Below are 57,671 nucleotides of genomic sequence, written 5' to 3' on the forward strand. Positions count from 1 at the left end.
GCAAGCCGGGGCTGGCGCTGACCTTCACGCTGTACGATCCCCAGGGGACGCGCATCACGTCGTTCGACACGCGGGTGGCCTCACCGGAGGACATCCACACCAACGGGGCCGGCGGCCCCATCCGCTGCGAGCTGGACGAGCTGCCGCTCGTGCAGGGACGGTACCGCGTGAACGTGGCGCTGAGCGTCGGCGACGAGGTGCACGACCACGTGGAAGCGGCGCTCGTCTTCGACGTCGCGGCCGGCGTGCTGCGTGGGCGACCCATCACGCGAACGGGGAAGTACGGCGCCGTGGCCGTCCCCCATCGCTGGCACCTGCCGGGGGGTCCATGCTGAAGCCGGCGCGCGCGTGGTGGCGGGCGCGGCGGCGGGCGCGCCGGCGCGCGGCCATCGAGGCCGAGGTGCGTCGTCAGGGGTCGCGCCCGAGCGCCGAGGGCGTGCTGGTGCTGGCGCCCGGTCCGGTAGGAAGCCTCGGCGACGAGGCGATGCTGCGCACGGTCCGCCGGGTCCTGCGGGAAGGGGGGGAGTCGCGCATCGGCCTGGCGAGCTTCACGACCGACGAGGACTGGGAACGCGCCGGACCCTGGACCGCCCGGGTGGCGGTCGGCGACTGGCTGAGCCGCGGCGACCTGTCGCAGTACGCAACGTTCGCCCGCGCCGTGGTGCAGTACCGCGGGTTCCTGGTCCTGGGCGCGGACGTGCTGGACGGTGCCTACAGCGAGATCCGCAGCGAGGGCCGCCTCGCTCTCGCGAGCCTGGCCGCCGCCGCGGGCGTCCACACCGAGATCGTGGGCTTCAGCTACCGGGACCAGCCTGGCCCGCGCGCGCTGCGGGCGCTGCGGGATCTGCATCCGGACGTGGTGCTGCGCGCGCGGGAGGCCACGTCGGCGGCGCGGGTGCGCGCCCACACCGGGCGGACCGTGCACGAGAGCGCGGACCTGGCCTTCCTGCTGGAGCCCGAGCTCGCCTCGGACGAGGGCCGTGCGCTCGCGGAGTGGATGGAGGCGGCCCGGGGCCGGGGCGACACCGTGCTCGGCTTCAACCTGAACCCCTCGCCCGTGCGGGGGGAGGCGGAGGGCCCGACCCGCCTGGTGGACGCCTACGGCCGCGCGCTCGGCGCGCTGCTGGAGCGGGATCCCGGGCTGGTGGTGGTGGGCTTCATCCACGATGTCCGCAGCGAGCACGGCGAACTGGCCGCGCTCGCCGAGGTGGTGCGCCGTCTGGACCCTTGGCGGGACCGGGTGCGAACCGCGCCCCCGGCCGCGTCGGCGGCCGAGATCAAGGCGCTCGCCGGGCGCACGGATGCGGTGCTGAGCGGGCGGATGCATCTGGCCATCGCCGCCCTGGGTTCGGGCGTCCCCGTGGCCGCCCTGCAGTACCAGGGCAAGTTCGAGGGCCTGTTCGGGGCGTTCGGGCTCGATGGCCTCATGCTGGAGCCCGTTGCGGCCCTGGAGCCCGGGCGGCTCGAGGCGTTGCTGCGCTCCCTGCTGGAGCGCCGGGACGACGCCACGACGGCCGTGGCCGCCGCGCTCCCCGAGGCCCGCCGCCGCGCACGCACCAACCTGGGCGCCTTCCTGCCGACGGCGACGCCCTCGTGAGCCACGCGCCCGGCTCGGTGGTCATGGTCGATCCCCACCTCGAGGGGGGCGTGGCGCATTACACCTGGGCGCTCTGCGACGCCCTCGCGCGCCGGGGCACCGACGTGACCCTGCTCACGCGCCGCGGCGCAGCCTACGAGCTGGACGCGCTTCCGCGCCGCTTCCGTCTCCGTCGCGACCTCCCCGGCGTCATCTCGCGACCGCCGCCCGGCGTGGGGCAGCGCCTGCGCAGCCTGGTCGACCCGACGCACTGGGACCGTCACCTGGCGGAGATCCTCACCGACGTGGCCCGCGAGCACGACAGCCGTCTCCTGCACCAGCAGTGGCAGCTGCGCCCTCCGCGCGACCCGCACATCTGGGACGCCGCCCGCCAGCGTCGCCCGGGCGTGCGCGTGATCTACACCGCGCACAACGTCTTCCCGCACGACGGCTCGTCGGACGCGCGCGCGTCCTGGAGCGTGGCCCACGCCCATCCCGACCGCATCGTCGTGCACGGGGAGCGACTGCGGGCCACCGGGGTGCGCGACGCCGGGATGCCCTCCACCCGCGTGGACGTCGTCCCGCTCGGGAACTACCACTTCCTGGCCGACGCCTTCGCGGTCCCGGATCGCGGCGAGGCCCGCACGCGCCTGGGCCTCGACGCCGATCGGGCCGTCGTCCTGTTCTTCGGGCATGTCCGCCCCTACAAGGGTCTCGATGTCCTGCTGTCCGCCCTCGCGGAGCTCGTCCGTCGCGGCCGGGACGTCACCTTGCTGGTGGCGGGGCGCGTCGAGGGGGGCTGGAGCGGCTCCGACCTGGAGCGGCAGGCCCGGTCGCTGGGCCTCGGTGACGCCCATCTCCGCGTGGAGGACCGCTTCCTCCCGCTCGAGGAGATCGCGCCCTGGTTCGCCGCGTCCGACCTGCTGTGCGCGCCGTATCATCGGGGCTCGCAGAGCGGCGTCCTGCAGCTCGCCTATGCGTACCGCCGCCCCGTCCTGGCCACGCGCGTGGGCAGTCTCGCCGAGGTGGTGCTCGACGGGGAGACCGGCTGCACGGTGGAGCCCGGAGCGCCCGAGGCGCTGGCGGACGGGCTGGATGCGCTGCTCGACGACCGGGCGGCGCTCGCGCGCATGGGTGCCCGCGCCCGCGAGTGGAGCGCGGACGTCTTCGGGTGGGACCGGATCGCGGACCTGACGCGCGCCGTGTACGAGCGCGCACTGGCCGACGGCCACGGGGCGGGCGAGGCCGCATGAGCGCGCAGCGCCCCGCGGTGAGCGTCGTGATCCCGACCCACAACCGGGCGGATCTGTTGCAGGCCTCCCTGGACAGCGTCTGCGCGCAGACCTTCTCGGACTGGGAATGCGTGGTCGTCGACGACGGCTCGACCGACGACACCCCGGCGCTGCTGGCCGAGCGCGCGGCCGCCGATCCCCGCATCCGCTGGATCCGCCAGGACAACTCGACGGCATCGCGCGCGCGCAATCGCGGCGTCGCCGAGTCGCGCGCGCCGTTGATCGCATTCCTGGACTCCGACGACCTCTACGTGCCGGACCGGTTGCAGTGGATGGTGGAGGAGCTGCACGCACGGCCCGACGTGGTGTTGGTCTACGGGGACACGCTCCAGTTCCGGGACGGACATCCGGAGGAGCGGTTCCCCTACCTGGGCCGCGTGGAGACGAAGCCGGACGGCCAGGCGTTCGAGGCGCTGCTCTCGTGTCCCGCGATCTACGCGCCGGTCCTGCGCCGGGAGATCTTCGAGCGCATCGGGGGCTTCGATGAGAGCCTGGAGTCCGCCGAGGACTGGGATGCCTGGCTCAAGGTGGCCCGTGAAGGTCCGATCGCCCACCGCGCGCGGCCGGCGCTGCTGTACCGGTTGCACGGCGGCGCCAAGTCGAAACGCACCATCGCCAACTACCGCTGCGCCCAGCGCGTCCTGGAGCGCCATCTGCAACACGTCCCCGCCGGTCGGCGACGGCTCGTGCGGCGGCGCGCCTACGCCTTCTTCCGCCACGGCTACCCGCCGCAGTTGCTCACGCTGGTGGGGCGCCTGCACGAGCGGAGGGACTGGAGCGCCGCGCGCGAGGTGTGGCGTGCGCTCGTGGGCCTGCGTCCGGCGTGGTTGGTGCGGCCGCGCGTACTGGCCAACACGCTCTGGGCGCATCTGCCCACCCGGCGGCCTCCCCCGTGGTGGTCGCGCCGGGCGGGTGCCGTGAACGGAAGCAGGGCGTGAGCGCGGCCCCTTCCCGACGGGTGCGGTTCGCCCACCGTCTGAGCGCACGCCTGGCCGCGCTGCGCACGGCGCGCCGCTGGCGCGCGCAGCGCCGCAACCTCGACCGACCCACGGTGGCCGTGGCACTGGTCGAGCACATGGGCGACATCGTCGCCGCCGAGCCCGTCGCGCGACGGGTGCGTGCGCTCTATCCGCAGGCCCACATCGTCTGGGTGGTCCGGCCTGCCTACGCGCAGCTTCCTCGGGCGTTCGCGGCCGTGGACGAGGTGCTGCTCGTCCGTTGCCTCACCGAGTGGATCCACCTGAGCCGCGCGGATCTGTTCGATGCCGTCTTCGACCTGCACCTCGACGGTCGCGACTGTGCGCGCTGCAAGGTGCCGATCCGGCGGGACGTCTCGGGACACGGCGTGACGCTGCACAACTACTACGCCGACGGTCCGTTGCTGAGCGCGTTCTGCCGTTCGGCGGGGCTGGCGGTGCTGGACGATGGACCCGTCCTCGACATCCCCGCCGACGTGCAGGCGCGGATCGCCGGACGGGTGCCGGAGGAGCCGTATGTGGTCGTGCACGCGCGGGCGAACCAGACGGGTCGGGAGTGGAACGATGCCGCTTGGGACGAGCTGACCACCGGTCTGCACGCGCGCACGGGCATGCCGATCGTCGAGGTGGGCCTGGACCCGGTGCTGGCCGCCGGTGGCGTCGATCGTAGTCGCTTGTGCGGCAGCCTGTCCCTCCTGGAGACGGCCGAGGTGATCCGGCGCGCCACGCTGTTCGTCGGGATCGATTCGGGTCCCGCCCACCTGGCCAACGCCGTGGGGACGCCCGGCGTGGTGCTGCTGGGCCACTACAGTCGCTACGAGCGCTACGTGCCGTACACCGGGCCGTACGCCACGGGCGAGGGGGCGACGCTCGTGCACTGGCCGGGACCGGTGCGCGAGCTACCGGTCAGGGAGGCGGCCGAGGCCGTGCTGGAGCGGCTGGAGCGGGTCGCCGCGGGGAGGACGGGGTGAGCGGCCCGGTGGATCCGACCGTCACGGTCGTCATTCCCACCTACGGGCATGCCCATACGGTGGAGGAGACGCTCGAGTCCGTCTTCCGGCAGCGCTTCCGCGACTACGAGATCGTGGTCGTGGACGACGGCTCGCCGGACGACACGGCCGCCGTCCTCGCCCCGTTCGTCCGGTCGGGACGCATCCGCTACCTGCACCAGTCGAACCAGGGACAGGGTGCCGCGCGCAATCGCGGTCTGGCCGAGGCGCGGGGCCGCTACGTGGCGTTCCTGGACGACGACGACCTGTGGCAGGACGATTCGCTCGCCTGGCAGGTGGAGGCGCTCGACGCCCACGACGAGGCGGTGCTCGCCTACGGCGACCATCGCACGTTGCGTCCGGACGGCGAGCTGCAGACGGCGGATCGGATCGTGCGGCCGTCCGGTCGCGTCTACGAGGCCTTCCGGCGCCGCAACTGGATGGTCTCGCCCGGTCAGGCCCTGATGCGCCGGAGCGCGCTCGGGCAGGTGGGCGGCTTCGACCCGACGGTCTGGGGATCCGACGACTGGGACCTCTACATCCGGCTGGCCCGGGTGGGCGAGTTCATCTACCGCAAGCGACCGGTCCTGGTCTATCGCGACCACCCCGCCGCCGCCTCGCGTCGTGCGCTGCTCCACGTCCGCAACCACCTGGAGGTGGTCCGCCGCCACATCGGCTGGAACCTGCCTCTGCTGGTGCGGCACCAGTGGGCGGCCGGCGGCTACTTCGTGCCCCGGCTCCTGCGCTACGCGCGGGAGCAACGCGCGGCGGGGGCGCTGGAGGAGGCGCGTACGGCGGCCCTCTACGCGCTCGCGTTCCGTCCCACGCTGGTCTTCCGCCCCTCGTTCCTCGCGGAGCTGGCCGGCGCCGAGCGGGAGGCCGCATGACGCGGGTCGGGGGTGTCCACGGGGACCGCGAATCCGGCCCGGGCCAGCGCGTCCCAGTCGCGGTCCAGGAAGCGGCGGTGCACACCGTAGAGAACGGGAAGGGTGCCGGGTGTGACGCCTTCGTCGCCGGGCAGCCACACCGGATGCGCCCGATCGAGCAGGTCGAGCACGGCCTGGACCACCGAATATGCGGATACGCTGCGCAGGCAGTAGAGCGGATCACACGACCAGAGCTTGCAGGGGGCGCAGGGCACCTCCGCGCGCAGGGCCACCGCAGGTGCCAGGCCCCCCGGGTGCGGACCCCACAGGTCGGCGTTCTCGGGGCCGAGGACGGCGACGAGGGGCGCACCCACGGCGCGCGCCAGGTGCAACACGCCGGTGTCGTTGCTGACGACGGCGCCGGCGCTCGCCAGCACGTGCGTCAGCCCGTCCAGGTCGGTCGCACCCGCCCGGTTGTCGGCACGCGCGCGCAGGTCGACGGTCAGCGCCTCCAGGACGCGCTCGACCAGCGGCGCCTCGTCCGGCGCGCCGGTGAAGACGAACCGCAGCTCCGGGCAGGTGTGGCCCAGGGCTTCGACCAGCTCCACGAACCGCTCGGCGGGCCAGCGGCGCGATGGCTTCTGCGCCCCGACGTGCAGGACGAGGAACCGTCGGTCGTCCATACCGACGGGCACCGGAAGCGTGGGGATGCGCGCGCTGCCGACCGCCTCCTCCCCCTCTCCCAACAGCAGGAGTTGGTTCTCCGCCTGGTGGCGGCCGGGGTCCACGGGAACGCGCCGCGTGAGGTGTCGGTGCTGGGGCGTCCCGTCGTCGAGGCCCCAGCGCTGCACGGCCCCGACCCAGAGCGCCTCCCGCACGAAGCCGGTGCCGTAGCCCGTGAGGGAGAGGTCCCACCCGCGCCGCCACAGACCGAGCAGATGGCGGGCCCGGCCTCCGCTGCCCGCGCCCAGCGCGACGACCTCGTCGACCAGACCGAGATCACGCAGCACGTCGGCGAGCGCGACGGAGCCGCTCGGCGTGCCCAGGTCCACCCGCGCAGCCGGATAGCGTCGCCGGAGCGCGGCCAGCAGCGGCAGCATCGCCAGCACGTCACCCAGGCGGGCGTGCTGCGCCACCAGGATGGCGCCCACGTCGGGGTGGGGATGCCCGCGCAGCGTGCGCGCCACCCGGCGGCCCAGGTGCAGCAGCGCTCCGGCGGCCCGGGCCACGTGGAAGATCGCGTCACCACGCGCTCCCCAGCGGGCCTGGGGCTCGCCCGGCAGCGCCGCGGGAGTGCGGGACGCGACCGGTGCTCCGCGGTGCGGGGAGAGGCGCGCCGGTGGACGGCGGCTCGCGAGCGCCCGCAGGTGGTCCTCGAGGGCGTCGACGCGGTCGTCCCAGCCGTTGGCGCGCGCCAACGCGATGCGCTCCCGCCGGTCCTGCTCGGAAGAGGCGAGCGCACGGTCCACGGCGGCGACGAAGGCGTCGGTCCCGTCCGTAGCGATCTCGATCGCGTGTCGACACCACTGCAGCCCGTCCAGATCCGTGGCCACCACGGGTCGGCCCGTGGCGAGGTACTCGAAGACCTTGAGCGGATTGCACGAACGGGTCAGCTCGGTGCGCCGGTACGGAACCAGGCAGACGTCGAAGCGCTGCAGCACGGACGGCAGGTCGGCGTAGTCGCGGTAGCCGAGCAGGTGCACGTTGGGCAGTCCGCCGAGCGTGGCGACGTCGACGCCGGGCTTCACGCGGCCGGCCAGGAGGACAGTCCAGTCCGGTCGCGCCCGCGCCACCGCAGCGACCAGCTCCTGGTCCAGTCGCTCGTCCACCTGGCCCACGAAGCCCAGCACCGGGCCCTGCGTCGGCGGCAGGTCCGCCAGCGGAGGCGCGGCGGCGAGCGCGTCGGGCGCGAAGTGCTCCACGTCCGCCCCGTTGGGCAGGTAGTAGGCGCGCGGCTGGACGGTGAGGAAGCGACGGTGCAGACGCTCGGAGACCGCCAGCGCCACGTCCGCGGCGCGCAGCATCCGGTCCTCGGCGGCGCGCACCGCCCGCCGCTCGTCCGCGCTGCGCTCCCCGAAAGCGGTCATCTCGTCCACGGCGTAGTACAGCAGCCCGCGGGGACGCACCGCCGGCACCAGGTCGAGCGCGGGGGGGCGCAGCGCGAGCGCGACGCCTCCCGTGAAGCCCAGCGCGCTCGCGACCCGCGCCAGGGCCCGCGGCCGATGACGCTGGTTCAAGCGCCATCCGAGGCCGCGGACGGGCGCATAGCGGTAGACGAGGAGCTCGCCGGGGCCCTCCCGGGTCAGCCCGGCGTGGCTGCGCTCCGGTCGGAGGGCCGCCCAGGCGGAGGTGGACGCACCCGCTGCGCCTGCCCATTCGGGATCGACGTAGAGCACGCGATGTCCACGCGCCGCGAGCCGCGAGAGCAACTGCTGCTTTCCTGTCCAGCAGTAGTCCCAGTTCTGCTGGCCGAAGCACACGACGGAGAGGCGCGTGGTGTCCACCCGGCAAACTAACGGCGCTCCCGCGGCGTCCGGAATGGGCCCGCCGCGCCTCGTGATGGCGGCCTTCGTGCTCGATGTCGCGTTGGCGCTGCTCTACCTGGGCTTGGCGTTGGGCGCCCTGGACGGACCCGTCGAGGCCCGCGTGCTCCTCGACATGGACGCGGAGGCGAACATCCCGGCGTGGTGGGCCGCATCCCAGCTCCTGCTCGCCGCGGTCACGCTGCTTCTCGCGGGCTCACTGCACCCACGGGGGGCGCGCTGGGTGGCCGTGCTGCTCGCGCTCGCGCTGGGCTTCCTGTCCCTGGACGAGGCCGCGCAGATCCACGAAGGCCTGGAACGATCCGTCGCCGCTGCCGGCTTCGTGGCGGCCGATCTGGGACTGACCCGCACGGCCCTGTGGGTGGCCGCGGCTGCGTTGGGGGTCGGCGTCCTGCTGTTCCACATCGTCCGCTCCGGCGTGCTGCGGGGGCGGTCCGCGGTCCTCTACGTGCTGGGCTTCGGCGTGCTGTTCGGCGCGGCGGGCGGGGTGGAGTGGTTGGGCGTGCGTGTCCACGGCAGCGCTCTCGGAGGATCCCCGCGCTGGATCGCGGCAGAGGAGGGTGGAGAGCTCGTCGGCGGGACGCTGCTGTGGTGGGCGGGGCTCGAGGATCTCAGGGCGCGCCTGCGAGCGCGCGGCATGGAGGTGGCATGGCTGGCGTGATCGCGGAGCAGGAGGCTCGAACCCTGCGCGAGGAGCTACGCAGGCGCGGCGAGCGGCTCGTGTTCACCAACGGATGCTTCGACTTGCTGCACGCGGGTCATGTGGACACGCTGGCACGCGCGCGTGCCCTGGGAGATCGTCTTCTCGTGGCGGTGAACTCGGACGCATCGGTGCGTCGCCTCAAGGGTCCGACGCGCCCGCTGGTGCCCGCGCGGGAGCGCGCCGAGGTGCTGGCCGCGCTCGAATCCGTCGACTGGACCCTGGTGTTCGACGAGGATACGCCGCTGCGTCTGATCGAGACCCTGGAGCCCGACGTGCTGGTGAAAGGCGGAGACTGGCCGGTCGAGCGCATCGTGGGTCGGGACGCGGTCGAGCGCGCCGGTGGCTCCGTGGTCTCCCTGCCCGGCGCGCGCCCCGACCTGTCCACGTCCGACCTGGTGGAGCGCATCCGCAACGGGACGCCCGCCGCGCAGGAAGGCTCCGCGGAACGGTCGGGCAGGAACGCCTTCCACGCCACCGTGGACGAGAGCCTGGCCACGTTGGCGCGGACCCGGACGGAGCTGCAGGAAGCGGTGGCGCGCGCCGCCGAGCTGTGGATCCGCACGTTGCGCGCAGGCGGGCGCATCCTCTTCTGCGGGAACGGGGGGAGCGCCGCCGACGCGCAGCACCTCGCCGCCGAGCTGACGGGTCGCTTCGAGCGCGAGCGGGCACCGCTGCCCGGGCTGGCGCTCACCACGGACACGTCCGCGCTCACCGCCGTCGGGAACGACTACGGATTCGCGGACGTGTTCGCCCGCCAGGTGCGGGCGCTCGGGCGGCCGGGCGATACGCTGGTGGCCCTCAGCACCAGCGGCCGCTCCGACAACGTCGTGCGGGCCGTGGAGGAGGCGCGCCGCCGCGGCGTGCGCACGGTGGGCCTGCTGGGGCGCGACGGAGGGGTGCTCGCGGAACGGGTGGATGTCGCGCTGGTGGTACCGTCCGACCGCACCGCGCGCATCCAGGAGGTGCACATCCTGATCGGCCACCACCTGTGCGGGCAGGTGGATGAAGCCTGGGAGGCGACGTGGTGAGCGACATCGTGGACCGGTTGGCCTCGTCGTCGGTGGTCGTGGTGGGTGACGTCATGTGGGACGAACAGATCTGGGGGCACGCCAGCCGGATCTCGCCGGAGGCGCCCGTGCCGGTCGTGGAGGTCGAACGCGTGAGCGGCACGCCGGGTGGGGCCGCCAACGTGGCCGTCAACGCGCGCGCGCTGGGCGCGCGGGTCGCGGTGGTGGGGTTGGTGGGCGAGGACGGGGCGGGGGAGGCGCTGCGCGCGGGCCTGCAAGCCAGCGGTCTGGACACCGGGGGGCTCCTGGTGGACGGCGGGCGCCCCACGACGCGCAAGTCGCGTGTGCTGGCCCGCGGCCAGCAGGTGGTGCGCATCGACCGGGAGATGCGGGCGCCCATCTCCGACGCCCAGGGCTGTGCGCTGCTGGAGGCCCTCGACGAGCCGCTCCGGCACGCGGGGGTGGTGGTGGTCTCCGACTACGCGAAAGGAGTGGTGCAGGGGCGGTTGGTGCGCGGCATCGTGGAACGCGCCCGGGCCCGAGGCATCCCGGTGCTCGTCGACCCCAAGGGGCTGGACTTCGCGAAGTACGAGGGTGTGGACCTGATCACGCCCAACCAGCAGGAGGCCTCCGGTGCGGCCGCCATCGAGATCACCGACCGGGCGTCGCTCGAACGGGCGGCGCTGCGCCTGCGTGAGCTCACGCAGGCGCGTGCGCTCCTGATCACGCGCGGCGGGGAGGGCATGGCGCTGTTCGAGGACGGGCCGCCCACCTACCTCCCGGCCGCGACCCGGCAGGTGTACGACGTCACCGGCGCGGGGGATACCGCCGTGGCCACGCTGGCGCTGGCGCTGGCGGCGGGCGTGGCGCTGGCGGACGCGGCGCGGCTCGCCAACCGGGCGGCCGGCATCGTGGTGGAGAAGGTGGGGACGGCCAGCGTATCCGCTGCCGAGCTCCGCGACGTGCTGGCGCGCGCATGAGCGGTCCCGACGGGGCCTGGGGCGTCTTCCTGGACCGGGACGGCACGCTCATCGAGGACACCGGCTATCCGCGCCGGCCGCAGGACGTGCGCCTGCTGCCCGGCGCCGTGGACGCCTTGCGGGCGTTCCGGGCCCTCGGCGCGCGCCTCGTCGTGGTCTCCAACCAGTCGGGCGTGGGGCGGGGTTGGATCACCCCGCAGGAGATGGAGGCCGTCGACGACCGCTTCCGGGCCCTGCTGGCGGACGAGGGCATCACGCTCGACGCGGTCCACTATTGCACGGACGCGCCGGACCGGGCCACCGGCCGCCGCAAGCCCGGCCCCGGCATGCTCCTGGAAGCCCTGGCGGCGCTCGTGCTGGAGCCCGGCCGTTCGGTCATGATCGGCGACAAGGAAACGGATGTGCAGGCCGGGCGGGCCGCCGGCCTGGCCACCGTGCTCCTGGCTCCGTCCGGCCCCGCGCCGGGGGCCACCGAGGCCGACCAGGTGGCGACGTCCTGGCCCGCGGCGGTCGCCTGGGTGCGTCGGCGCACCGGGCACCCGGGAACCGGGTCCGGGTAGTACGCAGCGCCCCGGATCGAGCCGGGGGGCTTCGCGACTCGAGGGACCCACGATGCAGAGAACCAAGGTCTTCGGCCTGATGGCGGTCATGACGGCGATGTTCGTCGTCGTCGGGGGCGTGTTCGGCGGTCGGGGTGGGGCGCTGACGTTCTTCCTCTTCGCCGCGGTCATGAACTTCGGCATGTACTGGTTCAGCGACCGCATGGTGCTCCGGATGTACCGGGCCCGTACGGTGGGCCCCGAGGACGCACCCGAGCTGTACGCGATGGTGGACCGTCTGCGGCAGCGCGCCAGCCTGCCCATGCCGACGCTGGCCATCGCGCCGCAACAGCAGCCCAATGCGTTCGCCACCGGCCGCAATCCGGAGCACGCCGTGGTCTGCTGCACCACCGGCCTGCTGGAGCTGATGAGCGAGCCCGAGATCGAGGGGGTGCTGGCGCACGAGCTGGCGCACATCAAGCACCGGCACATGCTGACCGGGACGGTGGCGGCCACGATGTCCGGGGCCATCGCGTCCCTGGCGCGCTGGGGCTTCCTCCTGTCGCGCGGGGACGACCGCAACCCCGTCGTGGGCATCGCCATGATGATCATCGCGCCCATCGCGGCGTTCATCATCCAGATGGCCATCAGCCGCCAGAACGAATTCCAGGCCGACCGTACGGCGGCCGAGATCGTCGGGCGCCCGGACGGCCTCATGCAGGCCCTGGAGCGGCTCGACATGGCGTCCCGGCGCATCCCCATGGACGTCAACCCCGCGGCGGCGCAGCTCGCCATCGTGAACCCTCTCGCGGGCGTGCGCGGAGGCGGCTTCATGAAGCTGTTCAGCACGCACCCGCCCACCGCCGAGCGCATCGCCGCGCTGCGGGCGCTGCGGTAGGAGGGCCCGACGCTGCCGGTTTCGATCGATCCTCGCGAGCACCTCGTGGTCCGGGGTGCTCGCGAGCACAACCTCCAGGACATCGACGTCTGCCTTCCCCGGAACCGACTGGTCGTCATCACCGGCCTGTCGGGCTCGGGGAAGTCGTCGTTGGCCTTCGACACCATCTACGCCGAAGGCCAGCGGCGGTACGTCGAGTCCCTCTCCGCCTACGCCCGTCAGTTCCTCGGGCTCATGGAGAAGCCCGACGTCGACACGATCGAAGGGCTGTCGCCGGCCATCTCCATCGAGCAGAAGACGGTCAGCCGCAACCCGCGCTCGACGGTCGGGACCGTCACGGAGATCTACGACTACCTGCGCCTGCTCTTCGCCCGGGTGGGCACGCCGCACTGTCCGACGTGTGGCGCGCCGGTGGAGCGTCAGTCCGCGACGCAGATCGTCGGGCGCCTGCTGGAGCTGGGCGACGGCACCAAGATCGAGATCCTCGCTCCGCTGGTGCGCGGTCGGAAGGGCGCGTTCCGCGATCTCTTCGAGAAGGCGCGCAAGGAGGGGTTCGTGCGGGCGCGGGTGGACGGGACCGTCCATGATCTGACGGATCCACCCACGCTCAACCGCTACGAGAACCACGAGATCGCCATCGTCGTGGATCGGCTGGTCCTGAAGCAGGAGGAGCGGGACCGCCTCGCCGATTCCGTCGAAACGGCGCTCAAGGCCGCCGAGGGCGTCGTGGAGGTGACGGAGCACAAGGGCAAGACCCCGGTGCGCCACCTGTTCTCCGAGCACTATGCCTGTGTGGAATGCGGGACGGACCTGCCCGAGCTGGAGCCCCGCCAGTTCTCCTTCAACTCGCCGTTCGGCGCCTGTCCCGACTGCGGCGGATTGGGCACACGCAAGGAGGTCAACCCCGAGCTGCTGCTCGCGGACCCCTCCGTGTCCCTGCTGGAAGGCGTCGTCCTGCCCTGGGGAGAGCCCACCGGCAACCTGCGCCATTCGCTGATCCCCGGGCTCGCCGCGGCCTACGAGTTCGACGCCAACGATCCCTGGTCCAGCCTCTCGCGCGAAGCGCAGAAGGCGATCCTGCAGGGTTCGGGCAAGATGAAGATCCGCTTCCCCTACCGTGCGGGCAGCAACAAGGGGCACTACGAGGATCGCTGGGAGGGCGTCGTCGCCAGCGTCGAGCGTCGGTACGCCGAGACCAAGTCGGATCAGGTCCGGGCGCAGCTCGAGGAGTACATGTCCACCCTGCCGTGCACGGCGTGCGGCGGCAGCCGGCTGCGGCCCGAGTCGCTCGCCGTGCGCATCGGCGGTCGCTCCATCTGGGACGTGGTGGACGCCCCCATCGACGAGGTGCTCGACTTCGCCACGCGCTTGCGTGTCCAGGGCGAGCGGGCCTCACGCAAGGCCGTGGACATGCGTCCGCTGCCGCAGGAGATCGCGGGCCCCATCCTCAAGGAGGTACGCGAGCGCCTGGGCTTCCTCACCGACGTGGGGCTGGGCTACCTGACGCTCTCGCGCTCGGCGGAGTCGCTGTCCGGCGGGGAAGGGCAGCGCATCCGCCTCGCCACCCAGATCGGGAGCCGCCTTGTCGGCGTGCTGTACATCCTGGACGAGCCGTCCATCGGTCTGCACCAGCGCGACAACGCGCGCCTGCTCGGCACGCTGGAGCGCCTGCGCGAGCTCGGCAACACCGTGATCGTGGTCGAGCACGACGAGGATACCATCCGGGCCGCCGACCACATCGTGGACCTGGGACCGGGAGCGGGCCGGGCCGGCGGGCGCGTGGTGGTGGAGGGGACCCTGCAGGACGTGATGGCGAGCGACGCTTCGCTGACCGGCGCCTACCTCTCCGGCCGGCGCGCCATCCCGGTGCCGGAGCAGCGGCGCGACGCCGGCGAGCAGGGGTGGCTCGTCGTGCGCAACGCCCGCGAGCACAACCTGAAGGACCTCGACGTCCGCATCCCGCTGGGGTGCTTCGTGGCGGTGACCGGGGTCAGCGGCTCGGGGAAGTCCACGCTGGTCAACGAGACCCTGTATCGGGCCCTGGCCCGGCGACTCTACCGCTCCAAGGCCCTGCCCGGCGCGCACGACGGCATCGAAGGGCTCGAGCGCGTGGACAAGGTCATCGAGGTGGACCAGTCCCCGATCGGACGTACGCCGCGCTCCAACCCGGCCACGTACACGGGGCTGTTCACGCCCATCCGGGATCTGTTCGCCAGCCTGCCCGAATCCCAGATGCGCGGCTATTCCGCCGGCCGCTTCTCCTTCAACGTGAAGGGGGGGCGCTGCGAGGCCTGCGCCGGCGACGGCCTGGTCAAGATCGAGATGCACTTCCTGCCCGACGTGTACGTCCCGTGCGACGTGTGCCGCGGGCGGCGCTACAACCGCGAGACGCTGGACGTCTTCTACAAGGGCAAGAACATCGCCGACGTCCTCGACATGACCGTCGAAGAGGCAGTGGAGTTCTTCGATGCGGTGCCGCGGATCCGCGAGAAGCTCTCCACGCTCGCCGACGTGGGATTGGGCTACGTCCACCTGGGTCAATCGGCCACGACGCTGTCGGGCGGGGAGGCCCAGCGGGTCAAGCTGGCGACCGAGCTGAGCAAGCGCGCCACCGGGAGCACCGTCTACATCCTGGACGAGCCCACGACCGGCTTGCACTTCGAGGACGTGCGCGTCCTGCTGGAGGTCCTGCATCGCCTGGTGGACCTCGGCAACACGGTCGTGGTCATCGAGCACAACCTGGACGTCATCAAGACGGCCGACTGGATCCTGGACCTGGGTCCGGAGGGCGGTGCCGGAGGGGGCCGTCTCGTGGCCGAGGGCACGCCCGAGACGGTGGCCGGCCGCTCCCGCTCCCACACCGGGCAGTTCCTGGTTCCGCTGCTGGAGGGGGCCGGCGCGGTCTGAGGGCCCCGCGGCCGGGCGCGTCGCCGACCGCCCCGCCGCCGCCTCGCGTGGCACGACGGGCGGAATTACCTTCCGGAGCCAAACCCGTGCGAAACCGACGCTTCCGGCCTTCCGTACGGAGGTGCGCGGTGCGGTCGGCCCCCGGGGCGGTCGCGCCCCGGTGAACAGGACGGCCCCCGGGGCCGTAGCAACGAAACCCAGTGCTCGGCGGCGCGGCCCCGCCGCGACCGGTGGCCGCGCGCCGCCGGAGCCCGAGCCTTGCCCGAGACGGAACCATGGTGAGCCGAGACGATCTCGAGAGCTTCCTGATCCGCATGGACGTGGATTACACGGAAGTCGCCGAGGGCATGTTCGTGGTACGGAGCCGCGAAGGTGGCCCCACGGTGGTCCTCCACCACTCCCCCCCGCTCCTGGTGGCGCGCCTCAAGGTCATGACGCTGCCGGAGAAGAACGGCCTGTCGGACCTGTATCGCATGCTGCTGGAGCTGAACGCCACCGACATCGTGCACGGGGCCTACGGGATCGAGGAGAACGAACTCATCCTGTCGCACACGCTGGAGCTCGAGACGCTCGACTACCACGAGCTCCAGGCTTCGCTGGAGAGCCTGCAGCTGGCCGCCTCCGGACATCTGGACCGCATTCGTTCCTTCGCGTCCGCGGGCGTGGAAGGCTGAGGATCTATGGGAATCCTGCAGAAGATCTCGACCGTCTTCAAATCGAACATCAACGACCTCATCGCCCGGGCCGAAAACCCGGAGAAGATGCTGAACCAGATCATCCTCGACATGAGGGATCAGCTGGCGAAAGCAAAGCGTGAGGTCGCGGCCGCCATCGCCGACGAGCGCAAGCTGCGCCAGCAGCTCGACGACGAGGTGAAGCAGGCGCGCGAGTGGGAGCACCGCGCCATGCTCGCGGTCAAGGAGAACCGGGACGACCTGGCCAAGCAGGCCCTGATGCGGCAGCAGGAGCATGCGGGCCGCGCCGCCACGCTGGAGCAGACCTGGGCCGCCCAGTCCGCCGAGACCGAGAAGCTCAAGAACTCGTTGCGGCAGCTCAACGACAAGATCGAAGAGGCCAAGCGCAAGCGGAACCTCCTCATCGCCAAGCAGAAGCGCGCCCAGGCCCAGAAGCGCATCCACGAGACCATGGCGGGCCTGTCGGACACCTCCGCCTTCGAGGCCTTCAATCGCATGGCCGAGAAGATCGAGGAGCAGGAGCGTCAGAGCCTGGCCTCGGCCGAGGTGACCGAAGCCCTCCAGGGCGACACGCTCGAGGACGAGTTCGTGCGCCTGGAGGCGGGCAGCGGCGGTGCGGACGTGGAAGGCCGCCTGTTGGCGCTCAAGCAGCAGATGGGCCTGCTCGGCAGCGGCTCGGGCGAGCCGCCCCGGCAGCTCTCCGCGGGCGAGGGTGACGCGGACGAAGCCGCCGCCTCCGACGAGGAGGACGACGAGAACGCGCCGGTGTCCGCGGACGCGAATCATGTGGTCCGCGACGCCGAGCTGCTGGAGGAGTTCGAGCGGCTGGAGCGCAAGGGCCTCAACTGATCCGGTACGCCCGCCAGGGCGGCCCGGGCGTGCCACGGCCCCGATCCGAACGGGGGTGGCGGCGCGTGCGTGAATCGACGAGCGTGGAGTGGGTGGGGCCGTCCGGCTCCACCCGCTTTCCGTTCCTGCGGGGGGAGGGAGTCGCGTGAGCGTGGTCTATCTGAATGGGGAGTACGTGCCCGCGTCCGAGGCGACCATCCCGGTCGGCGACCGCGGGTTCCTGTTCGCGGACGGCATCTATGAGGTCGCGGCCGCCTACGAGGGGCGCTGGCTCCGCCTGGACGCGCACGTGGCCCGCATGCGCGCCGGCCTGCAGGCCTTGTCCATCGACTTCGACCCGGACGCGCTCGTCCCGGTGCACGACGAGCTGCTCGAGCGCAACGGCCTCTCCACGGCACCCGCTGCGATCGTCTACGTGCAGGTCACGCGCGGCGTGGCGCCCCGCAGCCACGCGTTTCCCGACCCCGCGGTGCCCCCGACCGTCTACGCCTTCGCCAAGGAGTACCGCCGCCCCGAAGCCACGCGCTGGGCGCGGGGCTTCCGCGCCATCACGGTGCCGGACCCACGCTGGGCCCGCTGCGACATCAAGTCGATCGCGCTGCTCCCCAACGTGCTTGCGCAGCAGGCCGCCGTCGAAGCCGGCGTCGAGGACGCGATCTTCGTCAAGGACGGCGTGGCCATCGAAGGCGCGCACAACAACCTCTTCGCCGTGGTGGACGGGACGGTCGTGACCTACCCGAAGTCCAACTACATCCTGCCCGGGATCACGCGCGACCTGGTGATCGAGCTCGCCCACGAGGTGGGGATCCCGCTGCAGGAGCGGCCGCTCCGCCTGGAGGAGCTCTTCCGCGCGGACGAGGTGTTCACCACCGGCACCACCACCGAGGTGAGGCCGCTGGTGGAGGTGGATGGACGGCCGGTGGGGACCGGCGCGGTGGGGCCGGTGGCGCGTCGGCTGCACGAGGCCTTCTGCGCGGCAGTGGGGGCCCTGACACCGAGCGCGACCGGCGCCCGATGAAGCGCCGCCGCGGAGCCGGAGTCGCGCGTTCCAGCGCGACCCTGCTCCTCGGGACCACGCTCCTGGCGGCCGGGTGTGCCGTGCTCGGCGATCCGGACCCGCCGCGCGGGGTCGTGCCCTGTTGTGCGGGGGGGAGCGGCGAGCTGTCGCTCACCTATCTGGGGGTGGGCGGCTGGCTCATCGAGTGGCGGGGCAGCCGCATCCTGACCGCTCCGTTCTACACGAATCCGTCCTCCACACGCGTGGCCTTCGGGCAGATCACCTCCGACACGGCCCTGGTCGAGCGCCTTCTGCCGCCCGTGGAGGACGTCGAGGCCATCCTGGTGGGACACGCCCACTACGACCACCTGATGGACGTCCCGTACATCGCGCGGCAGCGCGCCCCCAGGGCCACGGTGTACGGGAGCGCCACCACACGGAACCTCCTGGCGGCCGTGCTGGACACGGCCCGCGTGAGCGCGCTGAACCCCGTGGCGGGCACGCCCGAGCGTCCCGGCCGGTGGATCCCCCTCGCGAACGGCCGGATGCGCATGATGGCCATCGAGACGCGTCACGCTCCACACTTCCCCATGGTGGAGCTCTTCGAGGGCACCGTCGATACGGCCCTGACGACGTTGCCCCCCCGGGCCGACGGGTGGAAGGGGGGTGTGGCCTATGCGTTCCTCCTCGACTTCCTGGACGCAGAGGGCCGCGTGGCGCACCGCATCCACTACCAGGATCTGGCCAGCACCGAGCCGTGGGGGCTGGTGCCGCCCCTCCCTCCGGAGGATCGGGCTCCGGTGGACGCGATCATCGTGTGCCCTCCCAGCTTCGACCACGTGGAGCGCTATCCGGAGGCGATCGTCGAGAACACGCGCCCCGAGCACGTCTTCCTGGGGCACTGGGAGGATTTCTTCGATCCTCCGACCCCGGAACCGCGCTCCGTGCCCCTCACCGACCTCGGCGCGTTCATCCGACGTCTGGAGGCGGTGTTGCCGCCCGGGTCCACCTGGACCCGGCCGCTGCCCGGGGAGCGGTTCGACCTGGGGGGATGAGGGACCGAGCGGTCACGCGCGTCGTGTGGGCGCGGAACGCGCTCGGTGCGCACGTTCCGCGGCGACCCGCTAGCATACGGGATGGAACCCCACGGACCCCTCGCGATCGGTCTGGGGCTGGCGGCGGTGCTCGTGCTGGTCCTGGCCAACGCCTACTTCGTGGCCGCGGAGTTCGCCCTCGTCGGTGCCCGCCGTACGCGCCTGGAAGCGCGCGCGGCCGCGGGCGACGCCAAGGCGCGACTGGCGGTGCGCGCGCTGGAGTCGCTCGACCGCTACATCTCCGCGACGCAGCTCGGCATCACGCTGGCGTCGCTGGGCCTGGGCTGGATCGGCGAGCCGGCGCTCGCGGGCCTGATCGAGAGCAGCTTTGCCGTGCTGGGCGAGTCGCTCGGCAGCCTGGCCAGCCACTCCGTGGCGGTGGGCATCGCGTTCGCGATCATCACGATCCTGCACATCGTGCTCGGTGAGCTCATGCCCAAGGCGGTCGCGCTCCTGCACCCCGAGTCGCTCTCCGCCTGGTTGATCGGACCGTTGATGGCCTTCACGTGGGTCATGGCGCTTCCCATCAAGATCCTCAACGGGTCTGCGAACGGGTTGCTGCGCCTGCTCGGCATCCGACCCCCGGAGGCCCACGAGCGCCTGCACTCGGCGGAGGAGATCCGCATGCTGATCGAGCAGGGGGAGCAGGGCGGGGCCATCGCGGAGGAGCAGGCGCGCCTGATGGAGGGCGTGTTCGACTTCGGCGCCGGGCTGGCGTCCGACGTCATGACGCCGCGCGCCCGCATGATCGTGGTCCCGTCCTCCTGGACCGTGGGCGAGGCCGCGGCTCGCGTCGGCGAGGTGGGACGCTCCCGCTACCCGGTGCAGGGGGACGGCCCGGACGACATCGTGGGCGTGCTGCACGCCAAGGCCATCCTGGCCGCCCTGCGGGAAGACCCGGCCCGTCCCGTGACCGCGCTGATGGATGCGCCGCTGTTCGTCCCGGAGACCCGGCGCATCCGCGACGTGCTCGCGGACATGCGCGCCGGCCCCAGCCACATGGCGATCGTCCTGGACGAGTTCGGCGGGACGGCGGGCCTGGTCACGATGGAGGACCTGCTGGAGGAGATCGTGGGCCCGATCGCGGACGAGTACGATCCCGACCTGGAGCGCGAGGAGGGGCCGTCGGCGGACCTCGACGGTACGACACCGCTGGAGACCCTCCCGTGGGTACCCGACGACACCCTGTCCGCCACCTACCAGACGCTGGGCGGCTACCTCTTCGGCGCCCTGGGCCGGGTGCCGCGGCTCGGAGACCGGGTGCGGGTAGGACCGCGCGTGGTCGAGGTCACCGACGTGCACGGCCCCCGCATACGGGCGGTGCGCGTGGTGGAGCCCGCCCGGGGCCCGGATCAGGGGTAGATCAGATAGCGCTGCCGGAGCGTCTCGAAGGCCGCGCGTTCCGCGGCCCACGTGGCGGTGACCGCGGCGAGCCCCTGCTCCTGCTCGATGCCCCTGCGCAGCGCGTCGGTCCCGGCCAGCCGGTCGAAGTGGCCCTCGCGCCAGTCCCAGCGATCTCCGGCCATGCGCCGGCTCTCGATCAGCAACGCCACCGCGGTCTGCACGGGGTCGTAGCCCGGTCCGGTCACCGTGAGGCGCACGCCGTGCACGGTCTCGTCGCCGTACATCCCGTCCCCCGGCTGGCGGGGCGTGAACGAGACCGGCTCGAAGCCCACGCCCTGGAGGTCGTACTCCCGCATGCGGCGGATGAGCTCGGCCCCGTCCAGCCAGGGAGCCCCGATCTGCTGGAACGCCTGGCCGGTGCCCCGGCCCACGGACACGTTCGTGCCTTCGAACAGACAGGTCCCGGCGTAGTGCAGGGCGCTCTCGAGCGAGGGCATGTTCGGCGACGGCGGGATCCAGGGCAGACCCGTCTGGTCGAACCGCAGCCCCCGGCTCCAGCCGCTGAGCGGGGCGACCGCCAGATCCACCTGCACGCCGAACTCCCCCACCATCATGCGGGCCATCTCGGCCGGGGTCATGCCGTAGCGCATCGGGATGGGGTAGCGGCCCACGAAGGTGCTCCAGGCCGGGTCGAGCACGTTGCCCTGGACCGTCGCGCCGTCGATCGGGTCGGGGCGATCCAGGACCACGAACGGGATGCCGGCCGCTCCGGCCGCCTCCATCGCCAGGGCCATCGTGGAGATATAGGTGTAGTACCGCGTGCCTACGTCCTGGATGTCGTACAGGAGGACGTCGATGCCCTCGAGCATGGCGGGTGTGGGTTGGCGGGTGGAGCCATACAGCGAATGGATGGGCAGGCCGGTGGCCTCGTCCCGCCCGCTCTCCACCAACTCCCCGGCCTCGGCGGCGCCGCGGATGCCGTGCTCGGGCGAGAACAGCGCCACCAGTTCCACCTGCGGGTGCTCGTGCAGACGATCGATGGACGAACGTCCTTCGCGGTCCACGCCCGTGTGATTGGTGAGCAGGGCCACGCGCCGGCCCGCCACCAGGTGGATCGAGTCGGCCAGCAGGGTCTCGATGCCGGGCTGCACGACGGCGGCCGGGGTGGCGACGCCGTCGGCGGCGGACGCGGTGCGATCGCCCTGGGCGCCGCAGCCGGCGGCCGCGAGCACGACCCACAGGCACCGTGCGTGGTACGATTGTGGCATCCGGAGTACGTTCATTAGCTTGCGGGCGATTTACGGGCCCTGGGGCCGCGTGACGGAGCACGTTGCCGGCCGGCCGGTCCCGCGTCAATGCGTGCGCACCCGCACCCCAGCCGGAACCGCAACAGGAGTCCCAGCAGGACGACGATGACGCACGCCTCCGCGCCCGCCCCCCTCCGCGGTTCGATCGCGCTCGCGCGCACCGGCCTCCTGGCCGCGCTGCTCGGACTGTCGCTGGCGGCCTCGCTCGCGGCCCAGACCGAGGCCTCCGCGAGCGATCCCTCCGGCACCGACGAAGCCTATCCGTGGGCCCGGGCCACGCTGGCCGGCATGACGCTGCGGCAGAAGGCGGGCCAGGTGCTGATGCCGCTCGTGGACGGGTCGTTCGCCCCGGCCGGCTCCGACAGCCACACCCGGGTGCTCGACGCCATCGAAGGCGCCGAGGTGGGCGGCATCATCGTCACGGTGGGCTCCCCCACCGAGGTCGCGGTCAAGCTCAACTACCTGCAGGGTCTGTCCCGGCTCCCGCTCCTGGTGGGGGCGGATCTGGAGGAGGGGCCCGGCTTCCGCTTCGACGGCATCGTCCGGGTCCCCGGCGCCTACGAGCTGGGGGGAGCCACGACCTTCCCGTCCCTCATGGCCATCGGGGCCACGGGAGATCCGCAGTATGCCTACCAGGCCGGCCTGGCCACCGGGCGCGAGGCGCTCGCGCTCGGGATCCACATGCCGTTCGCGCCCGTCCTGGACGTCAACAACAACCCCGACAACCCCATCATCAACACCCGCTCGTTCGGGGAGGACCCCCAGCAGGTCGCCGTGATGGGGTCGCTGTTCACACGGGGACTGCAGGAGAGCGGGGCCATCGCCACCGCCAAGCACTTCCCGGGGCACGGGGACACCGACACGGACTCGCACCTCTCCCTGCCGGTCATCCGCGCCACGCGGCAGCGGCTGGACTCGGTGGAGCTGGTGCCGTTCCGCCGCGTGATCGACGAGGGCATCGGGGCCATCATGACCGCGCACATCTCGCTGCCCGAGGTGACCGGGGAGCAGAGGATGCCGGCGACGCTGTCGCCGCGGGTCATCGGGGGTCTGCTCCGGCGGGACCTGGGCTTCCAGGGCCTGGTGGTCACGGACGCGATGAACATGGGTGCGGTCGACCGGGCCTTCGGGCGTGGCGAAGCGGTGGTGCGGGCGCTGCTGGCCGGTGCCGACATCATCCTGATGCCGCCGAGCCCGGAATCGGCCGTCAACGCCATCGTGGCGGCGGTCGAAGGCGGTCGCCTCCCGGTGGCCCGGCTGGACGAGGCCGTCACGCGCATCCTGCAGGCCAAGGAGGCGCTGGGATTGGACGTGCGGCGCACGGCCGACATCGCCAGCGTGCTCTACACGGTGGGGATCCCCGAGCACCGCGCGCTGGCCGACGAGATCGCCGCCCGCTCGCTCACGCTGATCAAGAACGACCGGGTGCTCCCGCTGCGCGGGACCCGGCAGGCCCGGGTCTTCTCGCTCACCTATCGCCGGGAGAGCGACCTGCTGGCGGGGCGCGCCTTCGATCGGGCGTTGCGCTCCACCTATCCCCGGTTGCGCACCGAGAGCGTGGGCCGCGACACCGACGCGTCCGTGTACGCCCGGCTGGCGCGCGAGGTGCGCCAGTACGACCTGGTCGTCATCTCCACGTACGTCGCGGCGGTGTCGTCCTCGAACCAGATCGGGGTGGCGGAGGGGCTGGTGGACATCCTCGAAGGGCTGGTCGACGCCGGAGTTCCGCACGTCGTGGTCTCGTTCGGCAGCCCGTACCTGATCCGCGATTTCCCCGACGTGCGCGCCTTCGTGGCGGCTTGGAGCGGCGCCGCGGCCAGCCAGACGGCCGCAGCCAACGCGCTCTTCGGGCGGCGCGAGTTCACGGGTCGGCTTCCGACCAGCGTGCCGCCCGACTATCCCATCGGACACGGTCTGACCGTGCGCGGCTCCGGAGGAGATCGGTGAAGCGTTCTCCCGTCCCCCGCCTCGCCCTCTTCGTGCTCCTGTCCGGATGCTCCGGAGGCGGGCCGGCCCCGGTGGGGGGAAGCGCTCCCGCGGCGCCGGCCTATCGCCGCGCGGCGGATGCGGCTCCGCCGCTCGTGGACGCGCTGGACTTCGCCGCGGAACGCTGGATCGAACAGACCGCTGCCAGCCTTTCGCTGCGCGAGGAGGCCGGGCAGCTCGTGATCCCCTGGATCCCGGGCGCCTACGCCTCCACGTCCAGCCCGGAGTTCCTGGAGATCGCCGACCAGGTCGAAGGATTGGGACTGGGCGGCGTCTCCATCTCGATCGGATTGCCGCATTCGTACGCGGCCAAGCTGAACGAGCTGCAGCGGCGGGCGCGCGTGCCGCTCCTGGTCACGTCCGACTTCGAGAACGGCGGCCCGGGCATGCGCATCAACCATGTCTACGCCGTGCCCACGCTGCTGCCCCAGGGCGGTGGGACCAGCTTCCCGCCCACCATGGCGTTCGGTGCCATCGGCGACGAGGACGCGGCCTACGAGTATGGTCGCATCACGGCGGTGGAGGCGCGCGCGGTCGGCGTGCACATGATCTTCGCGCCCGTCCTGGACGTGAACTCCAATCCGGACAACCCCATCATCAACACGCGCTCCTTCGGGGAACGCCCGCTGGACGTGGCCCGGCTGGGCGTGGCCTTCATCGAAGGGGCGCGCGCCGGGGGCGCGCTCACGACCGCGAAGCACTTCCCCGGCCACGGGGACACCGAGACCGATTCACACCTGGCCCTACCCGTCGTGACCGCCGACCAGGCGCGCCTGGATCGCTTCGAGCTGGTGCCCTTCCAGGCCGCCATCGACGCGGGCGTGGACGCCGTGATGACGGCGCACGTGGCCGCGCCGGCCATCCTGGGGGAGGATGCGCCGCCCGCGACCCTGTCGCCGTACTTCATGACGCGCCTGCTGCGCGACGAGATGGGCTTCGACGGTGTGCTCTTCACGGACGCGCTGCGGATGGCGGCGATCACCGACGCCTACGGTGCGGGCGAGGCCGCGGTGATGGCGCTGGAGGCGGGCTCCGACGTCATCCTGGCGCCCGTGGACGCCGGGGAGGCCGTCGCGGCCGTGGTGGACGCCGTCGAGTCGGGACGTCTGCCCCGTGCGCGGGTGCAGGCGTCCGTGCGGCGGATCCTGGCGCTCAAGGCGCGGGTGGGCCTGCACGAGCGGCGCTTCGTCGATCTCGAGGCCGTGGACGAGGTCGTGGGCGCGGCGGCGCACGTGCACGAGGCCGAGCGCGACGCCGAGCGAGCGCTCACGCTGGTGGAGGATCCCTTCGGGCTCCTGCCGCTGGATCCGGTCCGCCGGCGCCGCGTGCTGTCCATCACGCAGGCGCGCGCCGCCGATCCGGTGGCCGGGCTCGCGTTCGATGCCGAGCTGCGCCGCTACGGGCTGGATGTGCGCAGCGTACGCGTGGACGAGCAGACCCCGGCGCCACGCTACGCGGAGCTCTCCGCGCTGTCGGACTCGATGGACGTCGTGGTGGTGAGCGCCTACACGCCGCCCGCGGCGGCCGTGGGCTCGGTCGCGGCGCCCCCGGGCTTGAGCGCGCTCGTGGCCGACCTGCGGGGCCGCACGCCCGTCGCGGTCGTCTCGCTGGGCAATCCCTACCTGCGCTCCGCCTTCCCCCACGCGGATGCGTATCTCATCGGGTGGGGCCCGCGCGAGATCCCGCAGCAGGCCGCCGCGCGCGCGCTCGTGGGTGCGGTGCCGATCACCGGGCGCCTGCCCATCGCCCTTCCCCCGGTCGCCCACCTGGGCATGGGGCTGGACCGCGCCGGGACGGGGGTGCGGCCCGTGGTCGACAGCCGGGATCCGCTCGCCGAGGCGGGCGTCCTGCCCGGGCGCGCCCCCGAGGCCCGCCCGCTCACGGCTGCGGCGCGGGGCCGTCAGGACTCCGGCGTGCGCGTCTCGCCGCTCGAGATCGCGGCGGACTCGGTGGACATGTCGGAGGCGGTGCTGGCCGAGCTCGATTCGCTGGTGCTGCGGGCCGTGGCCGACGGCGTGGCTCCCGGCGTCGCGCTGGCCGTGGGCCGGCGCGGTCGACTGGTGCGGCTGCGGGGCTACGGTCGCCTGGACACGGAGCCGCTCTCGGCGCCCGCCGATGCGGCTACGCTCTGGGATCTGGCCTCGTTGACCAAGGTGATCGGCACCACGACGGCCGCCATGCTGCTGGTGGAAGAGGGCAGGCTGGACCTCGACGCGCCGGTGATCCGCTATCTGCCGTCCTGGGCCGACGGCGACCCGCGCAAGCGCGATGTGACCGTGCGCGACCTGCTGTTGCATCGCGCCGGGCTGCCCCCCTTCCGGCAGTGGTACCTGGAGGAGCGGGGCCTGGACGCGTACCGGCGCGTGATCGACGGGCTGGCGCTGGAGCGGGCGCCGCGCGAGGAGACGGTCTACTCGGACATCGGGTTGATGACCGTGGGCTTCATCGTGGAGCACGTGAGCGGCGTGACCCTGGACACGTTCCTCGAGGAGCGAGTGTTCCGACCCCTGGGGATGCTGGACACGGGGTTCCGCCCCGGCCCCGAGCTGCTGGAGCGGATCGCGCCCACCGAGATCGACCGCATCGTGCGCATGCGCAAGGTCCGGGGCGAGGTGCACGACGAGAACGCCTGGGCGATGGGCGGGGTGGCCGGACACGCCGGGCTGTTCTCCTCCGCCCGCGATCTCTCCATCTTCGCGGCCATGATGCTCGCCAACGGCACCGTGCCCGCCTGCCGCCCCGAGCCCGGATCGGGTGTGCCCTGCAACGGGCCCCGCCTGCGGTCGTCGACGCTGCTGAACGCGTCCACCATCCGGCTCTTCACCCTGCGGTCCGAGGGCGGCTCCAGCCGTGCGCTCGGATGGGACACCCCGAGCGGGGGCTCGTCGTCCGCCGGCCAGTACTTCTCGCGGCGCTCCTTCGGGCACACCGGGTTCACGGGCACGTCCATCTGGATGGATCCGGAGCGCGACCTCTTCGTCGTGCTGCTCACGAATCGCGTGAACCCCACGCGCGAGAACCAGACGCACGTCCCCTTCCGGCGCGCCGTCCACGATCTGGCCGCGCGGGCCATCCTGGACGTTCCGGTCGAGCGCCGGGGATCGCCGTAGCGTGCGGCGCCCCCGTCGCGCGTCCGCCCCTTGGCTCCGGGGCGCGCAGTGAGCGAAGCCTTCACCACCCTCGACGTGGGGGTGCTGGCCGCGTACCTCATCGGCGTCACCGTCTGGGGTGCCTGGCTGGGACGCGGTCAGAAGGGAGGGAGCGACTACTTCCTGGGCCGCCGCGAGCTGCCCTGGTTCGCGGTCATGCTGTCGGTGGTGGCCACCGAGACGAGCACGCTCACCTTCCTGTCGATCCCGGGCGTCTCCTATCTGGGCACGCTGACGTTCCTGCAGCTGACGTTCGGCTACTTCCTGGGCCGGGTCGCGGTGAGCCTCGTCTTCCTCCCGGGCTACGCCAGCGGCGACATCACGACCGCCTACGGGATGCTGGAGACCCGCTTCGGGACGGGCGCGCGCCGCTTCACGTCGGCCGTCTTCATGGTGACCCGCCTGTTGGCGGACTCGGTGCGTCTGTTCGCCACCGCCATCCCGCTGGCCATCATCACCGGCTGGCCCTATCCCGTCTCCATCGCCGCCATCGCCCTGCTCACCGTGGTCTACACCTATCTGGGCGGGATCCGGGCCGTCGTGTGGGTGGACGCGCTCCAGATGGGGTTGTACCTGCTGGGCGGCGTGGTGGCGCTGGTTGCCATCGGGAGCGCGGTCGAGGGCGGGTGGGGCACGGTGCTGGCCGACGCCGCGGCTGCGGGCAAGCTGCAGGTCCTCGACTTCTCGTTCACGCTGTCGACGCCGTACACCTTCTGGGCCGGCGTGATCGGCGGCGGGTTCCTGACCATGGCGTCGCATGGCACGGACCAGCTGATCGTGCAGCGGCTGCTGACCTGCCGGGACCTGCGCGCGAGCCAGAAGGCGCTGGTGGGCAGCGGCATCGCCGTCCTCGTGCAGTTCGCGCTGTTCCTGGTCGTGGGCCTCGGCCTGTGGGTGTACTACCGCACGCCGACCGGGCCCCGCGTCTTCGACCGCCCGGACGAGATCTTCGCCCGCTTCATCGTCGAGGGGCTGCCGCCCGGGCTGACCGGCCTGCTCATGGCCGGCGTCTTCGCGGCCGCGATGTCGTCGCTGTCCTCGTCGATCAACTCGCTGGCCTCGGCGTCCGCCTACGACTTCTGGGCCCCCCTGCGGGGCATCACCGACGACGGGCTCCTGCTCCGCGCCGGACGGGCCTTCACGCTGATCTGGTCCGCCCTCCTGGTGGGGGGCGCGGTGCTCTTCATCCCCCTCAGCCGAGGCACCTCGGCCGTCGAGGTGGCACTTGCGGTCGCCTCTCTGGTGTATGGGGGGCTACTCGGCGCATTCCTGTTGGGTGTACGGGGCGTTCGCGCCTCGTCCGCCCAGGTGGCCCTGGCCATGTCGGCCGGAATCGGGGTCGTCACGGCGATCTGGGTGGTGTGGACCGCCCAGGTGGCCTGGCCCTGGTTCGTGCCCATCGGATCCGCCGTGACGTTCACGACAGGTCGTATTCTTGCCCGAACGCGGGGAGCGCAGCCGTAGGGATGGTTATGCCGAACGAGGTGGTGATCGGGATCGATGGAGGCGGCACCCGCACGCGGGTGCTGATCATGGACCGCGAGGGCCGGGAGATCGGTCGGGGGGAGGGTTCGGCCACCCTCGTGGACCCGGAAGCCCCGGGCAAGGCCGCCCTGCTGGTGGACACGATCGTGCGCCGGGTGCTGAACGAGCACCGGGTGCCGCGTCCGGCCGCGGCCCTGTGGGCCGCTCTGGCGGGCGCCGGGCGGGAGGTGACCCGGACCCGCATCCGCTCCGAGCTGGAGGAGATCTCGCGCGACATGGTGCGGCGCGTGGGCGTGGGGACCGATGTCGACGCGGCCATCCACGATGCCTTCGACCATCAGCCCGGCATCGTGCTCATCGCCGGGACCGGGACCATCGTGCACGCACTCTCCCCCGGCGGGGAGCGCATGTCGGTGGGGGGGTGGGGCGCACGGCTTGGAGACGAAGGCTCGGGCTACGCCATCGCCCTGGCGGGTCTCAAGGCCATCCTGCGGGCGCAGGACGGCCGCAGCGAGCCGACCGCGCTGACCGGTCTCCTGGCCGACCTGGACCTGGAGACGCCCGCAGCGCTGGTCGACTGGGTGGCACACGCCACCAAGCGGGACGTGGCCGCCCTGGCGCCCCGCGTCGTGGCCATCGCGGACGACGGGGACCCGGTGGCCAAGCAGATCGTCGAGCAGGCGGTCTCCGAGCTGCGTCTCCACCTGAAGGCGATCCTGGAGCGCCTGGGGCCGCAGAGCCGGATCCGCACGGTGGCCCTCGTGGGCGGCCTGGTCATGCCGGGGCGCCCGCTGCGCTCGCGCATGGAGCGCGTCATCGCCGAGCTGGGGCTCGAGATCCTGGCGCGGGAGGTGCGACCGGATCGGGGCGCCGCCCGCTTCGCCATGGACCTGATCGAAGCCACCGTCTGACCGGCGAGGGGGGCCTCGCGCCCCCCGCCGGTCCCCCGTCTGTCCAAGCGGCAGACGCGTCCGCCGCCGCGACCGTCTCGCGTGCCGTTTCGGCTGGTTTTCCAGTGGTTTTCGTTGGCACGGCGCCTGCTTTTCCTTCCGGCCGACAATGCCGACCTGCCGCGCTCCTGGCATGCGGACGGGGCGCGGCCCAGACCTCTACGGAGAAGCAGATGGCCATCACGCGCTACACGGCCCGGCGGCCGAATCCCTGGCAGGACTTCGATCAGCTCTTCAACCGCTTCTTCACCGACCGGCCGCTGGCCCCGGAGGGGACGTCCGTCTCCGACTGGATGCCCGCGGTCGACGTGCGGGAGTCGGCGGAGGAGCTGACGCTGACGGCAGACCTGCCGGGTCTGACGGAGAAGGACATCGACATCGAGTTCGAGAACGGAGTGCTGACGATCCGCGGGGAGAAGCGCAGCGAGGAGCAGAAGGACGGCGAGCGCTATCACATCTGGGAGCGCCGCTACGGATCCTTCCAGCGCTCGTTCACCCTGCCGCGCACGGTCAAGAGCGACTCCGTGCGGGCCGAGTTCGACCAGGGCGTCCTGACGGTGCACCTGCCCAAGGTGCCGGAGGCCAAGAGCCGCAAGATCGAGGTCTCCACGCGCGCCTGATCGCCGGGCCGAGGGTCGGAACGGACGAAGGCCGGTGCCCCCCGGGGGGCACCGGCCTTCTGCGCGTCGGAGGACGAGCGGGGTGCGCGCTCAGCCCACCTTGTGCCAGGGCGCGACCATGCCGATGTCCGCGCCGCTGCCGCCCACGCCACCGGCACCGGGCGTGACGTCGTTCCCCGTGCGGGCGCTCGAGCTGGAGGCGTCCTCCAGAACGGCGATCGAGGGGCCCCCGCCGCCGCCACCCCCGGCGCCGCCGTCGCCTCCGCGACCTCCGTTGCCGCCGCGACCGCCGGCCCCGCCGTTGGCGTTGCCGCCGCCGCCGTTGGCGCCCGATCCGCCGGATCCGCCCGTGCCGCCCGCGCCGCCTTCGCCTCCGGCGCCGCCCGCGGCGGTGATCAGCTGGTTCCCGGTCAGGGTGGCCTGGCTGCCCTGTGCCAGCAGCACCGCCAGCGAGGCTCCGCCGCCCGTGCCGCCGGTCCCGCCGGAGCCGGCCCGGCCGCCGGCACCGCCGCCGCCGCCCGAGGCCCCACACGCGACGCCTCCGCCTCCGCCGCCGCCACCCCCGCCGCCGCCGCCGTGCACGCCGGAGCTGCCCGAGCCTCCGTCGGCGGGCAGGTACCCCGACGACGACACCGAGCCCACTCCCGCCCCGCCGGCGCCGGAGGCGCCCGCCGCGCCGGTCCCGCCGGCCGAGCCGCCGGTGCCGGCGCCGCCGAAGCCCCCACCCGGTCCGCCGCCACCCGCGGGACCCTGGCCGGACTGGCCGGTCCCGCCGCCCCCGACGCCGCCGGAGGAGCCGCCCCGACCGCCGGCCCGCCCGATGGGCGAGCTGCCGCCCGCTCCGCCCGACTGGCTGCACGCGAAGGCGAAGAAGGCGGTCGTGCCGCCCGAGCCATTGGCGCCGCCGCCTCCGGAGGCGCCGGTGGACCCGTTGCTCCCGGCCCCACCCGATCCGGCCGCGAAGCGGTTGCCCGCGAGCACGATGCCCGTGCTCGAGCGCAGGAAGATCGCCACCGAGCTCTGACCCGTCTGCGTGGCGTTCGCCGCCGCGACATCGAGCCCGTGGACGCGGACGTCCTGGACGCCGGTGCCGACGATGGCGGTGGTACCGCCGCGCACGCGGCTCTCCAGGCGCTCCGCCGCGCGCTGCCACGAGGTCGCATCGTAGCCGCCGTACACGCTCACGCCGGTCTTCAGGACCAGGCTCTCCGTGTACGTGCCGTCGGCCACGTAGACGTCGCCCGACTGCGCGGCCGCCACGTCGATGGCGTGCTGGATGGTGGCGAACGGCGCCGCACGCGTGCCGGCCGCGCCGTCACTGCCGTTGGACGCGCTCACCCACCAGGTAGCGGTCGGATCCTCCACCACCTGGATGGTCACCCGGTCGGGCGCGCTGTCGAACGACCCGTCGGAGACGACGAGCTCGAAGACCAGCGTGGCCGGCTCGGCCGGCACCTGCACCGTGCCCTGCGCGCCGGTGGGGACGGTGACCGCCGGACCGGCGATCTGGGTCCAGGCGTACGTGAGGGCGTCTCCGTCCGGATCGCTGCTGCCCGAGCCGTCGAGCACGACGGTGCTGCCGAACTCCACGTCCTGGTCGGCCCCGGCCACGGCCAGGGGAGCCGCCGCCGTGGTGAAGGTGGAGGAGAAAGCCGCCGACAGCGCATTGCCTGCGATGTCCGTGACCCCCGTGGTGACCCGGACGGTGTAGGTCTGCCCACCCGGTAGGGCCGCGCTCGGCGTCAGCGTCGCCTGCGTTGCCTGCGCCGTCAGGTCGGCCGCGACGCCGTCGATGAAGAACGTGGCGCCGGTCACGTTCACGACCGGCTCCGAGAAGGTGACGGTGACCTGGGCGTCGCCCGTGACACCGGTCCCGCCGTTCGCGGGGAAGACGCCGGTGACCGTGGGTGGCGTGGTGTCGACGGACGGCGGCGGCTCTTCCGTGTCGCCCGGACCGGTGCCGCTGGCCGTGTCGCAGGCGCCCAGCGCCCGGGCGGCCAGGAGCAGCGCGAGGGTTCGGGGAAGGGACGATCTGCGGAACATGGGACTCGGACCTCCGGCCTTTCGGGAAACCAAGGCGCGCCGTGGGGGGCGGCCACCACTCCGCATAGCGACGGAGGGGGTCGGCCACCCTCACGGAGGTCGGGAGGGGTCGGGGGCCACCGGGGTCCCCCAGGGAGACCGGCGGCGGGCGTGAGGGTCGGCTCCCGCGCTTCTCGCTTCTTCCGGCGAGGAGCGACCATGCCCGCATACATCGTCGAATACACGTCCGGGAACGGACCGGGACGCGCCAGCTTCACGCTCGACGCGTCGCGGCCGCTGGAGGAGCAGATCACGCTCGTGCTGGGCGAGCTCGCCCAGCGGGGCGTGGTGCTGGACGGCGGTCCGGCCGACGAGCTCGTGGTCCTGTGGGAGGGGCGGCGCCTGGACGGCAGCCGCTCCCCGACCGATCTGGGGGTCACGCCCGACCGCCCGCTGCGCCTCCAGATGGAGCGCAGGGCGCCTCGGGTGCAGTTCCGCAGACCGGAGGGCCCGATCCGGCCGTTCCTGGCCCGCGGCGCCGTGCGCGCGCCGCTGGAGGGCGCCCTCGGCGGGGCGTTGGCCTGGTATGCGCTGGCCTGGCTCCCGGAGCTGGCCCCTCCGACGCTGGGCCCCGTCCTGCTGGACCGGTGGGGCGCGCTGCTGCTCGGCACGTGGATCGGCGGTGCCCTGGGCCTGGGTGGGGCGCGCCGCGCGGGCCGCAGCGCCGGCGCCACCCTGGCCGCGCTGGCCGGGGCCGGGGTGCTGGGCGCGCTCGGGGCGCTCCTGGGCGCCTGGGCGGGCGAACGGGTGTCCCTGGCCTGGCTGGGCATCCCGGACGGGGTGACCGGGTGGGTCCTGCTGGGCGGTGGGGTGGGGCTCGGCCTGGGGCTCCGCGCGCTGCGCGCGCGGCCGTCCGCGGTGGGGCCGGCCCTGGTGGCGGGCGCGGTGGGCGGGGGGCTGGCGGCCCTCCTGGTCTGGATGCCCGTCCCGCTGGACCTGGCCCAGGCGGCGGCCCTGGCCACGTTGGGGGCCCTGGTGGGCGTGGGCACGGACGCCCTGGCGCTGCAGGCGGCCCCCGCGGTCCTGACCCTCGAGAGCGACCACGGCATCCGCCCCGGACCCTGGCGGCTGCGCGAATGGGCCACGGACGGCGTGGACGCGGTCCCCGTGCCGGGTCCCGACGGAAGGGCGGCGGGTGAGATCGGGCTGCGGTCCGGGCGGCTCCAGTTCCAACCGGAACCGGGGGCCCCGGCGCTGGTCGTGGCCGGCACGCCCGCGCAGGGCGCCGTGCCGGTCGTGAGCGGCGATGCGCTGGACGCGGGCCCGCTGCGCTACCGGCTGCGCAAGCGGAGGCCCCTGTGAGGGCGGCCGTCGCGGGGCGTCTGGTCACGCTGCTCCTGGGCGTCGTTGCCCCCCTGTCCGCGCAGGACATCGGGCCCGTGAGCCGCCTGGTCGCCTGTCCGGAGGGGCCGGGCAGCGGCTGCCTGGTCGTGCCGCTCACGGTGCCGGACGACCTCGACCCCGCCGCGGCCGCGGACCCGGCCCGCTGGAGGGCCCGGATCGGGGACGCGGAGCTGCCGGTGTCCGCGCTCGCCGTCGATCCCACCGCGTCGCCCCCGCTCGACCTGCTGGTCCTGGTGGACGCGAGCGGCAGCATGGCCGGGGGCGGCCTCCAGTTCGTGCGGTCGGCGCTGCGGGTCCTCATCGAGCAGCTTCCCGCAGACGCCCGTGTCGCCGTGGCGCCGTTCGCGAGCCGCCGCGTGGAAGAGCGGATCGATGCCGCGGCCTTCGGGCCGCCGCAGGCCGCGGTGGCGCGCCTGGACGGGCTGCCGGCCCCGGACGGCAACACCGGTCTCTACTCCGCCGTCGCCGCGGGAGCCCGGCGCCTGCAACGGGAGCGTGGCACCGCGGCGCGCGCGAGCGTGCTGCTGGTGGTGACCGACGGGCGCAACGACGTCGGTGGCGCCGGCGACGATCCGGGCCTGCTGCGCGGAGGCGAGGGTCGCGCCGCGGCGCGCACGGAGTTGCGGGCGGGCGGCGTGGAGGCCTGGGTCCTGGGCGCCGGGGCGGGTGTCGACCCGGACGAACTCGCCGCGCTCACCACGCCGGGTCGGTCCACGGTCCTGTCGACCACCGATCCCGTGGCGCTGACGGGTGCGCTGACCGACATGGCCGCGGCGTGGGCGCGGGGGCGACGCGCCACCGTGGTGGTGCCGGCCTGGGCCTACGACCGCATGGCCCGTGGGGCCCGCCCCTTCACCCTCACGGTGGATGCGGGCGGGGAGGTCCGCACGGTCGTCGAGGCGCGCTGGCAACCGCCCCGGTTCGTCCCGCCGCCCATCGCGGGGCGGCCGTCCGTGGACCGCGGAAGCGTCTCCCCGGTGGCGGCGCGCCGCGCCGTCCTCCTCGCGTTCTGGGCGGGCCTGCTGGTGTTGCTGGCCTTCCCGCTGGACGCCCGCTTCGCGGCCGGTCCGCAGCCGATGAGGGTGGAACGCCGCGCATTTCGCTTCTTCGGGCGGAGGCAGGAGACGCCGCCCGATGTCCTGCTGGACGTCGAGGAGGCCGCCCCGCGCGATCCGCGCGAGGAGACCGCATCGCGGGCCCGTCGCCGTTGAGCCACCATCCCAACCCTGTGGAGAGGTAGACATGCCGATCGTCAAGGTGACCCGAGCGGGCGTTCGGCCGGCTCCGCGCGAGGTGCCGACCGACACCACGCTGACCGTGCTGCCCATGACGCTCGACCGGGTCGGGCGGGAGGCGCCCGAGGACGAGATGCCCACCAAGGTGAGCAGCCTGGAGGAGGCGTTCGAGAAGTTCCGTCCCGGGCTGAACTTCCAGACGACGGTCGGACCCGATTCCGCCGAGTTCGTGGCGGACCTGCAGTTCAAGAGCCTGCGGGACTTCGATCCCCGGCAGATCCGTTCGCGGGAGCCGGGCCGCCGCAACGACCTCGCGGACCTGCAGAGCCGGATCGACCTGCTCCACCGTATGCGCGAGCGCTTCGCGATGGTGGCGGTCAAGCGCGCCTGGGACAACGCCGAGCAGCGCGTCGAGATCCTCGAGGCCCTCACCGAGCTCCAGAACCAGCTCCGCCGCATCGCCGGCGGGGTGGACACCATGCCGCCGACCGACGGGACCGAGCCCGAGGGGGATCGATGAGCGACGCACAGATGGTGCGCACGGCGCAGGACATCATCGGGAACCGATCGGCCAGCAAGGCCATCGAGGAGATCTTCAACGTCATCCATCCGGCGCCCCCGAGCACGGAGCTGGCGGAGATCTTCACGCCCACCAGCGCGGCCCAGTTCCTGGACCGGGTGAGCGACTTCGCCTCCATGCTGTCCACGGCGGATTCGTGGGAGCAGGCGCTCAAGAAGATGGACGACGCCATCGGCCAGGCCGAGTCGATCCGTGACGAGGTGCTCTCGGAGCTCTACAAGCAGATCCGCCCGATCGAGCAGAGCTACCGGCTGATCCACCTGTTCTTCGAGAACGCCGAGGTCCGCGACAACATGAAGCGGCCGCCGGTGGACTTCTTCATCTTCAACGCGGACGCCGCGGCCGTCACCGAGCCCGCGTACAGCTCGACCATCGTGGCGCTGGACGAGTTCGTGCAGAGTCGGAACGACACGTTCAACTTCCGGCAGTTCATCTGCAATCTGGTCATTCCCGGCTATGTGGTAGACCCGGTGCGGAAGCGCCTGGAGGAGATCGCCAACACGTGGGGCATGCTCCTGCTCGGCGATCTACGGGACGAACAGAACTTCCGGCAACTGAGCGACCAGTTCCGCACGGACGGCGGCGCCTACGAGTTCCTGAAGCGGCCCGAGGATCAGGCCGCCGCGGACGTGGTGCTCTCCAGCTACGTGAAGCTGCGTGACCGGCACTGGTTCGAGGAGCCGGAGGAAGGGCACCAGGACTCCGACCTCTACGCCCCCGGGTCCATGATCTTCGCGGGTGCGCTGGTGCGCACGGACCGGACCGCGGGTGGCGGTATCGCCCAGGGACCGGTGGGGATGATCTTCGGCAAGATCCGCGGGGTCGACCGGGCCCGCATCGAGCCGCGCATCTCGCAGATGGAGCACCTGTCCATGGAGCGGCAGGTGGTGTCCATCATCCGCAACGAGGACAACGAGCTGTGCTTCGTGGGCAGCCGCTCCCAGGCGGAAGATCCGAACGGGATCCTCAAGTTCTTCACGTCCTACCGCGTGCTGCGCTACCTCGAGCGCCGGATCGGCGTGCTGCTGCGGCGGGTGGCCGAGCAGCGGCTCACGCGCGACCTGGTCATCGACCACGTCCGGAACCCCATCGAGGAGTTCCTGGAGAGCGAGAAGAAGAAGGGCACGATCTTCTCCTTCGACCTGGACATCGACATGGACGAGGAGAAGTTCGCGATGGGCGTGCTGGACATGAACCTCGAGGTGCTCCCGGTGGGGCCCGCCGAGACCTTCCAGCTCACCATCGACACGCCCGACTTCGACATGGCGCCCGAGCGCAAGGAGTAGCGTCCGCGGGCGTCCCTGCGGACGCCTCCGTCGGATCGATCCCAGACGCCCCGTGGCCGCTCCGGCCCCGGGGCGTCCGGTCGTTCCAGGCAGGAGGCGGGCTCCGCGACGGTCGGGCCCGGCCTGGGCCGCCGGGCCAGGCCGGAGGGGGGGGAGCCCCGTGCCGTGCGCCTTGACGCCCATGAGGGTCGCCGCGCCCGCTTGTCGCTTCTCAAGGTAGCCGAGCCCCGGGTGGGTCGGTGCAACGCCACCAACGGAGACAGGAATGGCCACGGTCACCTACAAGCGGGTGATGGTCCGCATCGACAACGTCGAGTTCTTCCCCATCGAGGCCCGCTATTCACTGTCGCGCGCCGCCAACCAGGTGGGACGGCGGATCGGCGACTCCCTGCAGGCGCGCGCCTTCATCTGGGCCGACGCGCACGACACGTCCCGCATCTCGCAGAACTCCACCATGGAGCTCTGGAAGATGGCGACCGAGAGCAAGGATCCCCTGCACAAGGTCTCCATCACGTACTACTCGGAGGATGCGGACAAGGTGCTCGCCAACGTCGAGTTCCAGGGATGGATCTCGGTGTTCGAGTTCTCGAATCCGAGCCTGGAGGGCGGCAACGAGGCCCGGGCCGAGATGGGTGGGCGCGGTGCGACCATGAACGCCGTGGCCGGCTACAACAACCTGCTCTACCTGGAGCTGGCCGTCGTGCTCGACGAGGCCAACGTCCAGAAGCACAAGTTCACGAAGTAGCCATGGACTGCCTGGCCTTCCCGCTGCGCGTCGGTCCGGACGGACGGCTGGCCCGGACCGACCGCGTGGACGCCCTGCTCGGCCTGGTGCGCGTGATGGCGGCCACCTCGGCCCGGGTGTGGACCCACGCGCCCTGGTTCGGCCTCCACGAGACCTTCGGCGAGGCCAACCCGGCCCTCGAAGACCATCCCCGCCTCGCGGACGCGCTCAACCGCGCCCTCGAGGAGCTCAAGATCGGGTGGGCGCGCGTCGACAGCGTGCGTCTCGAGACCCGCGGACGGTTCGCGGAGACCCGCCACTTCGATGTCACGCTCCGCCTGGACGACGGCGACTTCCGCCACGGCCGCGTCGAGAGCGTGGTCCACTGACCGACGGAGGCAACGGCATGCGCGTCATCCTGACGGTGGAGATCGGCGAGCAGCGTCTCCTCAAGACCGAGCTCGAGCGACTCGAGGTGGTCCAGACGCTCGGCGACCATACCCGCTGCAGCCTGGAGTTCATCCGGGATCGCGGGACGGACCTCACCCTGGAGCACGTGCTGGGGCAGACGCTCACCGTCTCCCTCGAGGACGACGACGGTGGGGTGGTGGTCTTCGAAGGCGACGTGACCCGCGCGTCCCAGTCGCACCTGCTCAACTACGGGTCGCGCTTCGTGGTCGAAGGGGCTTCGCGCTCGCACCGGCTCTCCGAGCATCGGGGGCTGCGCTACTTCAACAACCGCACCTTCGCGGAGATCGTGGCGGAGCTGGGCGCCACCCTGGTGGGCGAGCCGCCGGACGGCAGCCCGCTCAACTACGTCCAGCTCGGGGAGTCCGAATTCGACTTCCTCGTGCGCCTGGCGGACGATCACGGCTTCCACGTGCGCAACGGCCGGGGTGGCCTGGAGGTGTGCGCCGGCTTCGCCGAAGAAGAGATCGAGCTGGTGTGGGGGCGCGACCTGCTGGAGGTGCACGCCGAGGTGCGACCGGTGAACCCGGGCACCAAGGGCGCGTTCTACCAGGCGGACGAGAAGAAGGACCACCGCTTCCACGGCGTGCGCCGGCCGCCCGAGTGGTTGGGTGGGGGAGAGGCGCTGACCCGGCTGACCCGCGACCTGGCGGCTCGCGTCGCGGGAGGCGGCGATCCGCTGGTCGTGGAGACGGCGAGCCGCACGCCGACGCTGGCCGACTACCGCACCCGCCTCGAACAGGAGAGCGAGCGGGCGCAGGGAACCGCCGTGCGCGTCCGCGGGCAGTCCACCCAGATCCGGCTGTGCGCCGGGGCGCGGGTGCATCTGCGCGGGTCCCGGGCGTTCCGGCTCCCGACCGAAGGCGTCTTCGGGCTCGTGGAGGTGATCCATCGCTTCGACGGTCAGCAATACACCAACACCTTCGTGGCCACGCCCTGGGCCCGCTTCACCGGCTTCCACAAGCCGGACCGGCGCCCGGCCGCGGGGGTGGTCACGGCCGTGGTGGTGGCCAACGACGATCCCGCCGGCCAGGGCCGCATCCGCGTGCGCTACGGCTGGCAGGACGAGCCCCAGCACACCGGCTGGGTGCGGGTCGCGTCCCTGCACGCGGGGAACGGCCGCGGCGTGCACTGGATCCCGGAGATCGGGGACGAGGTGCTGGTCGCGTTCGAGCAGGCGGATCCCGAGCGCCCGGTGGTCATCGGCTCGCTCTGGAACGGCAAGGACGCCGTGCCCCAGGTGGATGCGGCCAACGACGTGAAGACGATCGCGACCCGCAGCGGAAACACGATCCGGCTGGTCGACACGGCGGACGAGGAGCGGATCGAGATCTGGACGGCGGGCGGGCTGTGCCTGCTGCGCCTGGCCAACGACGCCGACGGGGTCCCCACCGTGACCGTGCATTCCGAAGGCGATCTCGCGCTGGAGGCGGCCGGAGAGATCCGGATGGTGTGCGCCCGACTCGTCCAGCAGGTGAGCGAGACCGCCCATCAGGAGGTCGAGGGCGACCTGCACCTGAAGGTGTCGGGGACGTTGAACGCCGAGGCCGAGGCCGGGCTCAAGATGGCGTCGGCCGCGGATACGGTGCTGGGGGCCAGCGGCGTGTTGCACCTCAATGCGAGCGGCGAGGCCAACCTCACCGGCTCACGTGTGAAGATGAACCCGTCCGGCTACAGCGCTCCGAGCGTCACCGCGGAGGCGGCGCCCGAGCGACCGCTCGACTGGGAGCCGCAGCCGGTGCCGGTCGTGCAGCTCGGGCGGAGCAGCGCCGATCCAGCGACGCCCCGCCTGGCGGAGTAGGCCATGGACGGCACGGGCATCCTGGCGACGGCGGGCCGCAGCGCCGCCGAGGTCGCGCGTGAGCTGCGCCGCGAGTTCGAAGCGGCGCTCTACCAGCGCACGGGCGCACAGGCCAAGCCCGATCCGGTCCTGGCCACGCTGTTCCACGCCCTGGCCGTGCAGGTCGCCCACGTCTACGACGAGGCCGAGCAGGTCTTCCCCATCACGGTGCTGGACGACCTCACGACCGGCCTGGGCCTCGAGCCCCGGCTCGCGGCGCCGGCCCAGACGGTGGTGCAGTTCACCGGTGTGGAGCGGCGGGAGCGGCTGGCGCTCGACACCGAGCTGCGTGGCTACAACCGCAAGGGCGAGCCGATGGGCTTCCTCCCCGACGAGACGGTGGAGCTGCAGCCTTCCGAGCTCGTCTTCGCCGCGGTCTACGAGCGCGGTCACCTGCACACCGTGCCCGGTGCCCGCATCGCGAACGGCGGCCCGCCCGTCCCTCCCGGCAGCGTGCCGGTGGAGCTGGCCCAGGCGTCGCCGGGCCTGTTCCTGGCCGTTGCCGCGGACGAGAGCCACGTCGGCGGGCTCGGGGTCTTCCTGGACGTGTCGCCGGCGGACGGCCCGCTGGCGGAGGCACTCCGGCGCGCACCGTGGCAGATCCTCTCCTCCGACGGAACCGTGGTGGAGGCGGGAACGCTGCGCAGCCGGCCCGGTCGCGCCGGTGTGCGCCTCCTGGACTGGGTGGATCGGAACGGGGCCGAGACGGGGGTGGACGACGACGAGGCGGCCCACCTGCGGGGCGCGCTGGCGTTGCCCGGCGGCTTCTACGGCGGGCTGGTCCAGGTGCTGCCCCCGGTGCCACGCACCCGCCGCTTCCGCTGCCGCATCCCCGAGGCGCTCTCCGACGCCGTGCCGCGCCTGCTGCCGCCGGAGCATGCGCAGGCGCTGGACGTCCCCCACGTCTGGATCCACGTCCCGCTCCCCCACGCGGTGGGAGAGGTGGCCCCGGCGCTGCACCGCGCGGCCATCAACTGCGTGAGCGCCTCCAACGTCGAGGTGTTCAACGAGCGCATCGTGTTCGAGCGCACCGGAACCGTCGTGGGCCTGCGCCCGGAAGGAAAGGTGCACCGTCACCTGATGGGCGTGGTCGGCGTGCGCGGCGAGCACGGCGCGCCCTATGTGCCGGACGCGAACGTGGATGCCCCGCTCGAGCATGGACGCTGGCGTCTGCGCGGCGGCACCCTGGAGCTGCGTCCCGGCCGCAGTGGCGGCGGTCGTCCCGACCGCTACGCCATGGTGCGGCTCCTGTACTGCGACGCCGAGGACGCCAATGGCCTCGCGCCGGGGGATCTGCGCCAGGTGGCGGGCTCGATCGAGAACATCACCGCGCGCGTCGCGAACCTCACCACCACGCGGGGGGGCGCCGCTCCACCGGCCTACGCGGATGCGCGGCTGCGCTTCGCGGAGCAGCTCCGCTCGCGCGGCCGGCTGGTGACCGCGCCCGACTTCGAGATCGCCGCGCGCGCCTTCGAGCCGCGCATCACGGACGTGGAGGTGGACTCCCGCGTCGAGCGCACGCCCGAAGGCGTGCGCCAGGTCGAGCGCGTGCGCGTGCGGGTGCCAGCGGAGAGCTTCGCGGACGTCGAGGCCGAGTCGCTCGTGCTGCGGGAACGGCTGGAGGACCACCTGCGCCAGCGCATGGTGCTCGGCCACGGCGTGCGGGTGGAGGTGCACACGTGAGCGCGGCCTCCGTGAGCGAGCGCATGCCCGATCTGTGCACGCCTACCCGAGGCTGTACGCACACGCTCGACTCGGCGCTCCCGACCCTGGTGCGACTGGGCGTCGGCGCGGAGCGCGTCGCGGTGGAGACGGCCGGCGGTGGCTGGCCTCCCGGGCAGGTGCTCGCGCAGAGCCCGGAGCCGGGCACGCCGCTGCGCCCGGAGACGCGCGTCCGTCTCGTGGTCGCAGGATTCGGCGGGCTGGAAAGCCTGCCGTACCCCATGCGGGACGAGCATCCGGACGAGTTCCGCGCGGACCGGCTCTTCGCGCTGTTCGACAGCCCGTTGCAGAAGGTGGCGCATCACGTCCGCCGCGCCGGAGGGCACCTGGAGCTGCAGCCCGGCGTGCGCGCCTCCGCCCTGCGCTGGATCGAGGACCTCTTCCACCTGGACGCCTCCGTCTTCGCGGACGAGCGGCTCCCGGCGCTCGTCCGGTTGTTGCCCGTCCTGCACCGGGTCGCGGGCCTGGAGGAGGGGCCCCGCCTCGCGCTGGGCCTGGTCTTCGGCCTGCCCGTGCGGGCCGTGGTGCTCGAGTCCGTGGCGCGGCCCCTCCCGGACGAGCGGCGCACCCGCCTGGGCAGCACCTGGACGCGCCTGGGCATCGACGCCGTGGCCGGCTCGTCCACCGCGGCCGGGCTGTCCGTCCGGCTGGAGATCGGGCCGGTCGGTCTCGAGACCTGGTTGACCCACACGGCAGAGGCGCTGGCGGCCGAGCGGGCCGCGCTCCTGCGCCTGGTGCTCCCGGCCGGTCTCGCGACCGCCGTGGAGGAATCGTGGACCGTGGCCGCACCCGGCGATGGCTGCCGGCTCGGCGTCGGTGAGGTCGCCGACGCCGTTCCCGTCCGCACGCCGATCCTGCTCGGCATCAACACCCACCTCGAAGGGGCGTAGCCCATCATGATCGACGTCAACGACCTGCGCTCGGTGAACTGGACCACCGGGATGCTGCTGGCCCCCCGGCACTTCCACCGCCAGGACCGCTTCGTGGAAGCCGCGTTCGGCTGGCTGGTGCGCCACTGCGTCCCCGGGACCGGTCTGCTCGGTGGCGGCGTGCGCGTCGACGCCTCGGAGCGCGGGCTGGCCCGTCATGATCCCCGTGTGGAGGTGAGCGACGACGGCACCACGCTGTCGATCACCGTGACGCAGGCGCGCGGCATCACGCCGGACGGACGCTCCGTGGAGGTGGCGCCGGAGGCGCCCCTGCGGGCGCGGTTCGACAAGGCCGGGTTGGGCGGGCAGGACGTGGTGCTGATCCACGTGCTGGCCACCGGCGACCGGGAGGAGGACGACGCGTCCGTCGGCGCCGATCCGGCCAACCCGTTGCAGGCCGCGCTGCTCCGGCCCCGCTACGAGGTCCGTCTGGGCGTGGAGGCGGACGCCCGCGCCGGCGCCATCGTGGTCGGACGCTGCCGACGCGCTTCCGAGACGCTGCAGTTCGAGCTGGATGGCGAATTCATCCCGCCGTGCGTGACGGTCGCGGCGCACTCGCAGCTGTTCGCCGGCTGGAAGCGCCTGCGCCTGGGCATCCTGGACCTGGCGGGCCGGTACGCCGAGCTGCACCGGGTCGTGGCCCACTGGATCCAGAACGTGGGCCAGCGGGGGGAGGATGTGCGCGGGGACCGCGAGATCCTGGCGTTCCTGGAGCGCGCGGCGCTCGGGCTCGATACGTGCGCCTACGAGACCATGGATCCCAACGTCGCGCCCGAGCGCTTCTTCCAGCAGGTCGACCGGGCGGGCCGGCGTGCGGCGCTGGCGCTCGACCTGAGTCCCGAGACCCAGCTCTTCCTGCGTACGCTCACCGGGGCGGACGCGCGCTACGGGGCGCTCCTGGAGGACGAAGCCCGCAGCCTGTCCGCCAGCCGCGACATCGGCCGCCTGGACGACCTCGGCCAGGCGCTCACCGAAGCGGAGGCGACGCTGACGCGCCTGCGGCGTCTGCAGGAGGCGCTCGAAGGCCGGTACGTCGACTACCGCATGAACCGCTCGGTGGGCGCGTTGCGCTTCCTGCTCGACCACGGCGGGGAGCACTTCTACACGGCCCTGGCCACCCCGGCGCGCGCACAACGCGACGGCGACGTCCTCACCTACGTGTTCTCCGACATGAGCCTCAACGGACGGCACGAGTACCGCCTGGTGTTGATGGGGGATGCCGACTCCGGGCTCACGCGCCAGGTGGGCGAGACGCTGGTGGTCACGCTGCGCATCAACCCCGTCGGCGGGAAGAGCCGCCCCATCACCCAGACGGTCGTGTGCGAGGTGCCGGGGCAGCGCAACTTCGCCGTCAACTTCACCCCGCCCGCGGGCGTGGCCAGCGTGGAGGGCCTGCACGTCACGGTGGAGCCGGGCGCCGGCTTCCGGGGGGCGCAGCTCTACCAACGCCGATTGGGCCTGCCGACCGCGGAGAGCCCGGTCGCTCCGGTGCCCGCGCCGTCCACCGCGGAGCCGCGCATGGTCGCACCGGCCGAGCCGGCGCCGCCCACCCGCATCCGCATCCGCGCCCCGCAGCGCCCCCCGGAGGTCTGAGATGGATCTGAACCGTCTGTCCCCGGAGCTCGCCGACGGGCTCGAGCGGGCCCGTCCCGAGGCCACCCGGCAGGGCGTGGCCTACATCCAGCCGTGGCATCTCTTCGCCGTGCTGTTGGACGAAGGGGGCGCGCTGGCGCGGATCGCACGTTCGCTGCCGGCCGATGCCGCGGGGGCGCGTGCGGTGATCTCGGGCATGAGCGATGCGGACGCGCCGCGCCTGGAGCCCGGCTACCGCCCCATCGCGGGCCGACGCCTGCGCGATCTGCTCGATCGCGCCTACGCTGCGGCCGACGCAGCGGGCCGTCACACCGTGGGCGCCCTGGACGTCGCGTGGGCCGCGGTGCAGAACGGCGCCGACCCGATGGCCCAGGCGCTGGCGCACACGGGGTGGAGCTCCGAGGCCCTTCTGCGGGTGCGCGAAGAGGGGGCGGTGCTCCAGCCCGCCGACGGCGACCCCGAGCCGGAGGGGAGCGTGCTGGCGCGCTTCTCCAGTGATCTGACCGCGGCCGCCCGGGCCGGGCGTCTGGCCCCGGTGGTCGGTCGCGACGCCGAGCTCCGGAGCGTGGTGCAGACGCTGCTGCGCCGTTCCAAGAGCAATCCGGTCCTGGTGGGCGATCCCGGCACCGGCAAGACGGCCGTGGTCGAAGCGCTCGCCATGCGCATCGTCGACGGGGATGTCCCCGAATCCCTGCGTGCCTGCACGCTGCTGGCGCTGGATCTGACCGCCCTGGTGGCGGGCGCCAAGTACCGCGGCGAGTTCGAGGAACGGGTCAAGGCGCTGGTGGACGAGGTGCGCGGCCGCTCGGACGTGATCCTGTTCCTCGACGAGATCCACACGCTGATCGGCGCGGGTGGACCGGCGGGCGGGCTCGACGCCGCCAACATCCTGAAGCCTGCGTTGGCGCGCGGCGAGCTGCGCTGCATCGGCGCGAGCACGCACGACGAGTACCGCGAGTCCATCGAGAAGGACGCGGCCCTGGCGCGCCGCTTCCAGACCGTGGTGATCGAGGAGCCGGACGATGCGTCCACCCTCGCCATGCTGGAGGGCGCGCGCGGCCACTACGAGCGCCACCATGGCCTGCGCATCCGCGACGACGCGCTGCGCGCCACCGTGCGTCTGGCGCGGCGCCACCTGCGGGACCGCTTCTTCCCGGACAAGGCCTTCGACGTGCTGGACGAGGCGTCGGCCCGCATCCGCGCGCAGCGCGAATCCCGGCCCGACGAGATCGATCAGCTCGCGCGCGAGGTCGCACGGCTCGCGGCTGGCGTGGAGGTCGCCGCCCCCGAGGAGCGCGCGGCCGCCGAGCGGACGCTCGAGGGCGCGCAGGCCCGGCTCTCCACCCTGGAGGAGCGGTGGCGCGAGGAAGGCGAGCTGGACCGCGCGCTCTCGGAGACGCGGCGGGCGCTCGGCGAAGCCCGCTCCGAGCTCGAGCGCGCGGAGAGCGCGGGGGACGTGGCCCGCGCGGCCGAGGTGCGCTATGGAACGCTCAAGTACCTGGAGGAGCAGGAGCGGGACCTGGACGCGCGCTGGACCGCGCTCATGGCGGAGGGGTCGCTGGTGCCCCGGGAGGTCGGCCCGGCCGAGGTGGCCGCGGTGATCGCCCGGCGGGCGCGGGTGCCGCTCACCCGCGTGCTGGAGGGCGAGCGGGAGCGCCTGCTCCACCTGGAGGAGCGCCTGGGCGGCCGCGTGCTGGGTCAGGCCGAGGCGGTGTCCGCCGTCTCCGAGGCGGTGCGGCGCATGCGCGCCGACCTGCGGGCCCGTCGCAAGCCGGCGTCGTTCCTGTTCGTCGGTCCCACCGGCGTCGGCAAGACCGAGCTGGCCAAGGCGCTGGCGGACGCGCTCTTCGACGACGAGTCCGCGCTCATCCGCATCGACATGGCCGAGTACCGCGAAGCACACTCCGTGTCGGGGCTGATCGGCTCGCGGCCGGGGCTGGTGGGCTCCGAGCGGGGCGGCTTCCTCACGGAGCAGGTGCGGCGCGCGCCGCACTCCGTGGTGCTGTTCGACGAGATCGAGAAGGGTCATCCCGGCGTGATCGACCTGCTGCTGGGCGTCCTGGACGAAGGCCGCCTGACGGACGCGCAGGGCCGCTTCTGCGACTTCAGCAACACCATCCTGCTGCTGACCTCCAACCTGGGCGTGCAGGAGGCCAACGCGGCCAGCGACGATCCCGAGGAGCGGCGCCGGATCATCCTGGACGTGGTCGAGCGCTCGTTGCGCCCGGAGCTGTTCAACCGCCTGAGCGGCGTCATCGCGTTCAACGCGCTCGGCGCCGAAGAGGTGGCGCGCATCGTCTCCATGCATCTCGGCACCATCGGCGACCAGCTGCGCGAGCAGCATGGGGCCGAGCTGGTGGCGGATGCGGAAGCGGTGGAGTGGTTGGCGGAGCTCGCCCACGATCCGGCCTACGGCGCGCGACCCGTGGAGCGCACGGTGGACCGCTACGTGCTCGCCGACCTGTCGCGGCTGGTCCTGTCCGGCGCGGTCGCCGCGGGACACCTGGTGCGCCTGCAGCGCGAAGGGGACGAGCTGGCCTTGCTGGCCGGGACCCCGGAGGAGGTGGCGGGGCTGGCCGCGGGAGCGGGCGCATGAGCCCGCGCACCGCGGCGATCGCCCTGGCGCTCGTCCTCGTGTGCGCGGGACCCGCGCGCGCGCAACAGGCGCCGACGGCCGATCCGGCCGCCGCGGCCCGCGAGGACCTGCAACGACTCCTGCCCCTGGCGCGGGAGCGCGAGCTGGCCCGGGAGCCCGGGGTACGTCCGGCCGAGGAGCGCCTGGAGCTGTGGAAGATGGTGCTGCTCATCGATCCGGATCACATCGAAGCGCGGATGGGGTACGACCGCGCCCGCGAGGACCTGGAGACCGCGCGCAGCGCGGAGCAGAACGCCGAACAGGCCGTGGCGGAGGAGAGCCAGCGGCGCGAGGAGCGTCTGCGGCTCGCCGAGAGCGCGCTGTACCTGGGCAACTTCGGGCGGGCGGAGACGCTCGTGGAGGAGCTCCTCGCCGCCGAGCCCGACAACCCGCGGGCGCTCGCGCTGCGCGCGTCCGTGCGGAGCGCGCGCTCGGCGCGCGCGGGCCAGCTGCGCTGGTGGATCCTGGCGGCCGTGCTCACGGTGCTGGCGCTGGTGCTCGTCGTGCTCTGGATCCGCTGGTGGCGGCGCCGGGCGGCGGCCGCCGCCGAGAGGGGGAGCGCCGCCGTGGCCGCGCCCTCCGCGGCTCGCCTCAAGGTCACCGAAGGCGTGGGCCGGGGCCGCATGGTGCCCGTGGACCGGGACGTGTTCCGCATCGGAGCGGCCCAGGGTGACAGCGAGGACCGCGCCAACCACCTCGTCTTGAGCGACGCCCGTCACCTGCTCTCGCGCTACCACTGCGAGGTGCTGCGGGCGCGGGGGCGCTACACGCTGCTCGACTCCAGCACCAACGGCACGTCGCTCAACGGCAAGCGCCTGAAGCCCGGTGGACACCGGCGGCTGCGCCACGGGGACGAGATCGTGCTGGCGGGCGTCACCCGCCTGGTGTTCCTCGACGGATAGCGCGCATGGGCCGGCTCCACACGGTGCGCCGCCTGGAGGATCCCGTGCGCGGGCTGGTCGTGCAGAAGCGGGTGGCCGACGCGTCGCGCGAGGATCTGCGTCTGCGCCTCGTCCACGAGGCCCGGGCGCTGTCGCGCTGTGCGGGCCGCCCCACGCCGCGGCTGCTCGCGTTCCATCCCGACGGTTCCCTCGTGATGGAACACGTGGCGGGCGCCGAGCCCGTCCGGTGGCTCGGTCACGGACGTGCGCGCGCACGGGACGCGTGGCAGCTCGTCACCGCCGTGGCCGACGCCGTGGGGCGTCTGCACGACCACGGCATCGTGCATCGGGACCTCAAGCCCGCGCACGTGCGCGTCGAGGCGGGCGGTGCCGTGCGTCTGCTGGACCTGGGCGTGTGCGCGCCGCTCGGCGCCGCGCATGCGCTGGGGCCCGCGTGGGAGGATCTCGCGGCCGGGACCGTCGCGTACGCGCCGCCCGAGCTGCGCGGCTGCCCCGACCGGGCCACGGCCGCCACCGTGGACGTGTACGCCCTGGGCGTGCTGGCCCTCGAGATCGCCACCGGAGAGCGGTTGCCGGAGGTGGACGGGGGGGCGGCCTGGCGCGGCGAGTGGGTGCGCTGGCGCTTCGTCGAGCAGGGATTCCCCGCGGCGTGCGCGGCGGTGGTGCAGGCCGCCACCGCGGACGATCCGCGCAGCCGGCCGGCGACCGCCGCGGCGTGGCGGCGGCTCTGGTGGGAGGCCGGTCGCGCGCGCTTCCGCGCGTGAGCCCGGCAGCGCAGGTCGCCGCGCCCGCCGCCCGACCGGCCGCTCAGTCGACCGTGTAGGCGTCCGCCCGCTCGGCGAAGCGGTCGATGTGCAGATGGAGCCCGGTGCCCGCCCGATCGGCGAGGCCGCGGGCCAGCGCACGCTCGATCTGCTGCTGCAGCACCTCGTCCCGCGAGAAATCCTTGACGCGCACGCCCAGGGCCCGGAACTGGTCCACCAGGAACGCGACCTGTTCGGGGGACAGGTCGCGGACGCGCAGGTCGAGCGCGCTGCCGGCACCGTAGAGCGCCAGGTGCTCGGCGTGGTCGCGGCCCGTCACCACGACCTCGCGGGCGTAGCGCTCCCGGAAGGCGTCGAAGACGAACGCCACGCGCCGCTCGAACTCCGGACGCGGGATCTGCGACCGGAAGAGGTGGTCCAGGCTCTCGCCGTCCGCGTCGACGCCGAAGCGCGCCGGGACGTCCATCCGCCGCGCCCGGTAGAGCGCGCCCACGGCGGCCTCGAACGTGGCCAGGCGCGCCTGGACCCAGGGATGGCGTCCCAGCGTCGAGGTCTCGACGCCGTTGATGGCCCGCGCGAACTCCGCGAGCGCCAGCTCGGGCTGACCCAGCTCCAGCAACGTGGATCCGCGCTCCATCCGCTCGGTGGCTTCGGTCATGAGCGTCTGGAAGAGCGCGGCCTCCTCCGGCGTGAGCGCCGGGGGTGCCTGGGCGCGCCGGAGCGCCACGCCGATCCCCACCGCCAGCGCCAGCAGCACCGCTGCCACGAACAGGGTCGGTCCGCCCGTGAGGGTGGACGGCCCTCTTTCTCGCTTCCGAGGGTGACGGGGCGGACGAGGGGTCCGCGGACGGGGCGGCTCGGCGGCCTGCGCCTCGCGGCGCACCACGACCGGAGCGCGCTCGACGCGGGCGGACTCGCCCTCCTCGAAGCGGAACGACAGGCCCGGTGCCAACTCGATCACCACGTCGGGCTGCAGCCGGACCGGATCGGTGGAGGCGCGGCCCGCGACCGTCACGGGCGCCTGGGGACGGAGCCACCAGCCGTCCTCGCGCTCGACCAGGACGCAGTGACGGGCCGCGAGCCCGGGATGGGACAGCACGAGGGCGCAGGACGGATCGCGACCGATCCAGAACGGTGGATCCGAGACCGGATGGGCGGCGCCGGAGAGCGGTGCCAGCGGCCGGAGACGAGGGACGTCCGACATGGGCGTGCATGCTAGAGCGCTCGCGGGACCGGCGCCAGCGCAGAACGAGCGACACGAACCTCAATTGAACCGGGACGGAGTGGAGACGATGAGACGGATCTTCGTGATGGGGCTGGCGCTCTGCGGCATGCTGCTCCCGCAGCGCGCGGACGCCCAGCTCACGGGCGTGATCAACCGCCTGTTCGACTACGGCGACTGTGGTGTGGCCCTCTGCCTGTCCACGGACGCCAGCCCGGGCCACGGCAACCACTTCATCCCGGCGCTGCAGGCCAACGCCAGCAACGTGTTCGACTTCATCGGCGGCTCGATCGCGAACAGCGTGGCCAGCTTTCCCATCGCCTCGGCGACCAGCGGCGTGACGTTCGAGTTCGACGCGGCCGGGTTGCCCGTGGAGCGTCGCATCTCCGCCGGGCCGGTGTTCGCCGAACGGGCCCAGACGTTGGGGCGCGGACGGTTGCACGTGGGTGCCAATGTGAGCGGGCTGAGCTTCCGCTCCGTGCGCGGCGTCGACATGAGCGACCTCGAGTTCACCTTCACGCACACGCCCGGGGCGGACGACGTCGTGGGGGACATCCAGTTCGAGAACGATCTGATCGTCGTGCAGGCGGAACTGGAGCTCGACCTGTACGCCGCCAACTTCTTCGCCAGCTACGGCGTGACGGACAACATCGACGTGTCCGTGTCCGTGCCGTTCCTGCACGCCAGCCTGTGGGGCCAGACCTTCGCGCAGGTCCAGGTCTTCGGGAATCCGGCGCAGCCCGCGCACAACTTCGGCACCACCGATCCGCGGCTGGACGCGACGTCCGAAGCCTCCGGGTCGGCCAGCGGCATCGGCGACGTGGCTGCGCGGGTGAAGATGAACGTCTTCCGTGACCAGTTGCGCGGCGCGGCCGTGCTCGCCGAGGTCCGCCTGCCGACCGGGAGCGAGGAGGACTTCCTCGGCGCGGGCGAGACGCAGATCCGTCTGATGGGAATCGCGTCGGCCCGCTACGGCAACTTCACCCCGCACGTCAACGCGGGCTTCTGGATGTGGCCCGGGAGCGAACAGGGCAACTCGGTGCTCGCCACGGTCGGCTTCGACCAGCTCGTGACGCCGTCGGTGACCTTCTCCGGCGACATCATCTCACGCATCCAGGTCGGGGACGGGCTGAGCGTTCCGGCGCCCGTCGAGGTGGTGGGCCGTGGCTTCGTGAACCCGACCAACATCCCGGCCATGAAGGACCACCAGGTCGACGCCGCCGTTGGACTGAAGTTCGCGCCGCTGCCCTTCCTGAACCTCGCGGCCAACGTGCTCGTGCCGCTGAACCAGGGCGGCATGCGGCCCTCCGCGGCCTGGACGCTCGGCCTCGAGTACCACCGCTAGCCTCACCGGAGCCCTCGTCATGCGCCTACGCCACTGGATCGCAGCCGGCCTGCTGGGCCTCGGGATCGTCGCGTGTGACGGCGGCACCGAGCCCGACCCGGAGCTGAGGATCACCCCGAGCCCGGCGGAGGTCGGGGAAGGGGAGACGCTGCTGCTGCAGGCACAGGGCGCCACGTCGCAGGTGACGTGGTCGTCCGCCGATCCGGACATCGCCCGCATCTCCAACACGGGCGTGGTCACCGGCGTGCGGGTGGGCTCCACGACGGTGAGGGCGTCGGCCGGGCGCCAGCAGGCCCAGACCCCGGTCACCGTGACCCTGCCTCCGCTCCTGGGATTCAGCGTCCCCGCGGTCTACTTCACCGTGGAGCAGGGAAGCGCGGCGCCGGGCCCGCAGACGGTGCGCATCGAGAACCAGGGTCTGCAACCGCTCACCGGCCTCACGGCCGGCGCGCCCGTCTACGGCGGGTCCGCGAGCGGCTGGATCACGCGTGCCGAGCTGTCCGGCACGACCGCGCCCACGGTCCTCAACGTCGCCGTGGATCCCGCGGGTCTGGCTCCCGGGACGTATCAGGCGAGCGTGCCCGTCTCCGGCTCGGCCGTCAACGCGCCGCAGTCGCTCGTCGTGGTGCTCGACGTCGTGGACAACCCCGTGCTCGCCGCGACCCCCGCGCGGGTCGACCTGTTCGCGCCCGCGAACCAGATCCCCGCGCCCGTGAGCGTCGACATCACCACGTCGACGCCGGGCAACGTCGGCGACCTGACGCTGGGCGTGTCCTACTCGGGCTCGGAGCAGATCTGGATGGATGTCCGCCTGGTGGGCACCCGCACCCCGGCCACGCTCGAGATGGAGGTGACGCGGGCGCTGCCCCAGGGCACGCACCGGGCGTCGATCACCGTGGCGTCGCGCTTCCCGGGCGCACGCGCGGTCACCGTCCCGGTCGCGCTCGAGGTGGGACCCGGGCCTTCGATCGGGCTGTCCGCGAGCGCGGTCTCCATGTCCGCCGTCGTCGGGACCCCGACCATCGCCACCCGCACCGTGTCCGTCACCAACGCGGGCGCGCAGACACTGGACGGGCTGGTGGCCGCCATCGACTACGGAACCGGACCGTCGGGCTGGCTCCAGGCCGTGATGGGGAACACCGCGCCCACCACGCTCGCGCTCGCCGCCACACCGGGCACGCTGGCCGTGGGCACCTATACCGCCACGGTGCAGGTCTCCTCGCCGGTGGCGGCCAACTCCCCGCGCTCGGTGGCCGTCACCTTCGCGGTCACTCCGGTCAACCCACCCGTGGTGCAGCTCAGCACCAGCGCGGTGTCGTTCGCGGCCCCCGCGGGCGGGTCGCCCTCCGCGCAGGCCGTGTCCATCACGAACGGGGGCGGCGGCACGTTGGACGGCCTGTCCGCACAGGTGGCCTACCAGAACGGATCGGGCTGGCTGTCCGCATCGCTGGGGAGCACCACCGCACCCGCCGTCCTCACCTTGAACGCCAGCACGGGCGGGCTGTCCGTCGGCGTCTGGCGCGCCACCGTCACCGTGGCCTCCACCTCACCGGGCGCGCAGGCGCGCACGGTGTCGGTGACCCTCACGGTGGTGCCGTCCTTCGCGACCGACATCTATCCACGGCTCAACGCGCAGTGCACGGGCTGCCACTACAACGGGGGCACCCTTCCGAACTTCGGAGCCGGCGCCGCCACGGCGCGCACGCAGCTGCTCACCATGTCCAGCTTCGGCGCCGCGTGGGTGGTCTCGGGCGATCCCAACGCAGGGCGCCTGGTCTGCCGCATCAAGGGGACGTGCACCTCGGGCTCGTCCACCGACATGACCATGCCCGCGCTGGACGTGGAGCGCATCCAGCAGTGGATCGCCGGAGGCACGCCGCCATGAGCGGGCGGGCCTCCCGGCGCCGGACGGGATCAGCGGGGGTCGAGTCGGAGGAGCAACCAGCCCTGCGGCCCACCGCGCAGGAATGCGCGCAGCGGGATGGGCTGCCCGGGCGGAGCGCCGTTGGGATCGGTGTAGCGCAGCGACAGCAGGACGTCGACCTCGGCCCGCTCCCCGTCGGGTCCCATGGCGGGCTCGCCCTCCGTGGTGAGCTGCACGCGCAGGTCGCTGAAGCGGCCGGTCTCGAACTGGCGGAAGAACGGCACCCACTTCTGCTCCTCCGACGCCGGGATGCCGAAGAACGCCGCCCGCAGCCGCTCCACGTCGTGCGATTCCAGCGCCGCGCGGTAGCGCTCCAGGACGGCCTGGATGGCTTCGCGGGGGCTCGCCGCGGCCGCCGTCGCGGGCTGGGGCTCGGGAGCCGCGGCCGCGGGCTCGGTGCGGGTCTCCGGCTCGACCGGTGCCTCCTCGAGCCTACGGAACGTGGGCGTCCAGCGCTCCACGCCGCCCGCCCGGACCGTGTAGGAGGCGGTCGTGGGGAAGTAGCCCGGCGCGGAGATGGCCAGGGTGTACGTGCCGGGGGCGCGTTCGATGCGCCGCCCGCCCACCACCCGTCCGTCGACGGTGATGCGGGCGTCGGGCGGGAGATCGCCCTCGATCACGACGGCACCGGTCGCGGGTGGCTGCGGCCGGGGCGCCGGGGTCTCCGCGACGGTCGGCGCGGGCACCGGGACGGAGTCGGCAGCCGCCGTGTCCACGGTCGCCGGCTGGGCCGCGGGGGCCAGGGTGGGCACGCTGTCGCGCGGGGCCACCGCCACCGGCGGCAGGGGCTCGGCCTCGGCGCCGCCGCGCCCGCCGCCCAGGAGCAACCAGGCTCCCGCACCCACCACACCCACCGCCAGCAGGCCCAGCCACAGGCCCCGGCCGCCGCCGGACGGGGCTGCGAGCGGGGCGGCGCGGGACGGCGCGTCCCAGGGCGTCTCCGGCGGTTGGTAGTCCGTCGGCGGAGCGCCCAGGGTGTCCGATTCGATCCCGGGCTCGGGCTCCGGCTCCGGGTCCAGCTCCACCGCCGCGGGCGCGGGCGGGACCGCGGCCGCGGGACGGTCCTCGCGCCACAGCAGCGCCAGGTGCAGCTCGTCGTCGTCGGCGGGCGTCAGCACGTACGCCAGCACCCCCCGCTCGGCATCCTCCGCGAAGAAGACGGCGCCCTCGGGCTCGGCCGGCAGGCTGCCCAGGAGCGTCAGGCCCTCGGGCAGCGCCGCCCGCACGTCTTCCTCGACGCGGCCGATCGTGAGGCCCAGCGTGGCCGGATCGGTCCCGAAGGTGCCCGCGCCGCAGTCGGGGCAGGGCTGGCCCCAGGCGCGACCGGGATCGCCGCAGGTGGGGCAGAGCACCGGCGCGCCCGGCACCCGGCCGTCCAGGCGATCGGCGACGCTCAGGATCTGCTCGTCGCCCTCGTCCTCCTCCAGGAGGAGCACCGTCAGACGGCCCGACCCGCTCTCCGAGGCCAGGAACGCGGTACGCCGCTCGTCGTGCCCCAGCTCGGCCAGGAGGCGGTAGCGGCCCTCGGTGGCCTGTCGAATGGCTTCGATCAGCGTGTCGTCGATCACGTCCGCGTTCCGTCCGCCCCGTCCCGGGTTCTCCGCCGGCCCGTCGGCCGCGCGCGGCCCCGGGATCCTTCGTCGGTGGCCCAATATGGGCGACCGGCGTCGATCGGGGAAAGCGCGTCGGCGCCCCTGCGCGGGCGCGCCCTTCCATTCCCCCGCACGGGAGATGCCTCCTGATGGACTCCATCCTGTCGGTCCGTACCCGTCCACCTGCGCCGGAGGCGCCGGCTGCGCGGCCGTTGCCGCTTCCCTCGGGGAGGGCCGTGGCCTGCTCGGTCGAAGACGGCCTCGAGCAGGTCTCGCTGCTCGGGCCCACGGGTGAGCTGGAGGTACGGGTCACGTTCACGGAGCGCGGGCCGGTGCTGCACGTGCGCGCCGTGGACCTGGTGCTGGAAGCGCGCGACGAGGTGGCCATCCGCTGCGGTCGCCTGCGGGTGGAGACGGCCGGGGACCTGGAGCAGCACTGCGGAGGCGCGCTGCGGCAGACGGTGGGAGGCGATGCCCATCTGCACGTCGCCGGCGACCTGCGGACCGAGGCCGATGCGGTGGAGACCCACGCGCGTCTGGGCGATGTGCGCCTCAAGGCCAACGACGACGTTCGCCTCAATGGCGAGCGCATCAAGCTCAACACCTGAGCCGACCATGGAGCTCGTGAATCCGACCGGGTGGAACGCGGGGTGGCTGTCGACCACGTTGGACGACGAGCACCTCCTGGGCGCGGTGATCGTCCGGCCCGCGTTCCGTCTGGAGGGCGAGTCGCTCCAGGCCGGGGATGCACCGGTGTGGCCGATCGAGCCCGGGGGGAGCCGCACCGGGCTCGGCACCTTCGGGGCCGACCTGCCGTTCCTGAACGGCGGTGTGGACGTCCTCGTGGTGGGGGACGCCGTGCCCCCGGGCGGCGTCGCGCGCCCCGAGATGGAGGTGCGCCTGGACCTGGGCGGACGCTTCGCGCGGCGGCTGCACGTGCTGGGCGACCGTCACTGGATCCGCGCAGCGGGTACGCTGCAGCCCTCCGCGCCCGCGCCCTTCACCGCGCTGCCGCTGGAGTGGGGGCGCGCCTACGGCGGCCGAGCGGCGCACCCGCTGGGCGAGCAGGTCTTCCCCGCCAATCCGGGCGGCCGCGGCTTCCACCTGGACGAAGCGGAGGCCGAAGGCGGGCCGCTTCCCAACATCGAGGACCCGGAGCGGCGCATCACCCGCTGGGACGACCGTCCCGAGCCGGTGGGCTGGGCACCCTATCCGGCCGACGGCGCGCTGCGCCCGCTGCACGCCGCACGGGTCGAGGGCGAGGGCGCGTCGGCCCGCTACCGCGGCGTGGCGCCCACGTTCTTCAACCAGGCCGCACCGCGGATGATCCTGCCCGCGGCCGAGGCACCGCAGCCGGGCGAGATCGTGGAGGTGATCGGCATGCGCGCCGACGGCCGCTTCCGCTGCGCGCTTCCCGACCTGGCCTTCCACGTGGACGTGGCGCTCGGCGATCGGCGGTACCGCTTTCCGGCCCACCTGGACCAGCTGCTCCTCGCGCCGACGCTCGGCGCGCTCGTGCTCTCCTACCGCGCCGTCTTCCGCTACCGCATGGTGCCGCGCGAACGTCGCAGCGTCACGCTCGTACAGGCGCATGATGCCCCCCGGACCGGAGCCGCCGCATGATCGCCTCCGAGTTGCGCGACGCCCCCCTGCCCGAGCTGCCCCCCGGGTACGAGCTGCTGGAGCCCGCGCCCGAGCGCAAAGGCCAGTGGAGCGGGCCCGACGGGGTGCGCGTGGGCGTGCTGCTCAAGCGCACGTACGAAGACGACGGTCGCGGCGGCCTGACGCTGGCCGACGCCCCGGTCCCGCTCTTCGACGCGCCGTTCCCGTGGAGCGAGTCCGCCTCGGGCGAGGACCCGCCGCCTGCGAGCGACGAGGACACCCTCGCGCTGCGTCCGGGCACCGACGTGGTGGTGCAGGGAAGCGCCTATGCTCCGGGCGGTCGCGCCCGCGAAGGATGGGTGCGCTTCGAGGGCGCGGGCCTCAAGCGCGAGATCCGGGTCTTCGGCGATCGGCGTCTCGAGCGTACGCCCGGCGGCGCCTGGCGCATCGCGGAGCCGGCCGGGTTCACATCCATCCCGCTCCGCTACGACCGCGCGTACGGAGGACACGACGCGCGCGCGTTGGCGCGCCACGGCGACCCCCAGGCCGAGCTGATGGAGCTGATCGATCCCGAGCTCGCGTCGGGGCCGGGCCTGTACCACTACCCGCGCAATCCCGCCGGCACGGGCTACGTCGTCGACGCGGACGACGAAACGCTCGCGGAGCTCCGCCTGCCCAACTTCGAGTTCCCGTTCGATCCGCTCACGGTGGAGCGGCTCGTGGCCGGCCGGGTGGAGCGCTGGATTCGCCGGCCCCTGCCCGCCGCCCTCGACTGGGTGGGCTCGGCCTGGTTCCCCCGCGTCGCCTACCTGGGGATCCGCCGGCCGCACGACCTGGGAGACGCCCCTCCGGCGGAGGTGCTCGGTCGGTGGGCTGCCCCCGACCTCATGCAGATCGAATCCCCGCTCAAGTCGGGGCGTCCGCCCCGTCTGGAGTTCCACCAGGGCGCCTCACCGGGGATGACGCTCGCGCGTCTGCGCCCCGATGCCGCCTTCCGCATCGAGGGCATGAGCGCCGATGGCGGCGTGCACACGGTACGCCTCCCGGGGGAGTGGCCGGAGGTGGAGCTCCGCACGGGTCCCGAGACGCTGAAGGCGGCACCCCATCTCAACTCCGTGTGCATGGACCGTGAGGCCGGAACGCTGATGCTGGTATGGTGCGCCACGGCGCGTGTCGAGCGCCCGCTCTCGCCCGTCGAGATCGCGGGCATGGAGACCATCGTGACCTGGCGATCCGCGGATCGCTGGGGCTGAGGACAGGAGCGGGTCGATGGCGTCGGTGATGAACTGCAATGCACACCTGATCGTGCACCCGTTCGTGGGTCTGTCCTTCCACACCGGCTACGGGCCGCCCTACATGGCACCGGTCCCCTACACGCCGGCCATCTCGTTCAGCGTGCTGATCGGCTCCCGCCTGCAGGCGCTGCCGTCCTGGGACGTCCAGGGCCCGGCCGGGCTGCCGTTGCTCGGCCGCGAGAACGACTCGGGGCTCGTGGTCCCCCATGTGCACATCGGGCCCCAGTTCGACTGGTTCCAGCTCCTGTCCACCCTGTTCGGCGGGTCGGAGGTGTTCATGGGGGCCGGGTCGGTCCAGATCCCCGTGGACGACCTGTTCGCGCGGCTGCCCGGGTTCGCGGGCGACCTCCTGGGGGACGAGGAGACGGCGGTAGGCAGCTGTCTCTTCCCGGGCCCGATCAGCCTGAACGTGGGCTGCTCCGATCCCATCGACCTCCCGTTGGACCTGGTGATCGCGCCCAACACGATCCTCGTCGGCATCTCGCTCGCCGACATCCTGTACGCCATCGTGATGTTCGCCGTGAGCGCGTTCCTCTCGGTGCTCGGCGGCGCGCTGGCGGACGAGGCCGGCGAGCGCATCGCGCGACGGCTGGTCAAGAAGACGGCCGAGGAGGCGGCGCAGGAAGGGCTCTCCAAGGCGGCGAAGCGCCAGGCGCGCGACTGGGGGGCCGATGCCCTGGAGCGTGCGACCCGGAGCGCGCGTCGGGAGATGATCCGCCAGGGGATCGAAGGCGTCTCCGCCGGCGTGGTCAACTTCGTCGAGGACACGATCGCGGATGCGGTCGTGCGCGAGAAGACGCTGAAGCCGGGGGTGGACCGCGTCGCGGGGGAGCC

The 57,671-nt window shown here is 73.1% G+C and carries 46 protein-coding genes and 1 pseudogene (2 of these 47 running past the window's edge); 42 read left to right on the plus strand and 5 right to left on the minus strand.

Annotation, left to right across the window (positions count from 1 at the left end):
• The 6 genes in view from R3E98_02255 to R3E98_02280 are tightly spaced (each overlapping or abutting the next) and all read left to right on the plus strand, a layout consistent with a single transcriptional unit that may run on beyond the window.
• Nucleotides 1–335 carry the end of an ABC transporter ATP-binding protein gene (locus tag R3E98_02255; protein ID MEZ4422209.1) on the plus strand. Its footprint begins 904 nt before the window's first position, so 335 of the gene's 1,239 nt are visible here — the last part of the coding sequence; its start codon lies off the left edge, out of view; its stop codon occupies nt 333–335.
• On the plus strand, nt 329–1,597 hold the full coding sequence (locus tag R3E98_02260) for a polysaccharide pyruvyl transferase family protein (protein MEZ4422210.1): 1,269 nt from the start codon (nt 329–331) through the stop codon (nt 1,595–1,597). Before R3E98_02255 ends, R3E98_02260 begins: the two co-directional genes overlap by 7 nt.
• A complete protein-coding gene (locus R3E98_02265; protein ID MEZ4422211.1) occupies nt 1,594–2,829 on the plus strand; it encodes a glycosyltransferase family 4 protein in 1,236 nt (411 codons plus the stop codon). Before R3E98_02260 ends, R3E98_02265 begins: the two co-directional genes overlap by 4 nt.
• On the plus strand, nt 2,826–3,806 hold the full coding sequence (locus tag R3E98_02270; protein MEZ4422212.1) for a glycosyltransferase family A protein: 981 nt from the start codon (nt 2,826–2,828) through the stop codon (nt 3,804–3,806). Before R3E98_02265 ends, R3E98_02270 begins: the two co-directional genes overlap by 4 nt.
• Nucleotides 3,803–4,816: a glycosyltransferase family 9 protein gene (locus R3E98_02275; GenBank protein MEZ4422213.1), complete on the plus strand. Its 1,014-nt coding sequence runs from the start codon at nt 3,803–3,805 to the stop codon at nt 4,814–4,816. Before R3E98_02270 ends, R3E98_02275 begins: the two co-directional genes overlap by 4 nt.
• Nucleotides 4,813–5,721, plus strand: a complete 909-nt coding sequence (locus tag R3E98_02280; protein MEZ4422214.1) for a glycosyltransferase family A protein — start codon at nt 4,813–4,815, stop codon at nt 5,719–5,721. Before R3E98_02275 ends, R3E98_02280 begins: the two co-directional genes overlap by 4 nt.
• On the opposite strand, the gene R3E98_02285 is transcribed toward R3E98_02280, so the two are convergent.
• Nucleotides 5,637–8,204: a glycosyltransferase family 9 protein gene (locus tag R3E98_02285; GenBank protein MEZ4422215.1), complete on the minus strand. Its 2,568-nt coding sequence runs from the start codon at nt 8,202–8,204 to the stop codon at nt 5,637–5,639. The two genes, R3E98_02280 and R3E98_02285, sit on opposite strands and share 85 nt — an antisense overlap.
• A gap of 34 nt (nt 8,205–8,238) precedes the next feature.
• Here R3E98_02285 and R3E98_02290 point away from each other — a divergent pair, with 34 nt between their 5' ends.
• The 12 genes and pseudogenes from R3E98_02290 to R3E98_02345 all read left to right on the plus strand — a co-directional run bounded on the left by R3E98_02290 (nt 8,239) and on the right by R3E98_02345 (nt 20,274).
• A complete protein-coding gene (locus R3E98_02290; GenBank protein MEZ4422216.1) occupies nt 8,239–8,904 on the plus strand; it encodes a hypothetical protein in 666 nt (221 codons plus the stop codon).
• Nucleotides 8,892–9,344: pseudogene (rfaE2, locus tag R3E98_02295) on the plus strand (D-glycero-beta-D-manno-heptose 1-phosphate adenylyltransferase). Before R3E98_02290 ends, rfaE2 begins: the two are co-directional and overlap by 13 nt.
• A gap of 78 nt (nt 9,345–9,422) precedes the next feature.
• A complete protein-coding gene (locus tag R3E98_02300) occupies nt 9,423–9,974 on the plus strand; it encodes a D-sedoheptulose 7-phosphate isomerase (protein ID MEZ4422217.1) in 552 nt (183 codons plus the stop codon).
• On the plus strand, nt 9,971–10,933 hold the full coding sequence (rfaE1, locus tag R3E98_02305; protein ID MEZ4422218.1) for a D-glycero-beta-D-manno-heptose-7-phosphate kinase: 963 nt from the start codon (nt 9,971–9,973) through the stop codon (nt 10,931–10,933). The genes R3E98_02300 and rfaE1 overlap by 4 nt, the downstream gene beginning before the upstream one ends.
• On the plus strand, nt 10,930–11,493 hold the full coding sequence (locus R3E98_02310; protein ID MEZ4422219.1) for an HAD family hydrolase: 564 nt from the start codon (nt 10,930–10,932) through the stop codon (nt 11,491–11,493). The genes rfaE1 and R3E98_02310 overlap by 4 nt, the downstream gene beginning before the upstream one ends.
• A gap of 52 nt (nt 11,494–11,545) precedes the next feature.
• Complete coding sequence (locus R3E98_02315; protein ID MEZ4422220.1) at nt 11,546–12,370, plus strand: M48 family metalloprotease; 825 nt, start codon at nt 11,546–11,548, stop codon at nt 12,368–12,370.
• 45 nt (nt 12,371–12,415) lie between these two features.
• Entirely contained in the window at nt 12,416–15,277 is a 2,862-nt protein-coding gene (gene uvrA, locus R3E98_02320; GenBank protein ID MEZ4422221.1) for an excinuclease ABC subunit UvrA, read from the plus strand.
• A gap of 275 nt (nt 15,278–15,552) precedes the next feature.
• The gene (locus R3E98_02325) at nt 15,553–15,951 is read left to right on the plus strand and encodes a hypothetical protein (GenBank protein MEZ4422222.1); all 399 of its coding nucleotides are present in this window, start codon (nt 15,553–15,555) and stop codon (nt 15,949–15,951) included.
• A gap of 6 nt (nt 15,952–15,957) precedes the next feature.
• A complete protein-coding gene (locus R3E98_02330) occupies nt 15,958–16,821 on the plus strand; it encodes a PspA/IM30 family protein (GenBank protein ID MEZ4422223.1) in 864 nt (287 codons plus the stop codon).
• A gap of 145 nt (nt 16,822–16,966) precedes the next feature.
• A complete protein-coding gene (locus R3E98_02335; GenBank protein ID MEZ4422224.1) occupies nt 16,967–17,839 on the plus strand; it encodes a D-amino acid aminotransferase in 873 nt (290 codons plus the stop codon).
• On the plus strand, nt 17,836–18,873 hold the full coding sequence (locus tag R3E98_02340) for an MBL fold metallo-hydrolase (protein ID MEZ4422225.1): 1,038 nt from the start codon (nt 17,836–17,838) through the stop codon (nt 18,871–18,873). Before R3E98_02335 ends, R3E98_02340 begins: the two co-directional genes overlap by 4 nt.
• 81 nt (nt 18,874–18,954) lie before the next feature.
• A complete protein-coding gene (locus R3E98_02345; protein ID MEZ4422226.1) occupies nt 18,955–20,274 on the plus strand; it encodes a hemolysin family protein in 1,320 nt (439 codons plus the stop codon).
• Here the strand turns inward: R3E98_02345 and R3E98_02350 are convergent.
• Nucleotides 20,265–21,524 (minus strand): DUF1343 domain-containing protein, encoded by a 1,260-nt coding sequence (locus R3E98_02350; GenBank protein ID MEZ4422227.1) that lies wholly within the window; start codon nt 21,522–21,524, stop codon nt 20,265–20,267. The genes R3E98_02345 and R3E98_02350 overlap by 10 nt on opposite strands.
• Nucleotides 21,525–21,668: 144 nt before the next feature.
• On the opposite strand from R3E98_02350, the gene R3E98_02355 reads away from it, so the two are divergent.
• The 5 genes from R3E98_02355 to R3E98_02375 all read left to right on the plus strand — a co-directional run bounded on the left by R3E98_02355 (nt 21,669) and on the right by R3E98_02375 (nt 29,753).
• Nucleotides 21,669–23,510, plus strand: coding sequence for a glycoside hydrolase family 3 N-terminal domain-containing protein (locus R3E98_02355; protein ID MEZ4422228.1), 1,842 nt, complete (start codon nt 21,669–21,671; stop codon nt 23,508–23,510).
• On the plus strand, nt 23,507–26,659 hold the full coding sequence (locus R3E98_02360) for a glycoside hydrolase family 3 N-terminal domain-containing protein (protein ID MEZ4422229.1): 3,153 nt from the start codon (nt 23,507–23,509) through the stop codon (nt 26,657–26,659). The genes R3E98_02355 and R3E98_02360 overlap by 4 nt, the downstream gene beginning before the upstream one ends.
• A gap of 48 nt (nt 26,660–26,707) precedes the next feature.
• A complete protein-coding gene (locus tag R3E98_02365) occupies nt 26,708–28,162 on the plus strand; it encodes a sodium:solute symporter (protein ID MEZ4422230.1) in 1,455 nt (484 codons plus the stop codon).
• A gap of 2 nt (nt 28,163–28,164) precedes the next feature.
• On the plus strand, nt 28,165–29,094 hold the full coding sequence (locus R3E98_02370; GenBank protein MEZ4422231.1) for a BadF/BadG/BcrA/BcrD ATPase family protein: 930 nt from the start codon (nt 28,165–28,167) through the stop codon (nt 29,092–29,094).
• A 212-nt stretch (nt 29,095–29,306) separates the two neighbouring features.
• Nucleotides 29,307–29,753 carry an Hsp20/alpha crystallin family protein gene (locus R3E98_02375; protein MEZ4422232.1) on the plus strand — a complete coding sequence of 149 codons (447 nt, stop codon included), beginning with the start codon at nt 29,307–29,309 and terminating at the stop codon, nt 29,751–29,753.
• A 90-nt stretch (nt 29,754–29,843) separates the two neighbouring features.
• Here R3E98_02375 and R3E98_02380 read toward each other — a convergent pair whose 3' ends face one another.
• Complete coding sequence (locus R3E98_02380) at nt 29,844–31,796, minus strand: Ig-like domain-containing protein (protein MEZ4422233.1); 1,953 nt, start codon at nt 31,794–31,796, stop codon at nt 29,844–29,846.
• 198 nt (nt 31,797–31,994) lie between these two features.
• On the opposite strand from R3E98_02380, the gene R3E98_02385 reads away from it, so the two are divergent.
• The 13 genes from R3E98_02385 (at nt 31,995) to R3E98_02445 (ending at nt 47,857) form a co-directional block, all read left to right on the plus strand.
• Nucleotides 31,995–33,137: a hypothetical protein gene (locus R3E98_02385; protein ID MEZ4422234.1), complete on the plus strand. Its 1,143-nt coding sequence runs from the start codon at nt 31,995–31,997 to the stop codon at nt 33,135–33,137.
• Complete coding sequence (locus R3E98_02390) at nt 33,134–34,390, plus strand: vWA domain-containing protein (GenBank protein ID MEZ4422235.1); 1,257 nt, start codon at nt 33,134–33,136, stop codon at nt 34,388–34,390. The genes R3E98_02385 and R3E98_02390 overlap by 4 nt, the downstream gene beginning before the upstream one ends.
• A 31-nt stretch (nt 34,391–34,421) precedes the next feature.
• A complete protein-coding gene (locus R3E98_02395; protein ID MEZ4422236.1) occupies nt 34,422–34,934 on the plus strand; it encodes a hypothetical protein in 513 nt (170 codons plus the stop codon).
• Nucleotides 34,931–36,280, plus strand: a complete 1,350-nt coding sequence (locus R3E98_02400) for a hypothetical protein (GenBank protein ID MEZ4422237.1) — start codon at nt 34,931–34,933, stop codon at nt 36,278–36,280. The genes R3E98_02395 and R3E98_02400 overlap by 4 nt, the downstream gene beginning before the upstream one ends.
• Nucleotides 36,281–36,545: 265 nt before the next feature.
• Nucleotides 36,546–37,025: a hypothetical protein gene (locus tag R3E98_02405; GenBank protein ID MEZ4422238.1), complete on the plus strand. Its 480-nt coding sequence runs from the start codon at nt 36,546–36,548 to the stop codon at nt 37,023–37,025.
• A gap of 2 nt (nt 37,026–37,027) precedes the next feature.
• Nucleotides 37,028–37,393 carry a hypothetical protein gene (locus tag R3E98_02410; protein MEZ4422239.1) on the plus strand — a complete coding sequence of 122 codons (366 nt, stop codon included), beginning with the start codon at nt 37,028–37,030 and terminating at the stop codon, nt 37,391–37,393.
• Nucleotides 37,394–37,410: 17 nt separating this feature from the next.
• Entirely contained in the window at nt 37,411–39,273 is a 1,863-nt protein-coding gene (locus R3E98_02415) for a phage baseplate assembly protein V (GenBank protein ID MEZ4422240.1), read from the plus strand.
• Nucleotides 39,274–39,276: 3 nt separating this feature from the next.
• Complete coding sequence (locus R3E98_02420) at nt 39,277–40,995, plus strand: hypothetical protein (GenBank protein MEZ4422241.1); 1,719 nt, start codon at nt 39,277–39,279, stop codon at nt 40,993–40,995.
• Nucleotides 40,992–41,924: a type VI secretion system baseplate subunit TssG gene (locus R3E98_02425; GenBank protein MEZ4422242.1), complete on the plus strand. Its 933-nt coding sequence runs from the start codon at nt 40,992–40,994 to the stop codon at nt 41,922–41,924. Before R3E98_02420 ends, R3E98_02425 begins: the two co-directional genes overlap by 4 nt.
• Nucleotides 41,925–41,930: 6 nt before the next feature.
• A complete protein-coding gene (gene tssK, locus R3E98_02430; protein ID MEZ4422243.1) occupies nt 41,931–43,556 on the plus strand; it encodes a type VI secretion system baseplate subunit TssK in 1,626 nt (541 codons plus the stop codon).
• Between the two features lies 1 nt (nt 43,557).
• A complete protein-coding gene (locus R3E98_02435; GenBank protein ID MEZ4422244.1) occupies nt 43,558–46,152 on the plus strand; it encodes an AAA family ATPase in 2,595 nt (864 codons plus the stop codon).
• Complete coding sequence (locus R3E98_02440; GenBank protein MEZ4422245.1) at nt 46,149–47,093, plus strand: FHA domain-containing protein; 945 nt, start codon at nt 46,149–46,151, stop codon at nt 47,091–47,093. The genes R3E98_02435 and R3E98_02440 overlap by 4 nt, the downstream gene beginning before the upstream one ends.
• Before the next feature lie 5 nt (nt 47,094–47,098).
• Nucleotides 47,099–47,857, plus strand: coding sequence for a protein kinase (locus R3E98_02445; protein MEZ4422246.1), 759 nt, complete (start codon nt 47,099–47,101; stop codon nt 47,855–47,857).
• A gap of 43 nt (nt 47,858–47,900) precedes the next feature.
• Here the strand turns inward: R3E98_02445 and R3E98_02450 are convergent, their stop codons facing one another.
• Entirely contained in the window at nt 47,901–49,061 is a 1,161-nt protein-coding gene (locus tag R3E98_02450) for an FHA domain-containing protein (protein MEZ4422247.1), read from the minus strand.
• Between the two features lie 88 nt (nt 49,062–49,149).
• On the opposite strand from R3E98_02450, the gene R3E98_02455 reads away from it, so the two are divergent.
• Both R3E98_02455 and R3E98_02460 read left to right on the plus strand, forming a co-directional pair.
• The gene (locus R3E98_02455; protein ID MEZ4422248.1) at nt 49,150–50,424 is read left to right on the plus strand and encodes a hypothetical protein; all 1,275 of its coding nucleotides are present in this window, start codon (nt 49,150–49,152) and stop codon (nt 50,422–50,424) included.
• Between the two features lie 19 nt (nt 50,425–50,443).
• Nucleotides 50,444–52,309, plus strand: a complete 1,866-nt coding sequence (locus R3E98_02460) for an Ig-like domain-containing protein (protein MEZ4422249.1) — start codon at nt 50,444–50,446, stop codon at nt 52,307–52,309.
• A 29-nt stretch (nt 52,310–52,338) separates the two neighbouring features.
• On the opposite strand, the gene R3E98_02465 is transcribed toward R3E98_02460, so the two are convergent.
• Nucleotides 52,339–53,916, minus strand: a complete 1,578-nt coding sequence (locus tag R3E98_02465) for a hypothetical protein (protein MEZ4422250.1) — start codon at nt 53,914–53,916, stop codon at nt 52,339–52,341.
• Nucleotides 53,917–54,176: 260 nt separating this feature from the next.
• Here R3E98_02465 and R3E98_02470 point away from each other — a divergent pair, with 260 nt between their 5' ends.
• The 4 genes in view from R3E98_02470 to R3E98_02485 are tightly spaced (at most 16 nt apart) and all read left to right on the plus strand, a layout consistent with a single transcriptional unit that may run on beyond the window.
• Nucleotides 54,177–54,548 (plus strand): hypothetical protein, encoded by a 372-nt coding sequence (locus tag R3E98_02470; GenBank protein ID MEZ4422251.1) that lies wholly within the window; start codon nt 54,177–54,179, stop codon nt 54,546–54,548.
• A 7-nt stretch (nt 54,549–54,555) separates the two neighbouring features.
• On the plus strand, nt 54,556–55,563 hold the full coding sequence (locus tag R3E98_02475; GenBank protein ID MEZ4422252.1) for a DUF2169 domain-containing protein: 1,008 nt from the start codon (nt 54,556–54,558) through the stop codon (nt 55,561–55,563).
• Complete coding sequence (locus R3E98_02480) at nt 55,560–56,795, plus strand: DUF2169 domain-containing protein (GenBank protein MEZ4422253.1); 1,236 nt, start codon at nt 55,560–55,562, stop codon at nt 56,793–56,795. Before R3E98_02475 ends, R3E98_02480 begins: the two co-directional genes overlap by 4 nt.
• Nucleotides 56,796–56,811: 16 nt before the next feature.
• On the plus strand, nt 56,812–57,671 hold the 5' portion of the coding sequence (locus R3E98_02485; protein MEZ4422254.1) for a hypothetical protein. 583 nt of this gene lie beyond the right edge of the window; 860 of the gene's 1,443 nt are visible here — the first part of the coding sequence; its start codon is at nt 56,812–56,814; its stop codon lies beyond the right edge, outside the window.

It is taken from the genome of Gemmatimonadota bacterium, from assembly GCA_041390125.1.
Lineage (GTDB): Bacteria > Gemmatimonadota > Gemmatimonadetes > Longimicrobiales > Gaopeijiaceae > JAGQIF01.

Coding starts and splice junctions, on each gene's coding strand:
- R3E98_02260 (MEZ4422210.1), top strand. CDS start 329: ATGCTGAAGCCGGCGCGCGCGTGGTGGCGGGCGCGGCGGCGGGCGCGC.
- R3E98_02270 (MEZ4422212.1), top strand. CDS start 2,826: ATGAGCGCGCAGCGCCCCGCGGTGAGCGTCGTGATCCCGACCCACAAC.
- R3E98_02290 (MEZ4422216.1), top strand. CDS start 8,239: ATGGGCCCGCCGCGCCTCGTGATGGCGGCCTTCGTGCTCGATGTCGCG.
- R3E98_02310 (MEZ4422219.1), top strand. CDS start 10,930: ATGAGCGGTCCCGACGGGGCCTGGGGCGTCTTCCTGGACCGGGACGGC.
- R3E98_02315 (MEZ4422220.1), top strand. CDS start 11,546: ATGCAGAGAACCAAGGTCTTCGGCCTGATGGCGGTCATGACGGCGATG.
- R3E98_02325 (MEZ4422222.1), top strand. CDS start 15,553: ATGGTGAGCCGAGACGATCTCGAGAGCTTCCTGATCCGCATGGACGTG.
- R3E98_02330 (MEZ4422223.1), top strand. CDS start 15,958: ATGGGAATCCTGCAGAAGATCTCGACCGTCTTCAAATCGAACATCAAC.
- R3E98_02340 (MEZ4422225.1), top strand. CDS start 17,836: ATGAAGCGCCGCCGCGGAGCCGGAGTCGCGCGTTCCAGCGCGACCCTG.
- R3E98_02345 (MEZ4422226.1), top strand. CDS start 18,955: ATGGAACCCCACGGACCCCTCGCGATCGGTCTGGGGCTGGCGGCGGTG.
- R3E98_02350 (MEZ4422227.1), bottom strand. CDS start 21,524: ATGCCACAATCGTACCACGCACGGTGCCTGTGGGTCGTGCTCGCGGCC.
- R3E98_02355 (MEZ4422228.1), top strand. CDS start 21,669: ATGACGCACGCCTCCGCGCCCGCCCCCCTCCGCGGTTCGATCGCGCTC.
- R3E98_02370 (MEZ4422231.1), top strand. CDS start 28,165: ATGGTTATGCCGAACGAGGTGGTGATCGGGATCGATGGAGGCGGCACC.
- R3E98_02375 (MEZ4422232.1), top strand. CDS start 29,307: ATGGCCATCACGCGCTACACGGCCCGGCGGCCGAATCCCTGGCAGGAC.
- R3E98_02380 (MEZ4422233.1), bottom strand. CDS start 31,796: ATGTTCCGCAGATCGTCCCTTCCCCGAACCCTCGCGCTGCTCCTGGCC.
- R3E98_02385 (MEZ4422234.1), top strand. CDS start 31,995: ATGCCCGCATACATCGTCGAATACACGTCCGGGAACGGACCGGGACGC.
- R3E98_02395 (MEZ4422236.1), top strand. CDS start 34,422: ATGCCGATCGTCAAGGTGACCCGAGCGGGCGTTCGGCCGGCTCCGCGC.
- R3E98_02400 (MEZ4422237.1), top strand. CDS start 34,931: ATGAGCGACGCACAGATGGTGCGCACGGCGCAGGACATCATCGGGAAC.
- R3E98_02405 (MEZ4422238.1), top strand. CDS start 36,546: ATGGCCACGGTCACCTACAAGCGGGTGATGGTCCGCATCGACAACGTC.
- R3E98_02410 (MEZ4422239.1), top strand. CDS start 37,028: ATGGACTGCCTGGCCTTCCCGCTGCGCGTCGGTCCGGACGGACGGCTG.
- R3E98_02415 (MEZ4422240.1), top strand. CDS start 37,411: ATGCGCGTCATCCTGACGGTGGAGATCGGCGAGCAGCGTCTCCTCAAG.
- R3E98_02420 (MEZ4422241.1), top strand. CDS start 39,277: ATGGACGGCACGGGCATCCTGGCGACGGCGGGCCGCAGCGCCGCCGAG.
- tssK (MEZ4422243.1), top strand. CDS start 41,931: ATGATCGACGTCAACGACCTGCGCTCGGTGAACTGGACCACCGGGATG.
- R3E98_02435 (MEZ4422244.1), top strand. CDS start 43,558: ATGGATCTGAACCGTCTGTCCCCGGAGCTCGCCGACGGGCTCGAGCGG.
- R3E98_02440 (MEZ4422245.1), top strand. CDS start 46,149: ATGAGCCCGCGCACCGCGGCGATCGCCCTGGCGCTCGTCCTCGTGTGC.
- R3E98_02445 (MEZ4422246.1), top strand. CDS start 47,099: ATGGGCCGGCTCCACACGGTGCGCCGCCTGGAGGATCCCGTGCGCGGG.
- R3E98_02450 (MEZ4422247.1), bottom strand. CDS start 49,061: ATGTCGGACGTCCCTCGTCTCCGGCCGCTGGCACCGCTCTCCGGCGCC.
- R3E98_02455 (MEZ4422248.1), top strand. CDS start 49,150: ATGAGACGGATCTTCGTGATGGGGCTGGCGCTCTGCGGCATGCTGCTC.
- R3E98_02460 (MEZ4422249.1), top strand. CDS start 50,444: ATGCGCCTACGCCACTGGATCGCAGCCGGCCTGCTGGGCCTCGGGATC.
- R3E98_02475 (MEZ4422252.1), top strand. CDS start 54,556: ATGGAGCTCGTGAATCCGACCGGGTGGAACGCGGGGTGGCTGTCGACC.
- R3E98_02480 (MEZ4422253.1), top strand. CDS start 55,560: ATGATCGCCTCCGAGTTGCGCGACGCCCCCCTGCCCGAGCTGCCCCCC.